Raw genomic sequence first — 57099 nt, 5'->3', positions numbered from 1 at the left:
TCGCCGCACCGCGGCTCGGATTGTCGGTTCACACGCTCAGCGCCTTGCAGGGCGTCCTGCTGCTGGTTTTGGGTCTCGTCTGGTCCAGGCTCAATCTTGGCGTCGCGATGTCGCGGATTGCGTTCTGGTTCCTGATCTATTCAGCCTTGGCCATCCTGGCAGCCTATGTGATGGCCAGCCTCTGGGGAGCCGGCAACGAGACGATGCCGCTGGCGGCCGGAGCCGCGCATGGAAGCGCCTTTCAGGAATACGCGATCAAAGGCATCGCCTATTCGTCCGCGCCGACCGGCCTCATCGCTTTCGCGCTCATTCTATGGGGCCTGCGTCTCTCAGACGCCTAAAGCGCATCGCGGCGAAACGGATGCTCAGCCGCGCAGGGCCGCCATCGCCGCTGCATGGAGCTCGGGCGTCGCCGCCGCCAATATATCGCCGCCATTCTCGGCCGGCCCGCCGTCGAAGGTGGTGACCACGCCGCCCGCCTTCTCGATGATGGGGATCAGCGCCACGATGTCATAGGGCTTCAGTCCGGGATCGGCGACGATGTCGACGCTTCCCGCGGCGACCATGGCGAAGGCGTAGCAGTCGGTGCCATAGCGAGCGAGTTGCACCTGCCTCTCGAACTGGTCGTAGCGCAGGCGCGCCTCGCCCTTGAACAGCGCCGGCGTCGTGGTGAACAGCGTTGCTTCAGCAAGGCTCGTCGTCTTGCGCGTGACCAGTTTTCGCGGCCCGCCCGGCCCCTCATAATGAGAACCGGAAGCGTTAGCGTAGAAGAGCTCGCCGGTGAAGGGCTGCGACATCAATCCGGCAACGGCATCGCCCTCCACCGTCAATCCGACCAGCGTCCCCCACACCGGCAGGCCGGAGATGAAGGCGCGCGTGCCGTCGATCGGATCGATCACCCAGACATGCCTGCTGGAAATATTCTCGCTTCCGTGTTCCTCGCCGAGAATGCCATGGTCCGGATATTGCGCCGATATCAGCGCCCGGATGGCACGCTCGGCTTCGCGATCGGCTTCGGTGACTGGATCGAAGCTGCCCTTTTCCTTGTTGGCGACCGCGCCCTGGCTGCGGAAGCGCGGCAAGGTTTCCGCTGCCGCCGCCTGCGCGATGCGGCGCATGAAATCGATGCTGATGTCCAACTGATTCTCCCGCATTGCAGCATGCCCGAGCCACGTGTGCCGCCAGTTTCGCGCCAAGACAAGGGCGTTCCAGGATTTTTCGCCGCGCCGACTGTTGCCAGAATAACACGCCGGCGCCACCGAAGCGCAATTTCCACATCACTCTGAATTAAAAAAGCCGGTAGGTCGCTTGACATTTGTGCAGCGCACCATACCCTTGATCTCGGACAGGGTTTCCTGTCCATGCCCTCCTTGGGCGTTTCCTCCCTAGACTTCGACCGTATCGTGCGAACGATGCGGTCTTTTTTTCGCCGCCAATTCCAATCCCCGCCAATCCCGATCCATGTCGCCCAAGACTATGCGGCGGTTGAGGATGGCGCCATCTAATGAAACCAGGATCTATTCACTCCGCGGCCAGCGGCAGATCCATGAAATGGTGGTCGGGCATGGCCATCAGGTCGGCCGAAAATCGCGCCAGGTCGTCGGTCAGCGCATCGAAACCGGCCGCTTTCTCGAATGTGCGCTCATTCATGTAGAGCCCGCGATTGACCTCGATCTGCAGCGCATGGAGATGGCGCGCCGGGCGACCGTAGTGTTCGGTGATGAAGCCGCCGGCATAGGGCTTGTTGTGGGCGACGGTATAGCCCATGGCGTTGAGCAGGCCGATCGCGGTCTCGGTCAATGCCGCGGTGGCTGAGATGCCGAAGCGGTCGCCGATGATGAAATCGGGCCGCAGGCCGCTGTCTCCGACGCGGATGCTCGCCGGCATGGAGTGACAGTCGATCAGCACGGCAAAGCCGAAACGCGCGTGGGTTCGCGTCAACAGCCGTTTCAGCGTCTCATGATAGGGTTTGTAGACGGCCTCTATGCGGGCAACCGCTTCGGCCAGCGGCAGGCGACCGGAGTAGATGTCGAGGCCTTCACCGACCAGCTTCGGAACGGTGCCGAGCCCGCCGGCCACGCGCGCGGAACGGATGTTGCAGAAGGACGGCACCGGCTCGGCGAACATGCGCGGATCGAGTTCCCACGGCTCGCGGTTGACGTCGAGATAGGCACGCGGGAAATTTGCCGCGAGCATCGGCGCGCCAAGCGCCACCGCGCCGCCGAACAGCTCGTCGACATAGCAGTCCTCGGACCGGCGAATGGCGTTGCGGTCCAGCCTCGCCATGGCGAGGAAGCGCTCCGGATAATGGCGCCCGCTGTGGGGTGAGTTGAAGAGGAAGGGGACGCGCTGCTCGGCGCCCGACCGGATTTCGAAGGGGGGAACGACCGAAAAATCCTCGGCTGCCGTCTTCAATTTGAACGAACCCGAAAACACCAATGCATCATAGGATGAAAGTGCCACCTTGACGGCCGCATGTCCAGCATTTCGGCGCCGGCACCGCCTTTCCGAATGCGGATTATGCCGCGCCTCGTTCACTTGATGTTTACCCTCGCCTCCTCATATACAGGATGGTTAACGGCCCTGCCTTTCGGCAGAGTCCGGGCGGGTGATTCGGACGGGATATCATGGCACGCATTCTTCTGGCGGAAGACGACGACGATATGCGTCGCTTCCTCGTCAAGGCGCTGGAGCGCGCCGGTTACCAGGTCAGCGATTTCGACAACGGCGCCAGTGCCTATGAGCGGCTGCGCGAGGAACCGTTCTCGCTGCTTTTGACCGATATCGTCATGCCGGAGATGGACGGCATCGAGCTGGCCCGCCGCGCCACCGAGATCGATCCCGACCTCAAGGTCATGTTCATCACCGGTTTCGCCGCCGTTGCGCTGAACCCGGATTCCAAGGCGCCGAAAGACGCCAAGGTGCTGTCGAAGCCGTTCCATCTGCGCGACCTCGTCAACGAGGTCGAGAAGATGCTGCAGGCGGCCTGAGCCGTTTTTGCCCAAGGCATCGGCGACTATCGGCCGGTGCGGCAAAACGGAGCCTTCTTTCCCCTTTCCTGCTATTGACGCGCCGGATCAAAAATGGTGTATGCGCGGCTTCGGATGGGCGTGTAGCTCAGCGGGAGAGCACTGCATTGACATTGCAGGGGTCACAGGTTCAATCCCTGTCACGCCCACCATCCTTTCAAAGACTTAGCTTCTTGGGCCGATTGGCACAGAACGGCACAAAACGCCCACTGAGCTCCTGAATGGTGCCCTTGAGTATTCCGATGCGGCCGATCCGTGACAGCTTGTGTGTTACGCCCGATATGGCGGGGTCAAGAAAAAGCCGAACGGAACAACCAGCGCCGTGAGAAGTTAGCCGGCACGCTTCCCTCCGCCCTCCGTCGGCTCAATAGCCCCGTCTGCGCTCCCGGGGTTTCTGCGTTTTGGGCATCTACCTCCAATTGCCGACCGAATCGCTCTTTCGGGTGACTTTCTTAAAGGAGTGAACTGTTCAAATCTGGAGTCTCTCTAAGCGGGAGGAACGGATGGGCAGCGATTTCGAGGCCGCACGACGACACCTGAAGCGCGCGCGTCAGTGCCTTCATGGCGATGATCACGTGAGCAGAGAAACGGTTGAGAGAATCGATGAAATGATCATAGCCCTGGCCGCGGAGGAGTGCTCTTCGTTTGGCTCCCTCTTCCCCTTCGGCCATCGAACGACGCGGAACTCTGAGGCCGCCTCGTCCAAGGCATAGCTCTACCTGCTGAAGGCAAACACTCGCGGTCCGTCGAAGGCCCCGCTGGCTCCGGCCGGCCGGCTCTTCGAACTTGCCGGAGGCGGTTTCGTCTCGCTGGGCAACAAAGGCTTTTTGTCATATAAGCGGAACCTGATATTCGGCGGCTGATTTCCGTGGCGGCAGCGTTCCCACACGCTGCTGGCCGAGGTTCCGAACCTTGGTCGGGCCCGCATCGCCCCGCCAGTGGTGCGGGCCCACAAAGCGGCACCTAGAACCAAGCCGCTGGCTTCGGCCGGGGCTACGGCTTGTTCATGGGTGTTGTCTTTGACGCGGGATCGAGCGCGATGCGCGACCTTCTGTAGACTTGATGAAAAGGCCGGAGCCAACAATCGCTCCGGCCCTGTTTCGTCGTCAGTCATTGCAGCTGTCGTCGGCCTTTGCCGCCGCGGTCTTGCCGCCATGCTGCTGCGCCTCGATATCCTGCTGCGATGTTGCGAGATTCTTGTCACCGCCGCCTTCCGCCCCCGCCAACGGCATTGTGCTGCCATCCTTGGCGGCCGGTTTGCCGGCACTATCCTTGGCCTTCGGAGTTTCCAAGGGCGCGTGGGTACCATCTTTCGAAATACCGGCGGTCTGTTGGGTGTCGGCGCCCGTGTTGGCAGCCGACTTGTCCGGACATGCCGCGATTGCAGAGCCCGCAGAAAACGACACCGCAAGCGCGATTACCAAAGCCATTTTCATCATGCTCGTCCTTCTGTTTGAGTGCCCTGCGGGTGAAACTAACGGCGCTTTTCTTTGTTCCGGGCCGGGCCGGGCCGTATGTCGTCATCGACGCACCACAACCGGCACGTTGATGCTACGGCGACGGCGCCAGATACTCCACGGAAGCGTTCGCCGACTCCCTTGTTATGCGGCCGAAGGGATACTCACCAGGAGTGAATGATGAAACGACTTCTTCTCGCTTCCGTCGTAGTGATTCTTTCCGGCGGCCTTGCCCTGGCGCAATCGACCAATACGACGTCGAGCGGCTCCTCCTCCACGACGACAACGATGCCGACGGATCAGAACACGGACTCGACCACGACCAAGTCGACCAACTCCAACTCCGCCAAGGATTGCGCACCGGGCCAACAGACAGGCAGCGCCAAGGAGTCAGCTCCCGGTCAGCAGGAAACCAGCGCCAAGTCCGCGGCCCCTGGCCAGATGGAAACGACGACGGAAGGTTGCTGACCGCATTGCCGCTGATGTCTCGACTCGCAACCTTGGCCTCCAGGTGCCTCGCGTCAGTTGGAACCACCTGCTGGGCTGATAGGCCGTCGGCTTCGGCCGGCGGGCGTCCAATGAATGCGGCTGTGGACTCGGTGACCCCCTACGCAAACGTGACCAAGTTCTCTGAAAAGTGACTGACGATTGTTCGCCTCGACGCGATAACGTTCCTCGACATCAGGAGGAACGCCTTGAAGCTCAATTCGCAGCAGAAGAAAACCGTCCTTGCCTCATTCCTGGGCTGGACGCTCGACGCTTTCGATTTCTTCCTTCTGACATTCCTGCTCACCGACATTGCGTCTGAATTCCAGACCGACGTCCCGGCGGTGTCAAAGGCGCTTTTCCTGACCCTTGCGACGCGCTTCATTGGCGCGTTCTTCTTCGGCACATTGGCAGACAAATTCGGGCGCAAGCCCATCCTGATGCTCAACATCGTCAGTTATTCCGTGATCGGCGCTTTGGCCGCCTTCTCGCCCAATCTCGGCATATTCCTGGCGCTGCGCGCACTGTTCGGCATCGCCATGGGCGGCGAATGGGGACTTGGCTCCTCGCTTGCCATGGAATCCATCCCGCCCAGCGCCCGCGGCATGGTCTCGGGCATCCTGCAATGCGGCTATCCGGCCGGCTACCTCCTAGCGGCGGTCGTCTATGGCCTGCTCTATCAGCAGACGATCGGCGGCTACACGATCGGCTGGCGCGCCATGTTCCTGCTCAGTTTCATCCCGGCCCTGATCGTCCTTTTCATCCGCTCACATGTTCCGGAATCGCCGGCCTTCGTCGAGGCGCGGAAGACCGCAAGGCCCGGCATGCTGGAGACACTGCAAAAGCACTGGGGCGTCGCCCTCTATGCGGTCGTGCTGATGATGTTCTTCAACTTCTTCAGCCACGGCACGCAGGATCTCTACCCGACATTCCTGAAGAAGCAGCATGGTTTCGACCCGCACACGGTGAGCTGGATCACCATCGTCGCCAACATCGGCGCCATCGTCGGCGGTCTGGCGTTCGGGGCGCTGTCCGAGAAGATCGGCCGCGTCAATGCGATCACGCTCGCCTGCCTGATTGCCTTGCCGTCCATCCCGCTATGGGCCTACAGCTCGACGTCCTTCATGCTGGCCATCGGCGCCTTCGTCATGCAGGTCGCGGTCCAGGGCGCCTGGGGCGTCATTCCGGTCCACCTCAACGAGCTCTCGCCCGGCGCGGTGCGCGCGACCCTGCCCGGCTTCATCTACCAGGCCGGCAATCTCGCAGCCTCCTATGGCGGTCCCTATCAGGCGGGCATAGCCGAGGCTCCCGGAGGCAGCTATGGCTACGCGTTGGCGCTATTCGCCGGCGTGGTCGCCGTCTGCATCATCATCGTCATCCGCTTCAGTCCGGAACGGCGCGGCCAGGTGATGACCGTGCTGGACCACGACGTCAGCCGAGTCTGAGCGCCACGACGCCGGCGACGATGCTGAGCGCGGCGGCGCCGCGCCAGCCTGTCATCTTCTCGCCGAGCGCGAACACCGAGATCACCATGGCGAACAGGATGGAGGTCTCGCGCAGCGATGCCACCGAGGCGATCGGCGCCTTGGTCATCGCCCACATGACGATCCAGTAGGCAGCGCCGCTCAGCACGCCGGTGAACAGCCCCGCTTTCCAGTCGCGCGCCAGCACCGGCAAGGCCCGCGGGCCACGGAAGATCAGGCACAGCACCAGCGCTCCAAGCGCATCGCACACGAACAGCCAGGCGGCATAGCTCTGCGCCGTGGCCGCCAGCCGCGCCCCGCTGCCGTCGGACAGTGTGTAGCTGGCGATGAAGATCGAGGTCCCCAGCGCAAAGCCCACCGCGCGCAGGTTCAATCGTTCCAGATGCGCGCCGCCGCGAAACGACATCACCAGCGTGCCGGCCGACAGCAAAAGAATACCCAGAATGGCGAGCGGCGCCGGCACTTCGGCGACCACGAACATACCGCCAAGCGCCGCCAGCAAGGGCGCGGTGCCGCGCGCCAGAGGATAGGTCTGGGCGAAGTCGCCGGCCTGGTAAGCGCCGATCAGGAAGGTCCGGTAGCCCATGTGGAAGACGACGGAGGCAATGATATAGAGCCAGACTTCCGCCCTCGGCACCTCGACGAAGGGAAGTGCGAAAAGCGCGGCAAATCCCATGCCAAGCGTCATCAGGGTGATCGACAGGAAGCGGTCGAGATGGACCTTGACCAGCGCATTCCAGATCGCGTGCATGGCGGCCGCCGCAAGCACCGCGAAGAAGACGAAAAGCGTCATTTGGGCCTCATCCGCCTCCGGGGCCGGCGGGCGTTTCGAGATCGATGTCGATCCTGACCGGAAAATGATCGGAAGCCACTTCGCCAATGTCCGAGCTGACCGAGCGCACACGACCGGCAAACAGGCCGCCGACGAAGCAATGATCGAGCCGGCGCTTTGCCAGCCTGCCGTCGATGATCTTCTCATGCGTGTGGAAGTCATCCGCCGGTTCAATCGCCACGGCAGCGGCATCGACGAACCCATCCAGATAGGCGGCACCGCGATGATAGGGCGTGCCGCCGACGATGCGGCGGTATTCGGCGCTGCCCGGCTCCATGTTGAAATCGCCCATCCAGATCGCCGCCAGCGGGTTCTCCGGCTCTGGCTCGCCATTGCTCCAATTGCGCGCCGGCTCGTCGTCGGCGCCGCTCCACGGCCCCCCATCGGAGGGCGCCCGGCGATGCTCGGCAAGCAGATAGTCGATCTGCTCGAGCCGTTCTTCAGCCGCGACATGGGCGAGATGCAATGAAAGCACCCGCACCGGACCCGCCGGCGTGCGGATCATGCATTCGAGCGCCGCGTTGCGGGTGTTGAGCGGCCGCAGTGTGCGGCGCATCGGCAGCGCATGCAGCCGCGACCAGACGATCGGCAGCTTCGACAGCACCATGGTGCCGAACTGCCGGCGCCGGTTGACGATGCGGCCGTCGCGCTGTTCGCTGGCGTCCATGTCGAAGGCCGGGCCGTAGACCCAGTGATAGTCCGGCAGCAGCCGCGAAAGCAGCTCTGGCTGGTCGTCGAAATTGCTGCGCTGCCAGTGCCGCTCGACCTCCTGCAAGGCGATGACATCGGCGCCGGCAACAATGCGCGCGGCGCGCGCCGGATCGTAGAGGCCGTCGCTGCCGAACCCGTATTGGATATTGTAGCTGACCAGCTTCATTGCTCATCCGGCTCAGTTTGGTGACGGCAGTACCGTTTCGACGGCGACCTTGCAATGGACCGCCGCGGCGGCCCGGCTGGGCCACGACGCAAAAGCCCCTCGCCTCGCCTAGGTCGTCAGCGGCTGGAACCGTCCCGCCGGGGAAGCCGCCAGCTCCGACCAGTCGATTTCTTCCTCCAGCCGGTGATAGGCCTCGTCACCGATCGTCCCGTTGCGGCGAAGTTCTTCCAGCGCGTCGCGCTGGCGCTTGATGGCATAGAGCCGCAGCCGGTCGTACTCGGTTGCTGCCTGGGCGTCGTCGGGGTTCTTGGCGACCTTGCGCTGTGCGGCATACTGCTCGCGCACCGCCGCCGCCGCGGTCGAGGTCTTGCCGCTCAATATGTCGAGGGCCGCCTGCATGATGGCGACACGGGCCTGCGCGACCTCGCGGTCTATGGTCTCGTCCGGTTCGAGACGAAGCAGGCGCAGCAACGGCTTCAGGCTCATGCCTTGCAGGACAAGCGTGCCCAGCACCACGCAAAAGGCGGTGAGCACGATCGGATCGCGGCCGGGGAAGTCCGCCGGCAATGCGAAGGCAGCCGCCAGCGTCACCAGGCCGCGCATGCCGCACCAGCCGATCAGCACCCCGCCGCGAAACGACGGCACCTCTTGCCGCTGCTCCGCATTGCCGAAGCGGGCAAGCCATCGGATCACGGCGCCGCAGCCCAGCACCCAGGCAAGGCGGGAAACGATGACGACCGCCAGGATCGTCCCTGCAAACAGGAACGCCTCGGACTGTCCCTGCTCGGCCAGGCGACCGACGATCAGCCGCGCCTGCAGGCCCATCAGCACGAAAGCCAGCACGTTAAGCACGAACACCGCCGTCTCCCAGACGGAATAGGAGCTGACGCGCTTTCTGGCCGACATGCGCCGCGGTGCGGTGCGCGCGATGGTCATGGCATAGACGACGATGGTGATGATGGCCGAGAGCCCCAGCCTGTCAGCCAGGATCCAGACGCCGAACGTCCCGGCGAACTGCACGACGGTGCCGCTCGCCGCATCTTCGATACGTCCAAGCATCGCCTGGGACAGGCGGCCGAGCAGATAGCCCGCGGCCAGGCTGCCGATGGTCGACAGCAGGACCATCGGAACGGCACTGCCCAAAAGAACGGGACCGGCGGCGGCGGTGATCGCGATGCGATAGATCAAAAGCGCGGTGGCGTCATTGAGCAGGCTTTCGCCCTGAAGGATGGCCGTGATGCGGTGCGGCACCTTGAACTGCCCGAGCACGGCGCTCGCGGCAACCGCGTCCGGCGGCGCCACGATGGCGCCAAGGGCTATGGCGGCGGCGATCGGCAGGCCGGCCATTTTCCAGCCGACCAGTCCCACGACGGCGGTCGTGAAAACGACCGCGCCAAGCGCCAGCAGCACAAGCGGCAGCCTGTAGCGGTTAAGATCGCGCAGCGATGTGTCGTAGGCCGCGTCGAGCAGCACCGGCGCAATGAACAGCGCAAGCGCCAGTTCCGGATCGATCTCGATCGTCGGCGCGCCGGGCAGGAAGCCAAGGCCGGCGCCCGCCAGCGCCAGCAAGGCGGGGTAAGGAACCTGCAGGCGCCGCGACAGCGCCGTCAGCGCAACGGCGATCAGCAGGAGGACAAGGGTGAGCTCAAATAGCGCCATGGCTCATCGTAGCGGCGAAGCGGAGCTCTTGGCAGTGGCAAAGCGGCAGGATGCTGTTGATTGTCCAATAGGAGTGCATCGTCCGGCAACTGGACCGGTGGCCGGATCGGCAGGGCGCTTCGGCCGCGTCAGTGCAGCACCAGCAGGTCGCCCGACGAGAAGGAAATCTCCGCCTTCTCGCCAACGGCCGGCGGTGGCGTCGTCGAACTGTTGAACGTGTCTAGTGAAACGGTGTTGCCGCCGATGCCGACCCGGACCCGGATCACCGAGCCGAGAAAGTGCACTTCGGAGATCTCGCCGGACAGGCTTGAATCGCGACCGGGCTGGCGGCCGAGCGAAATGGCTTCCGGCCGCAGCGCCAATGACAGCGTATCGCCGGACTTCGAGCCGTTGAGCCTGCCCTTGAGCGAGACTTCCTCGGTGTTGACACGGACCTTGCCCAACGCCGCGTCGGTGACGGTGCCTTCCAGCACATTCAGCGTGCCGACGAAATTGGCGACGAACTTGGTTGCCGGCCGATTGTAGATCTCGAACGGCGTGCCGACCTGCTCGGCCTTGCCGCCATACATCACCGCGATGCGGTCGGAGATCGACAGCGCCTCTTCCTGGTCATGGGTGACGAAGATGGTGGTAATGCCGAGCTTCTTCTGGATCGAGCGGATTTCCTCGCGCAGCGAGACGCGCACCTTGGCATCAAGCGCCGACAGCGGCTCGTCGAGCAGCAAGAGCTTCGGCTTCGGTGCGATGGCGCGGGCCAGCGCGATACGCTGCTGCTGGCCGCCCGAGAGCTGATAAGGATAGCGGTCGGCCATCTGCGGCAGCTTGATGATGCCCAGCATTTCGGCGACACGGGCATCGATATCAGCCCTGGACATGCCGGCGACTTTCAGTCCGAAGCCGATGTTCTGCGCCACGGTCAGGTTCGGGAACAGCGCATAGGCCTGGAACACCATGCCGACATTGCGCTGGTTCGGCTTCAACCTGGTGATGTCCTTGCTGCCGACGACGATCTTGCCGGCCGACGGCTCCTCGAAGCCGGCGACCATGCGCAGCACCGTCGTCTTGCCGCAGCCTGACGGGCCGAGGAATGAGACGAACTCGCCCGGTTCGACGTCGAGATTGAAATCCTCGACAACGGTGGTGGCGCCGAAGGATTTTCGCACATGCTGGATGGAGAGGAATGGCTCGGCCATGGCTTTTTCTTTCGGGTCAGTTCGGACGATTAGCCGATTTCGGCGCGAAGCGCGACAGGATCTGGATCAGCGACATGCAGCCCCAGGTGATGACGAAGGCGATGATGGCAAGGGCCGCCGGCTCATAGGCGCGGTTGGCTCCGACATTCTGCAAATAGGGGCCGAAAGCCGGCCGGTTCAGCAGGCTCGCCATCGTGAACTCGCCGATGACGATGGCAAATGTCAGGAAGGCGCCGGACAACACCGCAATCAGCACGTTGGGAAGGATGACGCGGGTGATGATCGTGCCCCAGCCGGCCCCGAGGATCTGGGCCGCTTCCGTCAACGTCCGCACGTCGATGGTTCTGAGCCCCGTATCGACGGCACGGTACATGTAGGGCAGCGCCAAGGTCGCATAGCCGATGACCAGCAAGGCATTGGTTCCCATATCGGACCCGAGGAACGGCAAAGGTGAATTCGAGCCGTACATCCTGATATAGCCGAAGACGATGACGATGGCCGGAATGACCAACGGCAAAAGCGTGATGAACTCGACGACCGGCCTGAGCTGCGGCAGCCGCAATCGGATCCAGTAGGCCGCCGGCACCACGATCAGCACACCCAGAATGATGGTGAAGATGGCGGCGACCACCGAATACAGGAAGGTCGCCTGGAAACGCGCGTCGCCGAGCACGATCCGGTAGGCGTCGAAGGAATAGGCGCCGCGCCGCATGCGCATGGAAAATTCCACCGTCGCGATCAGCGGGATGAAGAAATAGGCCGCGCCGAGGATGAAGACCATCCAGGCCCAGAATTTGCCCGACTTCATTTCAGCCACCTCTCGGAACGGGTCCGGAACCAGATGTAGAAGACATTGGCCAGGCCGGTGATGACGATCATGCCGAAGGCGATCGCGTAGCCGAGATGGGCATTGTGCAGCACGTCGCCGCGGATTTGCGCGTAGAGCAGGATCGGCACGATGTTGAGCGACGAGCCGGTCAGCGCATAGGCGGTGGCGATCGCCCCGAAGGCGTTGGCGAAAAGCAGGATCACGGTGCCGAGAAAACTCGGCCAGATCACAGGGATGACCACGATGCGCCAATATTGCGCGGTGGTCGCGCCAAGCGTGGCGGCAGCTTCACCCCATTCCTTCTTCAAACCATCGATTGCCGGCGTGATGATGACCACCATCAGCGGTATCTGGAAATAGACATAGGTCAGCGTCAGGCCCCAGAAGGACAGGATGTTGAAGCCGTGGGCATAGATGTTGAGGCCGAACACGGTGTTCAGGATCACCGTGGCAAGACCGAGCCGGCCGAGCGTGGCGAGGAAGGCGAAGGCCAACGGCACGCCCGCGAAATTGGAGGCGACGCCGGAAAAGGTCAGGGTGGCCGAGCGTATCCAGTCCGGCAGCCCGCCGCGCACGATGGCGATGGCGATGGCCAGGCCCGCGAAAGCGCCGATCAGCGCCGAGGCCAAGCTTACCTTGATCGATATCCAGTAAGCGGCAACGATCGACGGCTGCGCCAGCGCGACGATGTTCTCGAGCGTGAACTCGCCGGCATCATTCTGGAATGCGCCCAGCATCAGATAGAGCGTGGGCAAAATCAGGAACATGATGGCGAAGATGAAGAACGGAGCGACGCCTAGCCATTGCGTCGGCAATCGCAACGCGCGTGCCTCCGCGGGCGGCGCGGTCTTGCCTGCGGCATCGTGATTGGAAAGCGAGAGATCGGTCATGCGCCGGCTACCGTCTTCGAGGGGGAACCGGGCGGCCGCGAAGCCGCCCGGTGGATTTCAACTGTTACTTGACGTTGGCACCGACAACGGAGTCCCAGTTCTTGGTGACCGCTTCCTTGGCCTTGCCCTGCTCGTCCAGCGTCGGGAACACCGCCGAAGCATAGGCTTCCGCCGGCGGCAGCTTGGCCAGGACGTCCGCCGGGATCTTGCCGTTCTTGGCGAGATCGTTGAAGCGGATCGGGTGGCAATAGCCCTTGAGCCAGCCGATCTGGCCTTCGTCGGAATAGAGGTATTCCATCCAGAGCTTGGCTGCGTTCGGATGCGGCGCATAGGCACTGATCGCCTGCACATAGACGCCGGCGACGACGCCGGTCTTCGGCACGACGACGTCGACGGGCGGGTTGCCCTTCAGCGTGTCGCGGCCGGCGAGCGCATTGTAATCCCAGTTGATCAGGATCGGGGTCTGGCCCTGGGCGAGTGTCGCCGGCTTGCCGATGACCGGTACGAAGTTGCCGGCGGCATTGAGCTTCTTGAAGAAGTCGAGGCCGGCGGTGCCCGCGGCTTCGCCAGCCGCGGCGCCACTCGAAAGGCCAGCGGCGTAGACCGCCTGGATGGCCTGGTTCGAAGCGCGCGGATCACCGGCGAGAGCCACCGAGTTGGCGAATTCCGGCTTCAGCAGATCGGCCCAGTCAGCAGGCGATTCCTTGACCAGATCCTTGTTCACCATCATCGCCAGAACGCCGTAGTAATCACCGTACCAGGCGCCGTCGGCATCCTTGGCGCTGTCGGGGATCGAGTCCCAGGTCGACACCTTGTAGGGCATCAGCAGGCCGTCGGCCTTGGCGGTCGGGCCGAAGGACAGGCCGACGTCGATGACGTCGGGCGCCTGCGGGCCCTTATTGTCCTTGTTGGCCTTGATCGCCTCGACCTCGTCGCCCGAACCGGCGTCGGGATTGAGCTCGTTGATGGTGATTTCCGGATATTTCGCCTTGAACCCGGCGATGACGTCGCCGTAACCGCACCAGTCATGCGGCAGCGCGATGGTGGTAAGCTGGCCTTCCGCCTTCGCGGCCTTGACGAGATCGTCCAGCGGAGCCGCGGACGAAATCACCGTCGACGCAAACAGCGCCGCGGCCGAAAGGGAAAGCACTTTCCCCGTGAATTTGAACATGTGTTCTCTCCGTTGAACTGACGCCGTTGGACGCCTGCGATGCGGTATCGTTTTCGTGTGACAGCCAGATGAAAGCTTTATGAAACCCCACCGCTGGCAGCACGAAAGTTAACTCCTTTTAATCGACTGTAGCAATTAGCCACCACTTAATTTTCCGGCTAATTACTTTTGCCTTGCACTTCACCCCTTTCCCCTTGGTTGCCCCTGATTTTCCAGATCAACTTTACCCTGAAAGCGGTATCACACCGTCCCGGCGATTGCGTTTTCGAGCAGCGTCAGCGCTGCTTTCTTGGTCAGCTTGACCGGGTTGCCGCCGGCTGTCGGATCGACCACCGCCATATCGGCGATCAAGGCCTTGCGCTTCTTGTCCATGTCGAGCCCCTTGATCAGGCCTGGCAGCGCATGCGGCACCTTCAATTCCTTGCGAAGCTTGATGACAGCCTTGGCGAAGCCGTCGAAGCCGCCTCTTATGCCGCAATAGGCGGTGAGCCGCGCGATGCGGTCCTCGATCGCCTCGCGATTGAAGGCGAGCACATAGGGCATGAAAACCGCATTGGTCATGCCGTGATGGGTGTCGTAGAGCGCCCCGATGGGATGCGACAGCGAATGGATCGCCCCCAGCCCCTTCTGGAAGGCTGCCGCGCCCATCGCCGCGGCGCTCATCATGTTGGCGCGGGCGACCAGATCCCTGCCGTTGGCATAGGCCTTTGGCAGGTTCTCGAAGACAAGCCTGATGCCTTCCACGGCGATGCCGTCGGCCATCGGATGGTAGCCCGGCGCGCAATAAGCCTCGAGGCAATGGGCCAGCGCGTCCATGCCGGTGCCGGCGGTGATGAAGCCCGGCATGCCGACCGACAGCTCCGGATCGGCAATGACGATCGCCGGCAGCAGCTTCGGATGGAAGATGACCTTCTTGGTGTGGGTCGCCTCATTGGTGATGACGCCGGCGCGGCCGACTTCGGAGCCGGTGCCGGCGGTGGTCGGCACCGCTATGATCGGCGCGATCGCGTCCGAGTTGGCGCGTGTCCACCAGTCGCCGATGTCCTCGAAATCCCAGACCGGCCGCGTCTGTCCCGCCTGGAAGGCGATCAGCTTGCCAAGGTCGAGCGCCGAGCCGCCGCCGAAGGCAATGACGCCGTCATGCTTGCCCTTCTTGAACACCGCGATGCCGGCGGTGAGATTGGACTCGACCGGATTCGGCTTCACTTCGGAGAAAACGCCGTAGGGCACTTTTGCGTCATCGAGGATTTTCAGCGTCGAAGCGACGACCGGCAGTTTCGCCAGCCCCGGATCGGTGACGAAGAGCGGCCGCTTGATGCCGGTGGCGGCGAGCACCTCGGGCAATTCCTTGATGCGCCCGGCGCCGAAGCGAACGGTGGTGGGGTAGTTCCATTTGGAGATCAGCTTGGACATGTTTGTCTTTCAAAAAATCAGATGGCTTCGCGCAGGTGGAAGGATTTCGGCCGGGTCAGGTTGTCGTAGCCGATGGCGGACAAGCCGGCCCCCTTGCCGGTGTCCTTGACGCCGGTCCAGACCAGCGCCGGGTCGAGGTAGTCGCAGCGGTTCATGAACACCGTGCCGGTCTCGACGCGGTCGCCGATCGCCACCGCATGCTCGGTGTCGCGCGTCCAGATCGAGGCGGTCAGGCCGTAGGGGCTGTCGTTCATCAGCGCGATCGCCTCCTCGTCGTTGCGCACCTTCATGATGCCGACGATCGGGCCAAAACTTTCCTCGCGCATGACGCTCATCTGGTGGTCGACGTCGGTCAGTACTTCCGGCGCCAGATAGGGCGAGCCGGCCTTGTCTTGAGCCACCTTCATGTTGATATGCGCCTTGGCGCCCTTGCGCAGCGCCTCGGCCTTCTGCTCGCGGATCAAGTCGGCGAAACGGGCCTGCGCCATCGGCCCCATCGTCGTCGCCTGTTCGAGCGGGTTGCCGACGACATAGTGTTTCGTCTCGGCGATGAAGCCTGCGACGAATTCGTCATAGACCTTCTCATGCACATAGACGCGCTCGATGCCGCAGCAGCACTGGCCGGAATTGTAGAAGGCGCCATCGACCAGATTGGCGACTGCATGGTCAATCTTGGCGTCGGGCAGCACATAGGCAGGATCCTTGCCGCCAAGCTCCAACCCGAGCGTCATGAAGGTGCCGGCCGCTGCCTTTTCGATGGCGCGGCCGCCGGCGACCGAGCCGGTGAAATTGACGTGGTCGATCTTGCCCGAGCCAAGCAATTTTTCTGTCTGCGCGTGGTTCAGCACGATGTTCTGGAACACGCCCTTGGGCAGGCCGGCTTTGTCGAAAGCCTGTTGGAAACGCTCGCCGACAAGCAGCGTCTGCGCGGCGTGTTTGAGGATGACGGTGTTGCCGGCCATCAGCGCCGGCACGATCGTGTTGACCGCGGTGAGGTAAGGATAGTTCCACGGCGCGATCACCATGACCACGCCGAGCGGATCCTTCTTCACATAGCGGCGGAACCCGTCCTTCGGATTGGAAGCCGGGACCGATTTCAGCGCCGCCTCGGCGATCTCGACCATATAGCTGGTGCGTTCCTTGACGCCGCCGAACTCGCCGCCATAGCGCACCGGACGCCCCATCTGCCAGGCAATCTCCGGCACGATTTCGTCGGTCATGGCGACCAGCGTTTCGAGCATCGCCAGCATGTACTTGCCGCGCTCGACGATCGGCGTCCCGGCCCACTTCTCCTGCGCCGCTTTGGCGCGCTCGACAGCGGCATTGACCGCCTGGTCAGTGGCGATCGGACGCTCGGCATAGACCGAACCATCGATAGGGGATTTGAGTTTCACGATTTCCAAGAAGATGTCTCCATATCGAAAGGCAAAGCGTCAGCAGGCAAGGGCGCGAACATGCCCCGCTCTCGCATAATCCAGTATCGACTGATCGCGCGTCACGAGCGTCAGATCGAACGCCCGTGCCGTCGCGATCAATATTCTATCTGCCGGATCGCCGTGAAGCGATCCGGGCAAGAAGGACGATTCAATCAATAAGCCCGGCGAAAGAGCCTCTACCTTGATGCCTGGCGTGGCGATCACTTCCCCAAAAATGCTTGTTGGCGACTTTGCTGCCGCCAATCGGCCGTTGGCGCTCAGCAGGCCCAATTCCCAGGCCGATATGGGGGAAACCCGGATCTTCTCGTCAACAGCCGCGGCGGTATTGATCGCAGTCTTGGCTTCCGGCCTGATCGGCTCGTTCAGCGCTATCCATATGATCGCGCACGTGTCGAGCAGCAGCCTATGCGTCACGGCTGCACATCAGGCTCAAAAGCCGGCTTAGTGTAATCATGCCCTGGGCAAAGCGTAACCTTGCCTGTCCATATGCCGAAAAGCGGATGGTCGATATTTTCCCGTGGAAGTTCGTAGCTGGCCTGCGCTGGCTCCGCCATTCCCGGAGGAGTCTTGTCCATGGTAGCCATGTTCGGCTTTCGATAGCCCTCGGGCCATCCCTCCAGTTTAAAATCCACGCGTTCGTTCGCAAGGTCGACATGGGACGCCCGATAGTTTGCGCGCAACCAGGCGCGCGCCTGGCTGTGCCCGCTCGGGCTGTTCGCCCACCATTCCTGCCGCTGTCGCGCCGACGGTGGCAAGCGGCCGCCTATTACTTGCTCGATCTCCGCGAAGCTCATGGACATACGGCCTTGGCCCGAGAACAGAAGATGCTCGAAAAGCGGATGGTATTTGGTTCCGTCGGTCATTGTACAAATTTAGTCCAATCCGCGTTTCCGATCAAGGTAAAGATAGTAATATACTATCTTCTAGTATCGCTCGAACCCACGATGCAGTTCCCAATCCGTAATGCGGCGGTCGTATTCGAACTGCTCCCATTTAGCGGTGTGGACGTAGTGTTCGAGCACGTCCTCGCCGAGCGCCTGTTTCAGCATCTTGGACTTGGCCAGCGTGTCGGTGGCGTCGCGCAGCGTCTTCGGGATCTCCGGCAGGCGCGAGGCCTGATAGGCGTCGCCGACGAAGGGCTTCTGCAGCTCCAGCTTCTCGTCGATGCCGGCAAGGCCGGCGGCGATCAACGCCGCGAAGGCGAGATAGGGGTTCAAGTCGGCGCCGCCGATGCGGCACTCCATGCGGATGCCCTTGGTGCCCTCGCCGCACAGGCGGAAGCCGGCGGTGCGGTTATCTTCGCTCCACATGATCTTGGTCGGCGCGAACGTGCCGGCCTGGAAGCGCTTGTAGGAATTGATGTAGGGCGCCAGGAACCAGGTGAACTCCTTGGCGTATTTGAGTTGACCCGCCGCCCACTGCTGGCCGAGGCTCGATAGCGTCCAGTCGGCTTGTCTGTCGAAGAAAAGCGGCGTCTTGCCGTCGGCGCTCCAGAGCGAATTGTGGATGTGGCTGGAATTGCCGGCGAGCCCGTAATTGTACTTGGCCATGAAGGAAATCGCCTTGCCTTCGGATTCGGCGATCTCCTTGGCGCCATTCTTCAGGATGACGTGGCGATCGGCCATGTCGAGGGCCTCGGCATAGCGCACATTGATCTCTTCCTGACCCGGCCCCCACTCGCCCTTCGAGTTCTCGATCGGGATGCCTGCCGCTTCCATTTCGTTGCGAAGCCGTCGCATGACGCCTTCTTCCTTGGTGGTGATGCCGATCTGATAGTCGCCGATATAGGGCGAGGCGGTGTCGAGGCCCTGCCAGTGCTTCTTGCGGGCGGAATCGTAGGTCTCGCTGAAGAGGTAGAATTCGAGTTCGGAGGCGAAATAGCCGATATAGCCCCGCTCCGTCAGCCGCTTGACCTGCTTCTTCAGGATGGCGCGCGGGGAATGCGGCAGGTCGTCATGGGTGTGGTGATCGAGCACGTCGCAGATCACGAGCGCCGTCTTTTCCAGCCACGGAATGCGCCGCAGCGTCGCGAGGTCGGGCTTCATGACGAAATCGCCATAGCCCTTCGACCAGCTTGCCGCCTTGTAGCCGGGCACCGGCTCCATATCGATGTCGGCGGCCAGGAGATAGTTGCAGCCATGCGTCTCGTCATGCGCGGAATCCACGAAGTACTGGGCCAGGAACCGTTTTCCCGCCAGCCGTCCCTGCATATCGACGATGCAGGCCAGCACCGTGTCGATCTCCCCGCCGGAAACCGCTTTCTTCAACTGATCGAACGAGAAATTTCCGGCCATTCCTTTGGCGCTCCAGTGCTTGTCATTTTGGGCTTGTCGATTTCGAAGGGTCGAAGCCATGGCCGGCGATGCGCCGGCCATGGCTGTGAGATGCTGGCCTCAGTGGCCGGTTTCGCCGACGGCCTGCTCAGCCGCCTTGATCGCCGCTTGGCGCGCCGCGATGATGTCGCCGAGCGGCGGACCCTGGAAGCGGTTGCGCTCGAAGGCAAACCAGACGATCGCGGTCAGGATGAAGAAGCCGACGGTGATGTAGAGCGCCCAGTCGTTCGGCGGCTGGATGCCAATGACGAAGATCAGGATCATCGACACGATCGAGAGGAAGGCAAACAGCATGAACACGCCGCGCCCCATGTTCCACGGTCCCATCTTGTCCCATTTGGGCGTGCCCCAGGCCAGCATGCCGAGCACGATCGGCACGGTGAAGGACAGGAACAGGAAGATGACGGTGCAGGACACCACGATGGTGTAGGCCGAGGTGCCGGCGACCGAAACCAGCGTCGAACCCCAGACGAACAGCACCGACAGGATCGATGCCGTCCAGATCGCCGCCACCGGCGTGCGGTAGGTCGGACTGACCTTGGCCAGTGCCGACGAACCCGGCAGGCCGCCGTCACGCGAGAAGGCGAAGATCATGCGCGAGGCTGAGGTGACGGTGGCGAGGCCGCACAGCAGCTGAGCGATGAACACGACGAGATAGACGAACTCCTTGAGGCCAGGGCTGACGCGCTGGTCGAAGGCCCAGAAGAACACGTTCCAGCCTTGCTTGGCGGCATCGTCCATGTTCGGGATCATCAGCACGAACGCGGCCAGGAACAGATAGCCGAACACGGCCGACCAGATCACCGACATGACCATGGCGCGCGGCACCGAGCTGGCCGCCTTGATGGTCTCCTCGGACGTATGCGCCGAGGCGTCGTAACCGGTGATGGTGTAGATCGGCAGCAGGAGGCCGAGCGCGAACACCCAGGCATTCGAAACCGACGGCCAGACGCCGCCTCCGGCATCGCCGGAGTAGTTATGGAAGGTAAACAGCCGGCTGAAATCCCAGGTTTCGGCGGAGAGCAGGCAGACCACCGCGATCAGGATCGAGCCGAAGAAGATGAGATAGCCCGAGAAGTCGGTGAGCTTGGCCGTCAGCTTGATGCCGAGATGGTTGATCAGCGCCTGGGCGCCGGTGATGATGACCAGAAAGATCATCTGGTTGGTCAGCGTGCCTTCGATGCCGAGCGCCGGTCCGAAGGCGCCGATGAAGAACGTCCAGGTGCCGACATTGATGGCGCCGAGCACGGTGATCAGGCCGAGCAGGTTGAGCCAGGCCGTGACCCAGCCGGTGCCGCGGTTGCCCAGGATCGAGCCCCAATGATAGAGCCCGCCGGCCGTCGGATAGGCCGAGCTGATCTGCGACATGGCGACGGCGAACGTCAACGAGACGAAGCAGCCGACCAGCCAGCCGATGCCGATGCCGATGCCGCCGGCGCCCGACGTTGCCTGCGCCAGCGAATTGATGCCGCCCGACAGGATGCAGATGATGGAGAAGGAAACGGCGAAATTCGAAAAGCGGCTGAGGCGCCGCTCCAGTTCCTGGGCGTAGCCCATGCTGTGGAGGACCTTGACGTCCTCCGCCTTGTCAACTTCGGTATATCCAGGTGCTGCCATTTTTAGTCCCCTTGCGTTCTCAGCTAGCCGATTGAACTGACTTTCCCACTGCGTGTTCCCTGGCGCCCCTGGTCTCCTCGGGCTCTAGATCCGAAAAGATGCCTGTGAGCAAATCCGCCCATTTCCGCTGCCCGGTCTCGCCGGAGATTTCATCGTTGCGGATTTCGATCATCGCGCAGGGCAGCCCGCGCGGGCGCGCATGGCGTTCCAGCGTGAAATAGACGCGGTCGGCCGGCGAATAGGGTTCGTTGACGCCGACGGTAATGCCGGCAAGGTGCCGCAGCGCCGATATCAGCGGCGCCGCCAGCCGGCGGTCGTCATCGTGGATGATGCCGATATGCCAGGGCCGGTCTCGGCCTTTGTAGACCGGCGTGAAGGAATGCACCGATACCAGCCGCGTCTCCTGGCCGCGCGCCAGCCTGTCTTCGACAATATGCTCGATGGCGTTATGAAACGGCTGCCAGGACAGGGCGACCCGCGCCGCGCGCTGCTTTTCCGACAGGCCGGTGTTGCCCGGTATGGCTGTGGTTTCGCTGACCGGCGGCACCAGGTCCGGCGCGTCAAGCGGCCGGTTGCAGTCGATGACGAGACGCGAAATGCAGGTTTCGACCAGCGTCGCATCGAGCGCCTGCGCCATGCGCAGCGCAACGGGCAGCGCGCCCGGGTCCCAGGCGATGTGACGCGACAGGTCCTCGGCGGTGAGGCCGAGCGTGCCGAATTCGGCGGGCAGGAAATTGGAGGCGTGGTCGCAGGTGAGCACGAAGGGACTCGATCCGCCCGGGTTGGTCACCCTTACGGCATCAGGCGATGCAAGGCTGGCGGGCCGTGCTTTCTCCATAGTCTGCGGTCCCCGGGGAGCGCTGTATCGTATGTTACGTATTTTGCCTCATTGCGTCCCTATGGATGATTTCATACAGTTTGCCCGGCTTTGTCAAATGCGATTTGGGGAAAACACCGTCGGCCGGGCCATGGATGGGAAAGATGATTTCCAGTATTGCCGAATTGATCGCCGACCGCATCGGCACAATGCCGGCCGGCGAGCGGCGCGCGGCCCAGACGCTGATAGCGAGCTATCCGATGATCGGTCTGAAGACTGTCGCCGAATTCTCGTCCGCGGCCGGCGTGTCCTCGCCGACGATCCTGCGTTTCGTCGCCAGGCTCGGCTTCCAGAACTATCCGGAGTTCCAGTCGAGCCTGCAGGACGAACTGGCGGCGCAATTGCAGTCCCCTGCGACCCGCACGCTCAATCCGCCCTTGCCCGGCGGCACGGCGTCGCCGATGCTGGAGGCAACGCTCGACAATATGCGCGAGACGTTCCGGCACCTGTCCGACAAGCAGCTTGCCGACATCGCGTCCCGCCTCGCCGAGCGTCGCGGCAAGACATTCCTGATCGGCGGCCGCTTCACCGATCCGCTGGCGCGCTACATGGCCGCCCACCTCGCCATCATCCAGCCTGACGTCATTCACCTCGCCGGCCAGGAAAGCATGTGGCGCGACAGGCTGATCGATATGGGCAAGCGCGACGTGCTGGTCATTTTCGACATCAGGCGCTATCAGGACAGCCTCATCCGCTTCGCCGAGAAGGCGCATCAGCGTGGCGTGCAGATCGTGTTGTTCACCGACCAGTGGCTGTCGCCGATCGCCCGCTTCGCCCGTCACGTCATCGCCGGGCGAACCGCCGTGCCTTCGGCGTGGGACTCCTCGGCGGCGCTCTTCGTCGTCGCCGAAACGCTGATCGGCGCCGTCACAAGGCAACTCGAGGCCGACGGCGCCCGGCGCATCCGCGAGATGGAAGGCCTGCGTTGATGCAGCCCGGGATACGTCTGGAACGATTTCGGTCCGAAACTGGCGTCGGGGCGGCATAGCCAGCGTTGTAATCTCGAAAGCCCGGCTCGAAGTGAACTAAAAAATCAAAACGGCACGAACACCGGCAACGTTACGCATATTTAATGTGCGCGGACACTGAAGAATTGTCATAAAGGCACGATATCGGGGGCTTGCTTCTTGCCTTAGAATAGCCCCGCTGCGTCTGCTTATTTCGGGAAACCGGTGGACGGAAGGATTGTTTTGCCAACCGGAGTGCCGATGGCCGCCTGGAAACAGATACTTTTCGCCCTTGTGGTGCTGGTGGTGGCGGTTGCCGCCTGGCTGCGCTTTTTCCCGGGCGCGCCGGACGTGCTGGCGCGCTGGGGAATAGACTGGGCCTACGCGGCAACGCCTCCGGCTGAAACCGGCGCCGGCACGAAATCCGCTGGCGGCGAGCGAGCCCGTCAGGTCAACGTCGTCGTCGTGCCCGCTATTTCCGCGACGATAAACGATCGGCTCCAGGCCATCGGCACCGGCCGCGCCAATGCGTCGGTGACGGTCAACCCCTACTCCTCCGGCCGTCTCGCCGAATTGCTGGTTTCGTCCGGCACCCATGTCGACAAGGGACAGGTCATCGCGACCCTTGATTCCGAAACCGAAGTGATCGCCCAGGACCGTGCCCGGCTCGCGCTTCAGGACGCACAGGCCAAGCTCGACCGGGTCAGGTCGCTGCGCGCCTCCAATGCGGCGACACCGGTCGCCGTCGTCGATGCCGAAGTGGTGCTGGCCGGTGCCAAGCTGGCGCTACAGGATGCGGAACTCGCCCTGCACCGCCGGTCTGTTCTCGCCCCGATCTCCGGCACGGTCGGGATCCTGCCGATCTCCGCCGGTAATTATGTGACCAACCAGTCGGCGATCGCGACGCTCGACGACCGTTCCTCGATCCTTGTCGATTTCCTGGTGCCGGAACGCTTCGCGGCCGCCGTCAAGATCGGCGCGCAATTGTCGGCGACGCCGATCGCCAATCCCGGCAACAGCTATACCGGCACGGTTTCGGCCATCGACAACCACATCGACGAGAACAGCCGTACGCTTCTGGTCAAGGCGACGATCGCCAACCCGGCCGATTCGCTGCGCGCCGGCATGTCGTTCGCCATCACCATGAAATTCCCCGGCGAGACCTATCCCGCCGTCAGCCCGCTGGCGATCCTGTGGGGCTCGGAGGGCGCTTACGTCTGGGCGGTCGAGAACGGCAAGGCCAAGCGGGTGCCGGTGCGCATCATCCAGCGCAACACCGAAACCGTGTTGATCGACGCGGAGCTGGACAGTGGCGACATGGTGGTGACCGAAGGCACCCAGAGCGTCAGCGAGGGCGGCGAAGTCCGCATCGCCCGCGGAGAGCAGCGCGCCGCGAACGCGGCCGAAGGCTCATGACCGGAGCCGTCAACGCCGCCAGCGAGACTGGCTTTACCGCCCTGTTCATCCGCAGGCCGGTCATGGCCTTGGTGCTGAATGTCCTCATCGCGGTCGCCGGCCTCGCCGCCTTCTATGGCGTCGAGATCCGCGAGCTGCCTGATGTCGACCGCGCCGTCGTCACCGTTTCCACGACTTTCGAAGGCGCGGCGGCCGAAACGGTCGATCGCGAACTGACCGACACGATCGAGGGAGCTGTTGCCCGCGTTTCTGGCGTCAAGTCGATCTCCTCGACCTCCTCCTTCGGCTCGAGCCGCGTCACCATCGAATTCAACGACGGCGTCGATCTCAATGTCGGGGCCTCGGATGTGCGGGATGCCGTCGGCCGCGTCGCCAACCAGATGCCGGAAACGGCCGATCCGCCGCGCATCGTCAAGGCCGACGCCAACTCCGACCCCGTGATGCGCCTGGCCGTCACCTCCGACACCATGTCGGTTCAGGACATGACCGTCGTGGTCCAGGACCAGATCGAGGACGAACTGGCTGCCGTTCCAGGCGTCGCGGACGTCCAGGTCTATGGCGACCGCGACAAGATCTTCCGCATCGACGTCGATCAGAACAAGCTCGCCAGCCTGGGCTTCACCGTCGCCGACCTCAGGACCGCCCTTGCCTCGGTCGCCTTCGATTCACCCGCCGGCTCGATCACCACCAGCAATCAGGACCTGATCGTTCGCACCACCGCCGATGTGACGACGCCGGAAGAATTTGAGAACATCATCATTGGCGGAACGACGCGCATCCGCGATGTCGCCACCGTCACGCTCGGCCCCGACATCGGCCAGACCACGTTGCGTTCGGACGGCAAGACCGGCATCGGCATCGGCATCATCCGCCAGGCGGAATCGAACACGCTGGACATCTCCACCGGCGTCAAGGCCGCGGTCGAGAAGTTGCAGGCAAACCTGCCGCGAGGCATGTCGATCAAGGTCACAAGCGACGACGCGGTGTTCGTCAACGGCGCCGTGCACGAGGTGGAGATCGCGCTCGCGCTTTCCGTCTCCATCGTTCTGGTCGTCATCTATGCCTTTCTTCTCGACTGGCGCGCCACGCTCATTCCGGGCCTGTCGATGCCCGTCGCCATGATCGGCACCATTGCGGCGATCTACCTCGCTGGTTTCTCGATCAACATCCTGACGCTGCTGGCCCTGGTGCTGGCGACGGGGCTTGTCGTCGATGACGCGATCGTCGTTTTGGAAAACATCGTGCGGCGGCGCAATCAAGGCATGGGGCCGCGTGCCGCCGCAGTGCTCGGCGCACAGGAAGTGTTCTTCGCCGTCATCGCCACCACGCTGACTCTGGTTGCCGTCTTCGTGCCGATCTCCTTCCTGCCGGGCCAGACCGGCGGCCTGTTCCGCGAATTCGGCTTCGTGCTCGCCATGTCGGTGCTGTTGTCCTGCGCGGTCGCGCTGACGCTTTGTCCCATGCTTGCCTCGCGCATGCTGTCCGGTGCCGCCCTCCACCGCGAGGGCAGCAACGGCGTCGGCGCGCGCATCGGCGGCGCGCTGAACGCGGCCTACCGGCGCAGCCTGCATGTCTGCCTCGACGCGCCGTGGATCGTGGTGCTGGTGGCGTTGCTGTTTGCCGGCACCGCATTCGCGCTGTTCGGCACCATCCGCCAGGAATTGACGCCGACCGAGGATCGCGCGGTCGTGCTGCTTCGCATCAGCGCCCCGCAAGGCGTCAGCCTCGACTACACGACGCAGCAGATGCAGAAGATCGAAAAGCTGATCCAGCCGCTGCGTGATTCCGGCGAAATCGTCAGCACTTTCGAGAGCGCCGGCCAGAACGGCGCCTATAATTCAGGCTTCATGGTGATGACGCTGGCGCCCTGGGACGAGCGCAGCCGCAGCCAGCAGGAGATCATGGCCGAGATCAGCCAGCTCACCCGCCAGGTGCCCAGCGTGCGCATCTTCCCGGTGCAGCCCAACAGCCTCGGCATCCGTGACGCCGGCAACGGCCTGCAGTTCGCGCTGGTCGGCAACGACCGCAAGGCGCTCGGCGACTCGGCCGTCAAGATCATCGCCGAGATGCAGAAGGATCCGCGTTTCCAGACGCCACGCCTTTCCATCGACCCGACGCAACCGCAGCTTTCCGTTGCCGTCGACCGCGAGCGCGCCTCCGATCTCGGCATCGACATCACCGGGCTGGCCAATACCATGCAGGCCATGCTCGACGGCAACGATGTCGTCGATGTCTACATCGCCGACCGCAGCTACGGGGTGAAGCTGGTTTCGACCACCAACCCGATCAACGATCCGACGGACCTGGAGAACGTCTTCCTGAAGACGGCTGACGGCCGTTTCGTGCCGATGTCGACCATAGCCACGCTGACCGAGCGTGCCGTGCCGCCCTCGCTGTCGCGCGAGCAGCAGCAGCCGTCGGTGGCGATCACGTCCAACCTCGGCGGCGATTTCGCCCTCGGCTCGGCCCTTACGCGCGCCGAGGAGATCGCAACGCCGCTTCTGCCGCCGGGCAGCCGCATCGTGCCATTGGCCGAGGCGGCGACGCTGGGTGAGACAAACAGCGCCATGGTCACCATCTTCGGTTTTGCCCTGGTCATCATCCTGCTGGTGCTTGCCGCGCAATTCGAGAGCTTCGTCAGCGCCATCATCATCATGGCGACAGTGCCGCTCGGCCTCGCCTGCGCCATCTTCGCGCTTCTGCTCTCGGGCACCAGCCTCAACGCCTACAGCCAGATAGGTCTGGTGCTGCTGGTCGGCGTCATGGCCAAGAACGGCATCCTGATCGTCGAATTCGCAAACCAGCTGCGCGATCGCGGACTGGGCGTGCGCGAGGCGATCGAACAGGCCTCGACCATTCGCTTGCGCCCGGTGATGATGACAATGATCTGCACCGTGCTCGGCGGCGTGCCGCTGGTGCTGGCGGCGGGCGCCGGCGCCGAGGCCCGTATCGCGCTCGGCTGGGTGATCGTCGGCGGACTGGGGCTGGCCACCGTCTCGACGCTGTTCCTGACCCCCGTCGCCTATCTCTTGCTCGGCCGCTTCGTCACGCCGAAGACCCACGAGGAGGCGCGGCTGAAGCGCGAACTCGAGGAAGCCGCCTACACCGATGTGGAGCCGGCTGAATAGGGAAATTCCAGGAGACCGTGTAGCGGGTCCGGAATTTTCGTGGGGAAACAGCCTGCTATTTCAAGAGACGGCCCTCGATCGACCAGCGCGCGGCGAGGAAATTCAGCACCGCCGCCACAACCACCCCGCCGATCTTTGCCGGCCACACGCCGACGACGCCGGCGAACAGCGCGATCGCAAGGCTGGAGACACCAAGCGAAATCAGCGCGCCGAGCGAGGCGAAGCGAAGAAAGGCATGATGCAGCCGGATGGTCGGATCGCGCTCGAACGACCAGAAGCCGTTGGCCGCGAAGGAGAAGGTGACGGCAATGAACCAGGACGCAACGTTGGCGGGCAGCGGCGGCACGTGCAGCTTGAGCAGCAGAAAGAAACCGGCAAGGTCGATGGCCGTGTTCACCAGGCCGACAATGGCGAAGCGGATAATCTTGTTGCCGGTCGAACGCCGGGACTGATCGGCACTCATGCTGTGCCGTCCATGATGCCGACACGCGCGCGAGCCAGGTTTGCGCCGAAATGATCGGAGGCGAGAACCGCGAATTCGACTTCGCGCACATCTTGCATCGGGTCGCGTGCACGCAACGTCTCGTCGACATGCCCGGGATGGCACATGAACAGTCCCTCTTCCGGCAGGCTTTCAACGGCGGTTTGCAGGGCGGGCGCGAACTTTTCCGGCTGCCGCCAGTCATAGATGCCGGCGAGCGGCGCCCTCACGGTGAAGCCGGCGCGCCGCATGGATCGGTTGAAACCAGTTGCCAGGGCGGCGATCGCCGCAATTTTCGATGCCGCCGCTCCGCTGCCGGCCAGTGCCGGCGCGCCGCGCAGCCACGGTCTGCCGGCATCTCCGGCGAAACGCCCCCGCAGCCATTTGCGCACGACAGGCAGGAAATGCACATGCTGGTGGCCGTCGATGAAATCGGGCCGGCGCCCGAGCGCCTCGACGAAGCGGCCAAATTGGGCGTCGAGCTCGGCATGGACGTCGCAGGTCTCGATGCTGCCGCGCAGGATCGGCAATGCCAGCGAGCGGAGCGGCGGCAGCCGGCCTTCCGGTGCCAGGCTCGACGGGCCGGTCACGGCCGGCTGGTCCGTCAAGGTCAGATGCAGGCCGACGGCGACCCGGCCGCACAGCGGCTTGATTCGTTCCGCCTCCCCCGGCCATTCCGCGAAACCGGTCATGCAACCGGTGCCCGTAAGCCGCCCGCGATCGAGCAGGTCGAGGATCGCCGCCGAGACGCCGGGCGCCAGGCCGTAATCGTCGGCGATCAGGCGGATGCCGCGCATCATGCCCCGGGAACGCCCGGCGCCGACCTGGCGGGAACATCGCTGCGCACGATATCGCGCACGATGTAGACCGGGCGATCCTTGCTTTCGCTGAGGGTGACCCAGACATATTCACCGATCAGCCCGAGAAGTGTCAGGTTGAGGCCGCCGAGCAACACTACGGCGACCAGCAGGCTCGGATAGCCTGGAACGGCAATGCCATAGAACAGCACCTCGAAGAGCACTTTCGCGCCGTAGACCGCGCCGGCAAACGCCGCAAGCAGTCCGCTGAGGCTGATCAGGCGCAGCGGAATCACCGAAAAGGACGTAAACCCCTCTAACGAAAAGGCGATCAGGTTGAGCCGGCTCCATTTCGACTTGCCGCTGGCGCGGTTTTCCGGCGAATAGGATATGGCCTTCTGGCGGAAGCCGGCCCAGGCGAACAGGCCCTTGTTGAAGCGCCTTTTGTCGCGCAGGCTGGTCAATGCGCGCGCCACGGTGCCGCGCATGACGCGAAAGTCGCCTGCATTCTCGGGAATATCGAACCGCTGGCTGCTGTTGATCAGGCTGTAGAACAGTTTCGCCAACTGGCTGCGCCGCCAGCTTGCCCCGCGCCGGTCGTTCTGCGCGTAGACGACGTCGACGTCCGGATTCTCAGCCAGCTCGACGATCATCTTCAGGCTGGTCTCCAGGGAGTGCTGCAGATCCGCGTCCATGACAAGCACCATGTCGCCCCGCGAGTGGTCGAGGCCGGCGAGCACGGCGACCTCCTTGCCGAAATTGCGGCTGAGGCGCACGATTTCCCAGGATCCCGAAAGTGCCTGCGAAAACCGCCCGGCGCTATCGTCCCGGCTGCCGTCGTCGACCAGGATCTTGTGGACTTGCATGCCGAAGCGGCTCGACACCGCCGCCTCGAGCGCGTCGAGCAATGCCGCGAAAGCCGTCGCCGATTGCGCCTCGTTGAAGAACGGCGCCACGATATCGAGTCTCGGGGGCATCTCAGCCATGGGCGACAGGCTCCACATTCACCAATTTTTGTCGCGCCTTGGCCCAGAACCACCATATCAGGAAGCAGGCGATGAAAGTGACCGTGATCGGCCGAAACCAGGGATAGAGAAAGTCATGCATGTGGCGCTCGACACCGGTCAAACCTGTCAGGAATAAAGTCATGGACAGCACGCAGGCCAGGACGCCACCTTTTTCTTCGCGCCACAACAGGGCAATGGCAAGGCCGGCGGGTACCGCGATCATCGCATAGGTGTTGGGCTCGACGCGCGGGTTGAAGACGCACATGTAGAAGGCGGCCGCCAGGAAGATCGCGAGTCCGGCCGCTCCTTGTTCGAGCTTGCGGTCGAACCAGAGCACGATCGAGAGCGTCAGCAGGCCGATCACGACGCGCACCGCCGTGGCAGCCGAATCCGGAACGGGCAGCCCCATCTCGATAAAGGGCGCGGTGAAATCGGTAGGAACAAAATGGCTGGTCTTGTCGACGGCCATCGACGTCAGCATGCGGGCGAAATCGCCATACTGCTCGTTCAGGTAGCCGGCGGGAGCGAAAGCGTAGGGGATGGCGAGCACGAACAGCACCGCGAGCACCAGCACCGGTATCAGCCGCGGGCGCAACGCCCCCACCAACAGCAGCATGATGATCGCGGTCGGCTTGGCCGTTATAGCAAGCGAGGCCCAGAAAAAGGTCTCCGCACGCCGTCCTTCCAGTGCCGACAGGGTCAAGAGCCAGCAGGCGCCGGTCAGCAGGATTGTCGCCTGGCCGTTGCGAATGGCGCCCAGTGTCATCGGCAAAGCGAGAAAGAGGCCGAAGGAAAGCAGCCAGGTCTGCTCCTGTCCGCCCAGCTTGCGCACCTGCCGCGCCGCGGCAAGGGTGAGAACGGCGAAACCGAGGGCATGCCAGACCAGCCCGCCAAGATGCGGTCCCAGATTCAAGAACGGAATATAGAGCGCGGCGAAGGCGGGCGTGTAAAGGTATCCCATCTCGGACTCGAGGTCGTAGAGCGGCCGGCCGGCGAGAAACTCCACACTGCCATATCTGTAGGCGTGCAATACGGTGCGCGCATCGGGCGACCACAGGACCAGGCCAAGCACGACCGCGAATGCCCCGATCCACAGGCCAAGCCCCAGGCGGTCGAAAACCGGTTTGGAAATCCTCACCAAGCACCCCACACCAATCCGGAACAGGCCCGGTCCGGCACTGTCCCAGCGTTCATTGGCGGCGGCATATCACGGACAAAGCGGGGTGGCATAGGGGGATCGAACGGCGTGGCCGCCGATGACATTGAACGATCGCAGCCAACAAACCACCCTCTTTCCGGCCCTCGAAGGTTATAGCAGCTGTGCTCTCGATGAACCGGAATGCAGCTCAACCGCACACCCCCTGCTTTACGGCCGAATGAACACCTTGCCATTGGGCCTGGCCAGTTCCGCCGGCACGCGCGCCATCGCCTCGGCCAGCGGCACCACAGCCGTCACGTCGGTCGTCCAGCGCCCGTCGGAAAAGCGCTTCTGCGCCTCGAGGATCGCAGGACCGCGGCGATCCTTATGCTGCCGCATCCATTCGCTCAGCCAGAAGCCCTCTATGTGCTTGTGCTGGAAAATCAGCTGGCCGGGTTCGCGGATGATCGTGGCCTCGGGATCGAGCCGTCCATAGATGATCCAGCGCGAGCGCTTCGGCATGGCGTTGAAGATGGCCGAGGCCAGTGGCCCGGTCACCGCATCGAGAAAGATGCGCGGCTGTTCGGCCTTTATCACCTCGCGCAGCGAGGCTTCGAAATCGGGCGACTTCTCGTTGAGCACATGGGCGGCGCCGATTTCCTTCAGCAGCGCGATCTGCTCGTCGCGGCGCACGGTGACGATAGGCCGGAATCCTTCCTCACTGGCCAGCCCGATGATCAGCTTGCAGAGCTGGCTGGCGCCGGCGGTCATGATGAAGGCCCTTTCGCCTTCTCGGCTGACGATGTCGAACATGGCGAGCGCGGTAAGCGGATTGACGATCATGGCAGCCCCATCCTCGTCGCGCACGGTGTCGAGGAGCGGAATGCAGGCGGCGGCTTCGGCAACGGCATAGTCGGCCCATGAGCCCCAATTGGAGAGCCCGGTGGCGAAGGCAACGCGCTTGCCGACGAGGCTCTTGGGATAGGGCTCGTCGCCGCCGGCAACGACCACGCCGACGCCTTCGAAGCCGGCCGGCCGGCCCTTGAGCCGCGGCTGGCCGTACTGGCCCTTGATGAAGGCGACATCGGACGGATTGATCGACGCAAGGCTGACCTTGATCAGCACTTGCGTCGGCCCAGGTGCCGGCACTGCGATACTGCCTGGCTTGAGATAGGGCTCCATCGCCTCCAGCACGCTGCCGCTCGGCGCCCTGGTGTAGCCGTCGCCGACCAGGAGCAGGGCCTTCATTTCGGAGGGTATGGCCATTGGTGGCTGCTCCTTGGTTGTCGACGCAAGACGATGAGATGCCGGCCGGCTCAAACCTTTTCCTGCGTGTATTTCCTCAATTCAGCCCGCGCCACCTGGCGGCGATGCACGGCATCCGGCCCGTCGGCGAGGCGCAGCGTTCTGAGATGCGTCCACGAGCGCGCCAGCGGCGTGTCCTGGCTGATGCCTTGCGCGCCGAACATCTGCACCGCCTCGTCGGTGACCTTCAGAGCCATGCGTGGCGCGACCACCTTGATCTGACTGATCCAGGGCGCGGCGGCGCGCGCGTCGCCCTGGTCGATCATCCACGCCGCCTTGAGGCAGAGCAGGCGGGCCATCTCGATCTCCATCCGGCACTCGGCGATGATATCGAAATTGGCGCCGAGTTTCGCCAGTGGCTGGCCGAACGCTTCACGGCGGACCGAACGCTGGCACAGCAGCTCCAGCGCCATCTCGGCCTGGCCGATGGCCCGCATGCAGTGATGGATGCGGCCGGGGCCGAGGCGGCCTTGCGCGATCTCGAAACCCCTGCCCTCGCCGAGGATCAGGTTCGACGCCGGCACCAGCACATTGTCGAAGCGAAGATGCATGTGGCCGTGCGGCGCGTCGTCGTCGCCGTAGACCTGCATTGGACGCAGCTTGCTGACACCCTTGGTGTCCGCCGGCACGAGGATCATCGAATGCCGCCTGTGCTTCGGCTCTCCATCGGAGGTCTTCACCATGACGATATAGATGGCGCAGCGGGGATCGCCGGCACCAGAGGCCCACCATTTCTCGCCGTTCAGCACATAGCCGTCGCCGCGCCGTTCGCAGCGCATCGAAATGTTGGTGGCATCCGACGAGGCTACGTCCGGCTCGGTCATCAGATAGGCCGAGCGGATCTTTCCGTCGAGAAGCGGCTCCAGCCAGGCGTTCTTGTGCTCCGCCGAGCCGTAGCGCTCCAGCACCTCCATGTTGCCGGTGTCGGGCGCCGAGCAGTTGAAGGTCTCGGCGCCGAGATGCGCCTTGCCCATCTCCTCGGCCAGATAGGCGTATTCGACGGTGGAAAGACCGTAGCCGCGTTCCGAGCCGGTCAGCCAGAAATTCCAAAGGCCGCGCTCTCTTGCGGTCGTCTTCAGCCCTTCGAGGATCTCGGTCTGGCGCCGCGTGTATGTCCAGCGGTCGCCCGCCTTGCCGACTTCACCGAGGAATTCCTTGTCGAGCGGCATGATCTCGTCGCGCACCATGGCCGCGACGCGCGCGTGGATCGGCCTCAGCCGCTCCGTCATGCCGAGATTCATCTCCGTCATCGGTTGCTAACCCTTCATTCAGGCCGGGCATTTTGTCAGTGGCAAGGATGACCGTACTTCGGATAGCCTTGTCAACGCGAACGCTTTCCCCGATCCGCCGATGAAAGGCGCAGGAGTTCGATGAGCTATCTCGACGATCTTTTTTCGGTGGCCGGCAAGACCGCGCTGGTCACGGGCGCGGCGACCGGCATCGGCCGCATGGCGGCGACGGGCCTCGTCAAGGCCGGCGCAACGGTGATGATCGCCTCGCGCAAGGGCGAGGACTGCATCAAGGTCGCCGAGGAATTGAACGGGTTCGGCGCGCCGGGCCGGGCGGAAGGCTTTGCCGGAGACGTTTCCAGCGAGGCCGGCATTGCCGCCTTGGTCGGCGAGGTCAAGACGCGGGCCGAACGGCTGCATATCCTGGTCAACAATGCCGGCGTGTCCTGGGGAGCGCCGCTGGAGAGCTTCCCCTATCATGCCTGGGCCAAGGTGTTCGGCGTCAACGTCACCGCCGTCTTCCACGTGACCCGCGAACTGCTGCCGCTGCTCGAAGCCGCCGCCAGCGACGAGGATCCAGCCCGGGTGATCAATCTGGGCTCCGTGATGGGCACGCAGCCGCTGGCCGACGACGCCTACTCCTACACCGCCTCCAAAGCGGCCGTTCATCACCTGACGCGCACCCTGGCGCTGGAATTCGCCGGCCGCCGCATCACCGTCAACGCCTTTGCCCCTGGGCCCTTCCAGAGCCGGATGACGGCGTTTGCCACCGCCACTGAGGAACAGGCCAGGCATGTCGGCAGCCACGTTCCGATCGGCCGTATCGGCGCCCCGGATGACATTGCCGGCGCAACGCTCTATTTGTGCAGCCGTGCAGGCAGCTATGTCACCGGCGCCATCCTGCCGATTGACGGCGGACAGTCGGTGCAGCATGGGCTGACCCTGTTCAAGGAATGACATGTCCGGCCGGGGAAGCCGGGGATGAAACTGGAGGACATCCGCGTGGAACCGATCAGTCTCGATGTGCTTCTGGCCAGCGTCGGCAAGGAGGTGGGCGTCTCGCCATGGCGGGTGGTCACGCAGCGCATGATCGACCAGTTCGCAGACGCCACCGACGACCACCAGTTCATTCATTGCGATCCGGAGCGGGCCAAGCGCGAGACGCCATTCGGCGGCACCATCGCGCATGGCTTCCTGTCGCTGTCGCTGTTGTCGGCAATGACGTTCGAGACCATGCCGCCGCTGGAAAACGGCAAGATGGGCGTCAACCACGGCTTCGATTCGCTGCGCTTCCTGGCGCCGGTGAAGACCGGCGCGCGCATCCGCACCCGTTTCGTGCTGGCTGACGTCAAGGTCAGGCCCTCAGGTTGGGTGCAGACGGCCCATGACGTGACGATCGAGATCGAGGGCTCGAAGAAACCGGCGCTCACCGCCCGCTGGCTGACGCTGACCCTGATCGAACGCCAGCCAGAGACCGCATGAGCGACCCGAACGCGCTCGACCAGGCAGCGCTTTCGCCCTATCTCGAGGCGCGGATCCCCGGCTTTGCCGGACTTTCCTCCGTCGAAAAATTCAAATCCGGCCAATCCAACCCGACCTATCTGCTGACGGCGGCCAGCGGCCGCTACGTGCTGCGCGCCAAGCCGCCGGGGCAGTTGCTGAAATCGGCACACCAGGTCGACCGTGAATTCAGGGTGATGAGCGCCCTTTCGGGCACCGCCGTGCCGGTGCCGCGGATGCTGCATCTCTCGGCCGAGAACTCGCCGATCGGCCGCATGTTCTACGTCATGGATTTCATCGACGGCCGCATCTTCTGGAATCCGGCACTGCCGGAAGCGCGCGACAATGGCGAGCGCGCCGCCATCTACGATGCCCTGAACGCCACGCTCGCCGCCCTGCACGGCGTCGATATCGAGGCCGTGGGTCTCGGCGATTTCGGCCGGCCGGGCAACTATTTCGAGCGCCAACTGGCGCGTTGGACCAGTCAGTACCGCGCCTCGGAGACCGGTGCCATTGCCGACATGGACCGGCTGATCGACTGGCTGGAGACGCACAGGCCCGCCGACGACGGCCGTGTCTCGCTGGTGCATGGTGACTATCGGCTGGACAATCTGATATTCGCGCCGGACCGGCCGAAGGTGATGGCGGTGCTCGACTGGGAACTGTCCACATCAGGCCATCCATTTGCCGATATCGCCTACCAGTGCATGCAATGGCGCCTGCCGCATAGCTCGGGCTTTCGCGGCCTGGGCGGTATCGACCGCGCCGCGCTCGGACTGCCTTCGGAAGAGGACTATGTCGCCACCTATTGCCGGCGGCGCGGGCTCACCGGCATCGGCGACTGGACGTTCTTCCTCGCCTTCTCCTTCTTCCGGCTGGCCGCGATCTGCCAGGGCGTCTACAAGCGCGCGCTGGACGGCAATGCCTCGAACCCGGAAAAGGCCAGGACCTATGGCGAGGCGGTGAAACTGCTTTCGCACCTCGCCGCGAAACTGATCGACCGAAACTGATCGACGAGAAATAATCGATGGGCCGCTTCGACGGAAAAACGGTGTTGATCACGGGTGCCGCGGGCGGGCTTGGCCGCGGCGCCGCCAAAGCTTTTGCCGCCGAGAGCGCGCGGCTGGTCCTCTCCGACCTCGATGAACCAACCTTGAGGAGCTTTGCCGAAACGCTCGATGCCGAGACGGCGGTCCTGGCCGGAAACATCGCCGACGAGGCGCTGTCGCAGGCGCTGGTGGCTCTGGCGGTCGAAAGATTCGGCCGGCTGGATGTCGCGGTCAACAATGCCGGCATCGTGCAGAGTTTCGTGCGTTTGCCGCAGGTCGCCTCGGAGGAGGCGCGCCGCGTGATCGAAATCGATCTGCTCGGCGTCTTCTATGCCATGAAACACCAGATCCAGCAGATGGAGCGGCAGTTCAAGGCTGACGGCAAGGGCGGCGCCATCGTCAACATCGCCTCCGCCGCAGGACTGGGTGGCGCGCCGAAGCTCTCGATCTATGCCGCCGCCAAGCACGGCGTGGTTGGGCTGACCCGGTCGGCGGCAATTGAATACGCCAGCAAGGGCCTGCGCATCAACGCTGTTTGTCCGGCGCACACGAGAACGGCGATGGTGGACGGTTTCGTGCGCGTCTCCGGCGCTCCGGAAGCTGACGCCTTGGCCGAACTGACGCGCGGCGTGCCGATGAGGAGGGTGGCCGAAGTGGATGAGATCACCACGGTGATCCTGTTCGCCGCCGACCCCGCCAACTCCTTCATGACCGGCCACACATTGGCCGTCGACGGCGGCGTCGGCGCCATCTGACGCCTGCCGCCTGGGAACCTGCGACGGGAGCCAGCGAGGCCCTTGTCCGTTTCCGTACAGCGTATATAATTCAGTTGGCCCCCAACCAGCAGAGGCAGGCGATATTGCCGGTGAGCGCCCAGACACGCCGCGAGAAACAAAAGGCCGAACAGCGTTCCGAACTTGTGGAGGCCGCGCACAAGCTCGTGCAGGAGGAAGGCTATGAGGGCCTGACCATCCGCAAGCTGGCCAAGCGCGTCGGCTACGCGCCGATGTCGGTCTATTCCTATTTCGCCGACAAGCAGGACATATTGTTCGCGCTGGCCGAAGATGCGTTCGAGACGCTCGCCCGGCGCATCGAGGAGCATCCTTCCGACGATCCGATCGAGGCGCTGCAAGCAGTGATGACGGAATACGCCGCGTTCGGACTTGGCAATCCCAATGAATACCGCACCGTCTTCATGACCGAAAAGACCAAGCTGCCGGCAGGCCGGAGCTACGAGGACATGGAAGAAAGCAACCCGGCGATGAAGGTGCTGATCAGCAGGGTCGAGGCCTGCGTCGCCGCGGGGAAGTTGCAGGGTGATCCGCGCGCCATCGCCACCATGCTGTGGGCGGTCGGCCACGGCACCATCTCGCTGCTGATCACCTTCCCCTTCTACCCTTTCGGTGATCCGCAGGCTTTCGTGAAACGGATGTGCGATTTCACCCTTGCCACCCTCAGCACGCAGAACGTGCCCCCGCTGACCGAGACACCGGTCAACTGCTGAACGATATCTCCTTGCGTTTCCACGCTTCATCGCCGCTCCGCGTTTACGTGCCAAGCGGGATGGATTTTCTTGGTTAACAAAAATTTCCGTACGCGTACGATTCTGGCTTGAACTCCGCGATCAGTGGGCGTATTTGTACGGAATACCGTACATGTACGAGAACAAATTCACCCATCGAACCCGGAGACGGACAATGAAAAAGACCCTCCTCACCCTCGCCGCCGTGCTGGCACTTTCGGGCTCGGCCCTTGCCGCCAACACGACCCACCCGGTCAAGCACGTGCCGCCGGCGACTTGCGTCGACACCAAGGCCAATGTGAAGCTCGATTGCGCATCGACCGGCTCGCTCGAGAAAAAGGGCGTCACGGAAACCACCGCTGAAGGCAAGGGCCCGCGCCTCGGCATCAGCATCAATCCCTGGATCGTGCCGAGCGCGTTCTGATAGCGGCAACACACGCCTGGCCGGTGCAGCCGGCCAGATGTGATTCAGGCGATCGTGACCGGCAGTCTGGACGACGAACTCTCGAAGGCCGCGTCGATCAGCCTCTGCATGTCGGCGGCGCGACGGAAGGATGGATCGCCGTTCCTTCCCCTATCGAGCGCTTCGGCGAAACGCAGCGCGTTGCGCTTCACATCCGGCAGCGCCAGTGTCCGCCAACGTTGCTGGTCGATGTCCTCGCCCAGGCAGGCCGACAGGCGCGAAACCTTGCCGTCTGTTTTGACCTTGATGGCGCCCTTGGTGCCATGCATGGCCAGCGACAGGTCGTTGGCGTGGCCGGTCATGTAGCGGCTGGCGACGATCGTCGCGAGCGCCCCGCATTTGAACCGCGCCGTCATTGCGACACTGTCGTTGGCATCAAGCACATAATCGCCGATCCGATCGCCTTCGGCCTTGGGAAACGTCACCAGGTCGGCGTGCAGGGTGGCGATGTCCTGGTCGGCGCCATAGCTTGCGAAATCCAGAATGTGGATACCGACATCGCCGAGCACGCCCGTCGAGCCGTGCCGGTTGGACAGGCGCCACAGCCATTTGTCTTCGATGCGCCAGTCGCCCCATGACTTGCTGACCAGCCAGCTCTGTTTGTAGCTCGCCTCGACATGGCGCAATGCGCCGATCTCGCCGGCCTGCACCATGCGTCGCGCTTCCTCGATCGCCGCCGAGTTGCGGTAGGTCAGGTTGACCATGTTGACGACCCCGGCCGCCTCGGCCGCTTCCGTCATTGCAAGCGCGTCGGCATGGTTCGGCGCCAGCGGCTTTTCGCAAAAGACGTGTTTCCCCTGGGCAAGCAGCGCCAGCGTCGTGGCCTTGTGCACGCCATCCGGCGTCGCATTGATGGCCGCATCGAACGCACCCCAGCCGATCGCCGCTTCCAGGCTCTCGAAAGACTGGCTGATCTTGTTGGCGGCGGCGAACATCGCACCGCGGCCCGGCACCTGGTCGACGCAGGCGACGATTGTGCATCCTGGAATCCTGGCGAACTCCTCGACGTGATGTCCGGCAATGCCACCGGTGCCGAGCAGAAGGAGGCGGTGCATCTTCAACTCACGCCTAACTCAGGCCCTTGTCGCCGTCGGCATGCAGGCGCAGGCCCTTCTGGACGATCTTCTCCTTGGCCTGGTCTGTCGGCACGTTCGGCGCATTGATGATGCCGGACCATGCGGGTGCGGGATTGTGCGCCCAATGCACGGCGTTGCGCAGCACCTGCTGCACGCCTTCATTGTGGTAGATCGGGTAGGTCTCGTGGCCGGGCGAGAAATAGAAGATCCGTCCGGCGCCGCGCTGATAGGTCAGCCCCGACCGGAAGACTTCGCCGCCTTCGTACCAGGAGACGAACACCGTCTCCAGCGGCTCCGGCACCGCGAAGGGCTCGCCATACATCTCCGTCTCGCCGATCTCCAGGCACTCGCCGATGCCTTGCGCGATCGGATGGCTGCGGTTGATGGCCCAGACGCGCTCGCGCTCGCCCGCTTCGCGCCATTTCAGCGAACAAGGCGTGCCCATCAGCCGCTTGAAGATCTTCGAATAGTGTCCGGAATGGAGCACGATCAGACCCATGCCTTCCCAGACCCGTTTCTGCACGCGCTCGACGATCTCGTCCTTGACCTCGCCATGGGCGGCATGGCCCCACCAGAGCAGGACATCGGTGGCAGCCAGCCGGCTTTCGCTCAAGCCGTGCTCCGGCTCCTGCAAGGTGGCGGTGGTCGCCTCGATGCCCTTATCCTGGTTGAGCGCGGCTGCGATGGTCCCATGCATGCCCAATGGATAAAGGCCGCGCACGGCGGCATTGGTCTGCTCATGGACATTCTCGCCCCAGACGACGGCTTTTACCGGCATTTTACGATCTCCCAAAGCGCTTTGAATATCCCACTTGGCGCCGTCTTGGAAAGATGGCTCCTCAACCGAAGCTGGGGAAATCAGCGCGGTTTGCGTCCGGGAACGGTCTTGGCTTTGCCCGGCCTTGCGGGGGCGCCGGGGATAGCCGTCCCCGTGATCGACACAGGATCGCTGGCCGGGAACGTATCCTCGAGGCCTTCCTCGAGTTCCTCTTCGGCGTCGGCGCCGTGATGCCGCTCATGCTCCAGGGAGCGCACGGCCGAGCTTTTCCCGGGCGACTTCGGCGTGGACTTCGATGGCATCGGCATTCTCCCTCGACCTGTTGCCGCAAACGGGCGCGGGCGGCAAACGTTCCGGGATCAGGCCGCCGCGTCGCGTGCTCCCTCGGAGAGGAAAGTAAAGACATAATCCGAGAAGGAACGCCAGCACTCGACCCGGAAAGCGTCTTGCGCCGTGCGCAGCAGAATAATCTCGGCCTTGCCGAGAATGGTACGCGAGGCGGCACCCACCGGGAAGGGTTCGAGCGACAGATCCTGCGGGCAGCCCGAATTGATTGCCGCGGCCGCGGCCGGACCGGCGACCGATATCGCAACGTTGCGATGCGAGATGCCGACAGCGGAATGCAAGGCGGAAATCTTTGCACAATCGGCGAGCGGGTCTTTGCCGGCCTCGTCGATGATCATCCATTCATCCGGCCCAAGCCACAGCGCGGTGCGCCCGCCTTTCGACACGGACGTCTTCGGCTTTTTCGGCATGGTCACGCCGAGCGCCTTCGACAAGGCGGCAAGCGACGCCTCCGGAGCGCGCAGCGAGATCCGTTCGGCCGGCGGCAGCACCTCTACCTTGACGCCGGCGGCGGAGATAGCGCGCCCGGCCAGCGCCGGACGGCGCTCGGCCGCCGGCGATGCGGCCGAAGCCGTCTTTTTCGCGACTGCCTTAGCCATTGAGGCGGCCTCCCGTTTCGTCGAAGAACACCATGCCGGAAACCTCCACTTCGATCGTCCCGCCAGGCATCGGCACGTAGAGCGTGTTGCCCGTGCGTGCGCGACCGCCGGCGACCAGCGCCAGAGCGATCGAGCGGCCGCAATTCTGCGACCAATAGCTCGACGTGACATGGCCGATCATCTTCATCGGGATCGCCTGCCTGGGATCCTCCACGATCTGCGCGCCTTCCTCCAGCACCACCTTGGGATCCTTGGTCTTGAGGCCGACCAGTTGCTTGCGGCCCTTGGCGACCAGGTCCCGCCGCGTCAGGCCGCGAATGCCGACGAAATCGGCCTTCTTCTTGCCGACGGCCCAGTCGAGGCCGGCATCATTGGGCGTCACCGTGCCGTCGGTGTCCTGGCCGACGATGATGTAGCCCTTCTCGGCGCGCAGCACGTGCATCGCCTCGGTGCCGTAGGCGGTGGCGCCATGCTTCTGGCCCTCGACCCACAGCGCTTCCCAGACGGCCTGGCCGTAATCGGCCGGCACATTGACCTCGAAGCCGCGCTCGCCGGTGAACGACATGCGGAACAGCCTTGTCGGCACGCCGCAGATCTTGCCCTCGCGCACCGACATGTGCGGGAGGGCCTCATCCGACATGTCGATGCCTTCGACCAGCGGCGCGATGATGTCGCGAGACTTCGGCCCCTGCACGGCGATGACAGCCCATTGCTCGGTGATCGAGGTCAGCCAGACATTGAGATGCGGGAACTCGGTCTGGAGATAGTCCTCCATGTGGTTCATGACGCGCGGCGCGCCGCCGGTCGTCGTCGTCACATGGAACCGGTCGGGCGCCAGCCTGCCGACGACGCCGTCATCATAGATGAAGCCATCCTCGCGCAGCATGATGCCGTAGCGGCAGCGGCCGGGCTCCAGCTTTTCCCACGGATTGGTGTAGAGCAGTTCCATGAACTTGGCCGCATCGGGACCGACCACCTCGATCTTGCCGAGCGTCGAGGCGTCGAACAGGCCAGCCGTGTTTCGAACCGCGACGCACTCGCGGTCGACCGCCGCATGCATGTCCTCGCCACCCCTGGGGAAATACCAGGCGCGCTTCCACTGCCCGACATCCTCGAACACGGCGCCTTGGGCTTCAGCCCAGGGATGGATCGCCGTCTTGCGCGTCGGATCGAACAGCGGACCGCGCGCATGGCTGACGATGGCGCCGAAGGTCACCGGCGTATAGGGGGCGCGGAACGTGGTGAGGCCCACCTCGGGGATTGGCTTGCCAAGCGTCTCGGCGGCAATCGCCAGGCCGTGCATGTTCGAGGTCTTGCCCTGGTCGGTCGCCATGCCGTTGGTGGTGAAGCGCTTGACGTGCTCGATCGAGCGCATGCCCTCATGCACCGCCTGGCGGATGTCCTTGGCGGTGACGTCGTTCTGGAAATCGACGAAGGCCTTCACCGTCGTATCCGGACCGGCGCCGGGGGCGGCGCCCAGCATGCCACGCGACCAGCTTTCCGAGGCGTCGACTTTTGGCCTTGTACCCTTGGCAGTCTTTGCGCCGGCGTCCCTTGCCGCCTTGGCCCCTGCCGCATAGGCCTCGTCGAGGGTCGCCGACAGGCCGTCCGTGCCGTTGCAGGCGCCGACAGAGACGCAGTCCTGCGCGTAGGTGCCGGGCACGAAGCGCTTGGTTTCGTCGTTGAAGGCGACCTTGCCGCGCGACTGCGAGAACAGGTGCACCGACGGCGTCCAGCCGGCCGACATCAGGACCGCATCGACCGCAATGGTGCGCTCGCCGCCACCATTCTTCGGCTGCACCGTCATCGACGAGACGCGCAGCTTGCCTCCGGCGCGGATCACCGCGCGGCCGAAATTGATCTCGATGCCGAGCATCCTTGCTTCATCGATCACCGGCCCTGTCGGATTGTCGCGCAGATCGACGATAGCCGCGATGTTGACGCCGGCCTTCTTCAGGTCGATCGCCGCCGCGTAAGCGGAATCATTGGCGGTGTAGACGCCGACGTTTTTTCCGACCGCGACGCCATGGTGATTGAGATAGGTGCGCGCGGCCGAGGCCAGCATGATGCCCGGCCGGTCGTTGTTGGCGAACACCATGTGGCGCTCGATGGCCCCGGACGCCAGCACCACGCGCCTGGCGCGCACCTGCCACAGCCGCTCGCGCGGCAGGTCGTGGCCGGGATTTTGCAAATGATCGCTGACCCGTTCGACCAGGCCGACGAAGTTCTGTGCGTAGTAGCCGAAGGCAGTCGTGCGCGACAGCACGCGGACATTGTCCATGCCTTTCAGCCTGGCGATCGCCGCCTGCGCCCAGGCAAAGCCGCCCTGGCCGTCGATTTTCGCGCCGCTCTCGAAGCGCAGGCTGCCGCCGAATTCGGCCTGCTCATCGGCCAGAATGACCCGCACGCCGGTTTCAGCCGCTGCCAATGCAGCCGCGATGCCGGCCGCACCGCCGCCCAGCACCAGCACGTCGCAATGAGCGTAACGCGACGAATAATGGTCGGGGTCCGGCCTGTCGGGGGACACGCCAAGCCCGGCGGCTTCCCGGATCTTGGGTTCGTAGAGGCTCTTCCAGGCCGCCTTCGGCCACATGAAGGTCTTGTAGTAGAAGCCGGCCGAAAACAGCGGCGACGCCAGATCGTTGACCGCGCTGACGTCGAAGGACAGCGACGGCCAGCGGTTCTGCGAGTTGGCGGCGAGTCCGTCATAGAGTTCCTGCACGGTCGCGCGAACATTCGGCGTTTTGCGCGCGTCGTCGCGCACGATCTGCACCAGCGCGTTGGGCTCCTCCGCGCCGGCCGACAGCACGCCCCGCGGCCGGTGATATTTGAACGAGCGGCCGACCAGGTGCACGCCGTTGGCCAGCAGCGCCGAAGCCAGCGTATCGCCTTCGATGCCGACGAAGGACTGACCGTCGAAGCTGAAGCGGGCGGTCTTGGCCTGGCTCAGGCGGCCGGCGCTCGGTATGCGGAACGCGCCGCTCATTTGGCAACCACTTCGCTGGAGTTCTTGGGCAGCTTGGAAGGCTTCGGCTCGCCGGCCTTGTAGGTCATGACGAACTTGTCGGTGACGGTGTCGCGCACGGCGTTGAAGAAGCGCGCACAGCCATGCATGTGTCGCCAGCGCTCATAGATGATGCCTTTGGGATTCGAGCGGATGAAGAAGAATTTTTCGAAATCCTCGTCGCTCTCGCCTGACAGGTTGGCCGAGCGCGCGATATGCGCCTCGCCGGCGTTGCGGAACTCAAGTTCCGGACGCTCTTCCTCGCAATAGGGGCAGCGGATGAGAAGCATGTTTTCGTTCCTACAGCTCAGTCATCGTCAATGCGCCACCGCCGCCGCCGCCGCCTCGTCGATCAACCGGCCGGTGCGGAACCGCTCGATGGTGAAGGGCGCGTTGATCGGATGCGGATCGTCCCTGGCGATGGTGTGGGCAAAGACATGGCCGGAGCCGGGTGTCGCCTTGAAGCCGCCCGTGCCCCAGCCGCAATTGACGTAGAGGCCGGGCACCGGCGTCTTGGCCAGGATCGGCGAGCGGTCGGGCGTGACGTCGACGATGCCGCCCCAGGAGCGCAGCATCTTCATGCGCGTGAAGATCGGGAACATCTCGCAGATTGCGTCCAGCGTATGCTGTAATATGTGCAGGCCGCCGGTCTGCGAGTAGGAGACGTACTGGTCGGTGCCGGCGCCGATCACCAGTTCGCCCTTGTCGGACTGCGAGATATAGGCATGCACCGTGTTCGACATCACCACGCAGGGAACGACAGGCTTGACCGGCTCCGACACCAGCGCCTGCAGCGGATAGCTTTCCAGCGGCATTCGCACGCCGGCCATGTTCATAATGACCGAGGAATGGCCGGCCGCGACCACGCCGACCTTCTTGGCGCCGATGAAGCCGCGCGTCGTCTCGACACCGGTGACCGCGCCATTGGCCGCCCGCTTGACGCCGGTGACCTCGCAATTCTGGATGATGTGCACGCCCCGCGCCGAGGCGCCGCGCGCATACCCCCAGGCGACCGCGTCATGGCGCGCCGTGCCGCCGCGCCGCTGCAAGGCGGCACCGACGACCGGGTAGCGCGCATCCCTGGAAATATTGAGCGGCGGGCAGAATTCCTTCGCCTGCTCGGGTGTGAGCCATTCATTGTCGATGCCGTTCAGCCGGTTGGCGTGGACATGGCGCTTCAGCACCTGGATGTCGTGCACATTGTGCGCCAGCATCATGACGCCGCGTGCCGAATACATGACGTTGTAATTGAGCTCCTGGCTGAGCCCGTCCCACAATTTCAGCGCATGGTCGTAGATGCCGGCGCTCTCGTCATAGAGATAGTTGGAGCGGATGATGGTGGTGTTGCGGCCGGTATTGCCGCCACCGAGCCAGCCCTTCTCCAGCACCGCGACATTGGTGATGCCGTGCACGGTGGCGAGATAGTAAGCGGTAGCCAAGCCATGGCCGCCGGCGCCCACGATGACGACGTCGTATTCCTTCTTCGGCTCCGGCGAGGACCATTGCTCCTCCCAGCCCTTGTGGCCGCGCATGGCCTCACGCGCGATGGCGAATACAGAGTATTTCTTCACGTTCCAGCCTCGCGCCAAAGTCTCGCGGATTTGCGGCCGGGCTAGCAATTTCTCCCGGCGCGCGAGGTGTATCACTAGCGAAACAGCGCTGCCACCCTTGCGCTGTTTGCGACGGCTCTTGCCGTTTTGCGCCGCAACCGGCCGCGGCGTGCGAGGCCAGGGAAAATCGGCGGGTTCGCAGCTTTCGGGTGGCTGCGGCCATGCTCATTTGCGACGACGCATCCGACCGCCGGCAAGGCCGGCTTAGCGGAAGGATGACAGAAACATGCTCGCACTCGCCAACAAGATCGCCATCGTCACTGGCGCCAGTTCCGGCATCGGCCGCGCCACTGCAAAGCTCTTTGCCGAGGAAGGAGCCAAGGTCGTCGCCGCCGCGCGCCGCCAGGCCGAGCTCGATAGGCTTGTCGAGGAGATCGTGGAAACCGGCGGCACTGCGATCGCTCTTGCCGGCGACGTCAGGGACGAAGCCTATGCGAAGGCGCTGGTCGATCTCGCGACCGGTAGCTTCGGTGGTCTCGACATTGCATTCAACAATGCCGGCGCTGTCGGCATGATGGCGCCGCTGCCGGACCTGCCGCCGGCGTCGTGGCATGACACGATGGATACCAATCTGACCAGCGCCTATCTGGCCGCCAGGCATCAGATACCGGCGATGCTGGAGCGTGGCGGCGGATCGCTGGTCTTCACCTCCAGCTTCGTCGGCTATACCGCCGGCATGCCAGGCATGGCGGCCTACGCCGCGGCCAAGGCCGGCCTGATCGGCCTGACGCAAGTGCTGGCCGCCGAGTACGGGCCGAAGGGGTTGCGCGTCAACGCACTGCTGCCAGGCGGCACAGACACGCCCGGCGCGACCACAACCACGCCCGAGGCCCGCACGTTCGTCGAAGGCATCCATGCCCTGAAGCGGATGGCCCGGCCGGAAGAGATCGCCCGCTCGGCGCTTTATCTTGCCTCCGACGCGTCGAGCTTCACCACCGGAACGGCGCTGTTCGCCGACGGCGGCGTGTCGATCAACCGGACGTGAACGGTTTCGGCGCCGGCATGCGGATCAACGCGGGCCGCGATGTCGCAATCCGGGCTTGCATTTGGGCTCGAATTGACGATTCCGTTCTCTCCTTGGAAACGGGCCGGAACCATGCTGCTGATCAAAACCTATGTCGCCCAAAGCGCAATCGAGGGCGTCGGCGTGTTCGCCGCCGAGCCAATCAGGAAAGGCGCCTCGATCTGGCGGCTCGACCCGGATTTCGACCGGCTGATCCCGCTGGAAAAATACGAGGCGGCACCCTCGCATCTCAGGGAACTGCTCGACCGCTACGCCTATCCCAGCCCCGACCGGCCCGGCTTCATGGTCTATGAGGTCGACAATGGCCGCTTCATGAACCATTCGGCGACGCCGAACACGGACTTTTCGCAATATGGCGGGGCAACCGCGACCCGCGACATAGCGGCCGGCGAAGAGATAACCTGCGACTATGGCGAATTCTTCGAGGATTTTGAGCGGTTGCATCTGGCCACCGCGTAGTTGGCTGCCTACCTTGCGAGCGCCCGCTGGGCGATTTGGCCGCCTCCCTTCATTTCGGCTGTGGACAGCGCGGCGTGATTCTGCTATCAGCCGCCACAATTCGTGGTGTAAATCGCCGCGGAGGCTAGTGGCTATGGCCGCTTGCCTGTTGATATCAAACCCGAAAGACAGGATTGCCCGTGCAGGTACTCGTCCGCGACAACAATGTTGATCAGGCGCTTCGCGCTCTCAAGAAGAAGATGCAGCGCGAAGGCATCTTCCGCGAAATGAAGATGCGCGGTCACTACGAGAAGCCTTCCGAGAAGCGCGCCCGTGAAAAGGCCGAAGCCGTGCGCCGAGCCCGCAAGCTGGCCCGCAAGCGTGCACAGCGCGAAGGTCTGCTGCCGATGACGCCGCGTCCGGTGGCTGCTGGCGGTGCCGCCGGCGCAGCGCGTCCGCCGCGCTGATTAACGCCAATATTTCGTCCTTTTCGAAGGATACCAGGGGTGGCGCGATGCGGAATCGCCGCCACCTTTTTATTTTGATGTGACCCGGCCCGGAGGGGGGATCCGGACCTGAATGACGCGGCAAGTGAGGACAGGGCAGACATGAACGCAATCAGCGTGGAGAGCAAAACCACATTTCGTGGCTTTGCCCTGGCGACAGCCCTGCTTTCCGGATTGATGCTTGCCGGCTGCCAGACCTCGGGCCCGACCGGCGAGTTCAACAACATCGACAAGGCGCAAGGGTCGAGCGAGAACATCTCCTCGCTGTCGGCGGTGATTCAGCGCAATCCGCAGGATCCTGAAGGCTACAATGTGCGCGGCTCGGCCTATGGCCGGGGCGGCCAGTACCAGGCGGCGCTCAAGGATTTCAACCAGGCCATCCAGCTTAACCCGAATTTCTACCAGGCCTATTCGAACCGTGCGCTCATCCAGCGCTTCCTCGGCAATCAGGAAGCAGCGCTGGCGGACTACAACCGCTCGATCCAGATCAACGGCAACTACGATGCCGCCTATATCGGCCGCGGCAATCTCTACCGGAAGGCCGGCCGCACCCAGGAAGCCTTCAACGATTTCCAGAAGGCGATCCAGCTCGACACGACCGATGCCCGCGCCTATCACAATCGGGGCCTGATCTATCAGAGCCAGGGCCAGCACAAATTCGCTATCGAGGATTTCTCGACCGCCATCTCGCTGGCCCCGGACGCCGCCGAGCCGTATAATGGCCGCGGCCTTTCCTACCTCGCCACCAATGACGAGGACAATGCCTTCTCCGATTTCAACATGGCCATCAAGCTCGACGGCAAGAACGCCGAGGCCTGGTCCAACCAGGCGCTGATCTACGAGCGGCGCGGCGACAAGGCCAAGGCGGCCAAGTCCTACCGCGAAGCCGTTCGGCTCGATCCCACCTACCAGCCGGCCAAGGATGGCCTCGCCCGCGTCAGCTGAGATCAGGCAAGGCCGGCCAAGCCCACACGCGTCGGATGCGTGTCCGAAAGGACACGTATCGCCGCAGATCGCCATCAATCCGGCAACCGCGCGCTGACCCCGCTGCAAGCCGTGATCGCCTGCCTTGTTCGCGCCAAGGTTTCAGCGGAACGGTCTGGCCACCCAGCCGTTACTTTGAAGCGTTTTGCGAAAGGACCTCCCATGACCAAGAAACTCGTCTGCGCCGCTGCGCTCGCCACGACCATGTTCGCTGTTGCACCGGCAAGCGCCGGCAGATTGCAGCTCGGCACGCTCGACTGCACCATCGACGGCGGCACCGGCTACATCGTGACATCCAACAAGGGCGTGTCCTGTGTCTTCCGCCCCTATCATCACGGTCCGGCCGAGATTTACACCGGCGTCATCTCCAAGCTCGGCGTCGATGTTGGCAAGACGCACCAGGGCCAACTCGCCTGGGCCGTGTTTGCCGCGACCCGTGACCGCGACGCGGGTGATCTTGCCGGCAGCTACTACGGCGTCAATGCCGAGGCGAGCGTCGTGACCGGCGGCGGCGCCAATCTGCTGGTCGGCGGCTTCGACAGCGCCTTCATGCTGGAGCCGCTCAGCGTCCAGGCGCAGACCGGCGTCAACCTGGCCGTTGCCGTGACCTCGCTTGAGCTGATCCACTCTCTCAAGTAACGGCACGTTGATCTTCTCGGCACGGACGGCAACCGCGCGATGATCAAAATAGCGCGCGGTGGACTTGGTTCCGCCGCGCGCTTTGCATTTGCGAACTGCTGTGACCAGGCCAAGCTAGCAGATCGAAATTATTGCCGATGGAAGACTTGCTCGTTCTGTGCTACCAACCGGAAATGTTGCTGGCTCTGCGCGAAAATGCGCGCGAGCTCCGGCAGATGTAAAGACATCGTCGAATGCAATTTTGTTGCAGCTGCCGGAGGCCGTGATGGATTTCATCGAGCAGTTATTCGGATTTTCGCCCGATGGCGGGTCGGGATCCTTCGAACTTCTTCTGATACTCGCACCATTCTTGATTGCCGCTGTCTGGTTTTTCATGCGTCGACAGCGACGTTGACGAAATGGCCGCGGACTGGCCATGAACCCGCTCCCCAAAGTACTGGATTTCCTGAACGCGCTCGCCGACGCGTTCACCGAGTGGCCATCGAACCTGCGCCAGATCGCTGCCCGGATCTGCGCCCTCGCCAGATTGCTCTGCGAAAGAATGAAGCTCCCCGATCGGTTGGACCGAAGCGGGCCGCAACGTTGCGTCAAGATCAGCGACCCCGCCTATAAACGCCCGGATCCCCTGATCTACGCGCAGTATTATTTGATGGGCCAGGGCCTCGCCGTCACATGGGACAACCCCGACATCGAGATCCGAAGCGGCGGCAATCCTGTCGCACCACATATGCTGGCGCCCGACACCGAATATGAAATCGTCGCCCGTATCTGGAACAACTCGACCGAGGCCCCGGTCGTCGATCTGCCGGTGAAATTCTCCTATCTGAGTTTCGGCATCGGCACGGTGTCGCATTGGATCGATGAGACCAGGACCGATCTCGGCGTCAAGGGCGGGGCCAACCATCCGGCTTTCGCGTCGGTCAAATGGCGAACTCCGGCAGCGCCTGGTCACTATTGCATCCAGGTCCTGCTCGACTGGCTCGACGATGCGAACCCGAACAACAACCTAGGCCAGGACAACACCACCGTCGGTGTCGCCCATTCGCCCGCAAGATTTGAATTTCGCCTGCGCAATGGCGAGCGGGAGAGGATGGGATTTCGTCTCGAGGCCGATGCCTATTCCCTTCCTGAATTGCCGGTCTGTGAGCCGCGCCCTCGCCCGAGGCCGCGTCGCCGGCCCTTGCGCACCTTCCCCGGCACCATCGCGGCAGTGCCTGTCGGCCACACCCGTCAATCGCATCCTTTGCCCGCCGGCTGGCTTGTCACGTTCGAGCCCGCACAAGCGGACCTTGCCCCGGGTGAGGAAATCCCCGTCACTGTCAATATTGAACCGCCAGCCGGTTTCACCGGCCGTAAGGCAATCAACGTTCATGCTTTCTCGGCCCGCGGCCTCGCCGGCGGCGTGACGCTCTATGTCGAGCGATAGGGGGTCGCCATGGCTTATCGGCACTACACCAAATGCGTATCGGTCGGAAATCACCACGGCAAACAATACGGGCAGATGATCATTGCGGCGGCCGTGGTCGCTTTGCCGCTCATCCTTGTGGGCGCCCTTCCCGGACCGGCCGCCATGCTGGTGGCGCTTGCGGCCATATTGGCCTATTGCCGCTGGTGGCTGTACGACCGGCTGATCTGTCTCGGTGGCGACGAATGCGCGGTGGGCTGGCTGCTCAAGGTCGATCCGCCGGAGGAGAAGTCGGGACTGGACCGGTTCGACACCGACTACAGTCTCAATCTGGTGCCGGGCAATGTCGTCGAATTCACCAACCAGGCAACGGCCGAAAAGATAGCGCCGTTTGGACGCCTGATCGCCAACACGCCTGCGATCCAGGGCGCGGGCCTCGACTGGAAAGGTCAGGAAGCGCGCCAATGGGCCAATGACGACCCGACCGCGGTGCTGCATTGCGAGTTCGAAGGCGCCGGCGTCTACGACCTCATGATAGCCTGCCTTGCGGCAATTCCAGTCGCCACGGCCGCCGCGGTTGCTTGCGCCATTCCCTTCTTCGGCTGGATCGCCTGCGCGGTCCTGTCGCTCATCGCGGCGGTCATCGTCATCATAGGCGGCATAGTCGGCCTGCTCGACACAGCCAATCCGACGGATCTCGACGAGAATCTCGGCGATCTTCACGTCAACGATCCGACGCGCCGCGGCGCGGACATCCTGTTCGTCAAGGGAACGTGGGTCTACGATTCGGCACATGACGGCTGGAACGAAATCCATCCCATCAAGCACTGTCAGAAGATCGGCACCTGGAACGGCAGCTGGAACGAATCCCCGGTTCCCGACGGCAGCCCCGCGCGCTGGTGTGAAGCCGTTGAGACGGCAGGATCGCCATTGACCGTCGCATCCCAGCAGGAGCCTCAGAACCAGTGGACGATACATCCCGCCATAGACGGTTGCCGGCCAAAGCCCGACGATCACCGACCGGACCCCGTGCACTGACCTGGCATCCTTCGCTCGCGAAGCAGTGTCATCTGCTCCTCAAAGATGGCTGCAGCGAATGCACGAGGGGCCCATGACACGCAAAATGATCCTTGCTGCCATCGTTGCCATTGCCAGCCCCGCCTTGGCCCAGGCACAGGACCAGGGCATCGAGCTCGGCACACTTGAATGCGCCATATCGGGCGGCACCGGCTTCATCTTCGGCTCGAGCAAGGATCTGAGCTGCACCTTCACCCCTGCCGACAAGACTTTCGCGCCGGAAGCTTATTTCGGTGCCGTCAACAAATACGGCCTCGACATCGGCACGACCAAGCAGGCGGTGATGCGATGGCTGGTGCTGACGCCGCTGAAGAACATCTACGCGCCGGGCGCATTGGCCGGCGACTATGTCGGCGCCAGCGCCGAGGTGACGGCAACCGTCGGCGCCGGGGCCAATCTGCTGGTTGGCGGCTCCTCGCAGTCCTTCACCTTGCAGCCGCTCAGCCTGCAGACCCAGACCGGCATCAATTTCGCATCGGTGTCAGCCAGTTCCAGCTGCGCAGCACGGAGAACTGATTGGCCGGCGATGCCGGCCGGCCAGGGATGCGGGCATCCACGAACATGTCCAAAAAATCGCTTGAGCTCAAGCTTGGTTGAGGTTCTACAAACCCATCCGACCATGGTCCTGCCGGACCCCCGAGCCGGCTCCTGGCGCCATGCGTTTGCATCGGGATATGAAATTCGAGGGACCGAAGTGACCGACATCAGCACAAACAGGGTCGACTGGCGCGCATTGTGGGCGAGCGGCGACCTCGCGCGCTTCTGCTTCATCAGCCTCGGCATCCTGCTGCACGCCACCAACGAGACGATGGTGGCGACCGTCATGCCCGCCATGATCGGCGAACTGGCGGGCGTGCAGCTCGTCGGCTGGTCGCTGGCGATCTATGAACTGGGCGCCATCGTCGCCGGTGCCGCGGCCGGACGGCTGGTCAGCTATGTGGCGCTGCGCACCAACATGGTGGTCGCGGCGCTGCTTTACGCGGCCGGCGCGCTGATCTGCGCCACCGCGCCCTCGATGCAATTGTTCCTGGCCGGGCGCCTGATCGAGGGCCTGGGCGGCGGCGCGCTGGTGTCGCTGGCTTTTGTCTCGGTGGAGCGCCTGTTTCCGCGGGCCATCTGGCCGCAGCTTTTCGGTATCATGTCGGCGATCTGGGGCGTCGCCGCCTTCAGCGGGCCGATGCTTGGCGCGATCATGACAGAGCTTCTGTCATGGCGCTGGGCGTTCGGCATCTTCGTGTTCGGCGGTGCGGCGATGGCGCTGGCGAGCTTCGTCGTGCTCGACACGCCGGAAGCGACGAGGCCTAGTGCCGGCGCGGGCAAGGCACCACCCTTCCCGCTCATAGCGCTTGGCTGCCTTGCCGTCGCCGTCGTGCTGATCGCCTCGGCGGGCGTCGACATCGCCCTTCTGCGCTCATCGCTGCTGATGGTGCTCGGCCTGGTCGGCCTTGTGTTGTTTTTCCGTATCGATGCGCTGAAGCCGAAATCTCGGCTTTTCCCCTCGCAGCTGTTCTCGTGGCGCACGCCGGTCGGCAGCGGCATGACCATGGTCGCCGCCTTCTCGGTGGCGACCTGTTCCTTTGCCATTTACGGCCCGCTGCTTCTGACCACGCTGCACCACGTTCCGCTCCTGACCACCGGCTACATCATCGCCGCCGAATCGATCGCCTGGTCGATCCTGTCGATCCTTGTCGCCAACGCGCCACAGGAGCGTGAGAGATTGATCATCGTCATCGGCGCCCTGATGATCGCCACCGGCCTGGCTGGTTTCGCCTACACCATCCCGGCAGGCTCGATCCCGCTGATCCTGGTATGCGCCCTTTTGCAGGGTGGCGGCTTCGGCGTTGCCTGGCCGTTCCTGACGCGCGTCATCGTGGCCTCCGCGCCGGAAGATGAGCAGACCATCGCCTCGGCCGCGGTGCCGACCATGCAGCGCATCGGCTATGCGGTGGGTGCCGCCCTTGCCGGCATCGTCGCCAATGCCAGCGGCTTCTCGCAAGGCCTGAACCGGGACGCGGCGGCTGATGTGGCAACCTGGCTGTTCCTCGCCTTCGTGCCGCTCGGCATCATTGGCTGCCTCGCCGCCCTGCGCACATCGACGACCGCGAACCGGCTGCCGGAAGCTGTCGGCTAATCAGGCCAGGCAACGCTCATTCGACCTCGCGCAGGCGGTAGCCGACGCCGGTCTCGGTGGTGATGTAGCGCGGCTGGTCCGGCGTCTTCTCGATCTTCTGCCGCAACTGCCGGACATAGACCCGCAGATACTGCACGTCGGTCGAATCGTTCCACACCTGCTTCAGCAGGAACTGGTGCGTGAGAACCTTGCCCGCATACTGCACGAGAATGCGCAGAATGTCGTATTCCTTGGGCGACAGCTTCACCTCCTTGCCCCCGACCTTGACGATGCGCTTGACCAGGTCGACGCTGAGATCACCGGTTTGGAACACCGGCCTCTCGCCCTGCTGCTGGAACTTGTGCCGCAGTGCCACGCGGATGCGCGCCACCAGCTCATTCATTCCGAACGGCTTGGTGATGTAGTCGTCGGCGCCGAGTTCGAGCGCGTCGACGATGCCGGCCTCGTCGGCGCGGCTGGAGAGAATGACCACCGGCATGTCGAAGCCGTCGTCGCGCCATTTGCGCAGCAGTTCATGGCCGCTCATGCCAGGCAGGCCAAGGTCGAGCAGCACGAGATCCGGTTTTTCCTGCACCATCAGCTCGATAGCCGCCTTGGCGTTCGGCGCCTCGCTGACCGCGTAGCCCTGGCTGGCGAGGCCGACCCGGAGCAGCTTGCGGATCGGCGGCTCGTCATCGACGACCAGTATCCTGACGTTCGAATTGGTCATCGAGGCTGATCCGCGCTGGAGCCGATGCGATTGCCGGACAGTTCCGCCGGCACCGGCATCCTGATGGTGAAGGCAGCACCCGAACGGTCGGTCCGGTTGGCGGCCGAGATCGTGCCGCCCATCGCCTCGATGAAGCCGCGGCAGATCGACAGGCCGAGCCCGGTGCCGGCGCGCACCTGGTCGCCCTTGCGCACCCGGTAGAAAGTATCGAACACGCGCTCAAGATCCTGCGGAGGGATGCCCAATCCCTCATCCATGATCTGAAGCACGACGGAGCCGATGTCGGTCCAGCCCTGCAGGCGGATCGTCGAGCCGGGCGGCGAATATTTCGACGCATTGTCGAGCAGATTGAACAGGACCTGCTCGAACAGCACAGGGTCGAGCTTCAGCATCGGCAGGTCGGGCGGAATATCGACCTCGATCTTGTGCTCGCTGGTGATCTTGCGGGCGCGATCGAGCGCGGTGCCGACGGCGTCGCCGACATAATGCAGCGCACAGTTGGGCTCCATCGCACCGGATTCGATCTTGGTCATGTCGAGCAGATTGGCGATGAAGCGGTTCAGCCGCTCCGCTTCGTCGACCACCGTCGACAACAGCTCCGTCCGGTCCTGCTCGGGCAGATCAGGCGCGAACTCCCTGAGGGTGCCGGCCGCGCCCATGATGGCGGCGAGCGGCGTCTTCAGATCATGGGAGATGGAGGTCAGCAGCGCCGAGCGCAGCCTGTCGGCTTCGGCCGCGAGCTTGGCACGGTCGACATCGGCGACGAGCTGGATGCGCTCGATGGCGACCGCTGCCTGGTCGGCCAGCGCGTCGAGCAGCCGCTGCTGCTCGGGCGTCAGCAGCGGACCCTGCTTGTCGTTGTCGAGGCCGACCACGCCGACCGCCGTGCGCCCGGTGCGCAGCGGCAGATAGAGCCGCTTCGCACCGGGCAGCGTATCGGCGCCGCGGCCGGCGGCGCGATCGTGCTCCCAGGCCCAGCGGGCGGCGGCGATGTCGGCCTCCGCCAGCGTGTCGTCGGGCGGATAGCCCGCCTTGACGGTGATGGCGCCGTTTTCGGGCAAAAGCAGCACGACCCGCAATTTCAGCATCGAGGCGATCTGGAAGGCCGTGACCCACAGAACGTCGTCGAGCGTGCCGGCGCCGGCAAGCTTCTTGGAAAACAGATAGATATCCTCCGTGGCCCGCGCGCGTGAGCGGGCGGCGACGGCCTGGCGCTGCACGCGCGCCGTCAGGTTGCTGGCGATGACGGCAACGACGAGGAAGACGGCAAACGCAACGATGCTCTCGGGATCCCTGATCGTCAGCGTGTAGCGCGGCTCGAGGAAGAAGTAGTTGAAGGCAAGGGCGCTCAGGAAACAGGCGTACAAGGCAGGCCAGAGTCCGAACGTCACCGCCGATGTCAGCACCGCCAGCAGCAGCACGATCGCCAGATTGCGCACGTCGAGGAATTGATCGAGAACCGTGCCGACGGCCAATGAGCCCGCGACATAGGCCGTGGCGAACAGATACGGCCATATCTGGAACGGCCGCTGCTCGGTCGCCGTCCTGACCTTTCTCGATGCTGCGTCGATATCGCGCTCGGTTCCCGAGATGACATGGACGCTGATGTCGCCGGCATTGCGGATCAGATCATAGGTGAGCGAGCCCTCGATCAATTCCCGCCAGCGCGACCGGGTCGGCCTGCCGACCACGATATGGGTGGAATTGTTCGCCGTCGCATGGCGCACGATGTCCTGCGCGACGTTCTGGCCCGGAATGGTCGTCACCTCGGCGCCGAGTTGCTCGGCGAGGCGCAGATGGTTCGCCAGCCTGTCCTTCTCTTCTTCCGACATGGCGGCCGAACGAGGCGTGTCGACATGAAGCGCCGTCCATGGCGCGCGGAGCCGGTCGGCCAGCCTGCGCGCATAGCGCACGCGCGCCGCCCCGCCCGGACGCGCATCGAGGCAAACGAGCACCCTTTCCCCCGCCGCCCATGGCCCCTGGATGGCATGGGACTGCATGTGGTTGAGCAGTTGTTCGTCGACACGCTGGGCGGTGCGGCGCAGCGCCAGCTCCCGTAGCGCCGTCAGATTGCCGGGCGAGAAATAGTTCTCGATGGCGCGTTGGGCGGTGTTGGGGAAATAGACCTTGCCTTCCTCCAGCCGCTTGATCAGGTCGTCGGGCGTCAGATCGATGATTTCGACGTCGTCGGCCTGGTCGATGATGGAATCGGGAACCGTCTCGCGCACCCTGACCCGCGTGATCTGGGCGACGACGTCGTTCAGGCTTTCGACATGCTGGATGTTGAGCGTCGTGTAGACGTCGATGCCGCGCGCCAGGATTTCCTGCACGTCGAGATAGCGCTTGGGGTGACGGCTGCCGGGCGCGTTTGTATGGGCGAGTTCGTCGACCAGGACCAGTGCCGGGCGGCGTGCCAGGATGGCGTCTATGTCCATCTCGTCGAGGGTGCGTCCCTTGTATTCGACCGGGCGGCGCGGAATGACCTCGTAGCCCTCGACGAGGGCCAGGGTTTCCTTGCGGCCGTGCGTCTCGACCACGCCGATCACCACGTCGATGCCGTCGGCCAGCCTGGCGCGTCCCGACATCAGCATTTCATAGGTTTTGCCGACGCCCGGTGCCGCGCCCAGGAAGATGCGCAGACGCCCGCGGCCCTCGCGCTCGGCATGCTCGAGCAGCGCGTCGGGGGAAGGTCTGTTTTCGACGTTGCTTCTGTCGTCCGGCATCGGCATCCAGTTTGAACGGCGCCGGGGACGGTGTCGATCCCCGGCGCTGTTCTTCATTGCTTGGCTGTGTCGTCCAATGCGAGGTTAAGGGCCAGCACATTGACCACCGGCTCGCCCAGCACGCCGAGCTCCCGGTCCTCGACATGGCTGTCGACGAGCGCCTTGACTTTGGCTTCATCGATGCCCCTTGCCTTGGCGACACGCGGAACCTGGAAAGAAGCGTCCTCGGGGCTGATGTCGGGATCGAGCCCGCTGCCCGATGTCGTGACGAGGCCCATCGGAACCGGCGCATTGGGGTTTTCGGCCTTCAACTTCGCCGCGTCGCCCTTGATGCGCTCGATCAGCTTGAGGTTGGTCGGACCCAGATTCGAGCCGCTGGAGGCGCCGGCGTCGTAGCCATTGCCGGCCGCCGAGGGCCGGCCGTGGAAATAGCGGTCGCTGGCGAAGGCCTGGCCGATCAGTTCCGAACCCACCACCTTGCCGTCC

The 57099-nt window shown here is 63.8% G+C and carries 54 protein-coding genes, 1 tRNA gene and 1 pseudogene (2 of these 56 only partly in view); 23 read left to right on the top strand and 33 right to left on the bottom strand.

Annotation, left to right across the window (positions count from 1 at the left end; translation table 11 throughout):
* Positions 1 to 341, top strand: the 3' portion of a protein-coding gene (locus tag LB541_RS04490) for a hypothetical protein (protein WP_140513690.1). The gene continues 103 nt to the left of window position 1, outside the view; the window shows 341 of its 444 coding nt (coding positions 104-444); the start codon falls outside the window, past its left edge; it ends in the stop codon at positions 339 to 341.
* A 24-nt stretch (positions 342 to 365) separates the two neighbouring features.
* Here the strand turns inward: LB541_RS04490 and hisN are convergent, their stop codons facing one another.
* Positions 366 to 1139, bottom strand: a complete 774-nt coding sequence (gene hisN, locus LB541_RS04485; RefSeq protein WP_140513691.1) for a histidinol-phosphatase — start codon at positions 1137 to 1139, stop codon at positions 366 to 368.
* Positions 1140 to 1521: 382 nt separating this feature from the next.
* Positions 1522 to 2463, bottom strand: coding sequence for an N-formylglutamate amidohydrolase (locus tag LB541_RS04480; RefSeq protein WP_140729020.1), 942 nt, complete (start codon positions 2461 to 2463; stop codon positions 1522 to 1524).
* Positions 2464 to 2627: 164 nt separating this feature from the next.
* Here LB541_RS04480 and cpdR point away from each other — a divergent pair, with 164 nt between their 5' ends.
* The gene (cpdR, locus tag LB541_RS04475) at positions 2628 to 2990 is read left to right on the top strand and encodes a cell cycle two-component system response regulator CpdR (RefSeq protein ID WP_006199474.1); all 363 of its coding nucleotides are present in this window, start codon (positions 2628 to 2630) and stop codon (positions 2988 to 2990) included.
* 116 nt (positions 2991 to 3106) lie between these two features.
* A tRNA-Val gene (locus LB541_RS04470) sits at positions 3107 to 3181 on the top strand.
* 954 nt (positions 3182 to 4135) lie between these two features.
* Here the strand turns inward: LB541_RS04470 and LB541_RS04465 are convergent.
* Complete coding sequence (locus LB541_RS04465; RefSeq protein ID WP_140496294.1) at positions 4136 to 4468, bottom strand: hypothetical protein; 333 nt, start codon at positions 4466 to 4468, stop codon at positions 4136 to 4138.
* A gap of 198 nt (positions 4469 to 4666) precedes the next feature.
* Here LB541_RS04465 and LB541_RS04460 point away from each other — a divergent pair, with 198 nt between their 5' ends.
* Together LB541_RS04460 and LB541_RS04455 are read left to right on the top strand one after the other, a co-directional pair.
* Positions 4667 to 4954: a hypothetical protein gene (locus tag LB541_RS04460; RefSeq protein ID WP_140556540.1), complete on the top strand. Its 288-nt coding sequence runs from the start codon at positions 4667 to 4669 to the stop codon at positions 4952 to 4954.
* A gap of 227 nt (positions 4955 to 5181) precedes the next feature.
* Positions 5182 to 6417 carry an MFS transporter gene (locus tag LB541_RS04455; RefSeq protein WP_140686037.1) on the top strand — a complete coding sequence of 412 codons (1236 nt, stop codon included), beginning with the start codon at positions 5182 to 5184 and terminating at the stop codon, positions 6415 to 6417.
* On the opposite strand, the gene LB541_RS04450 is transcribed toward LB541_RS04455, so the two are convergent.
* The 14 genes from LB541_RS04450 to LB541_RS04385 all read right to left on the bottom strand — a co-directional run bounded on the left by LB541_RS04450 (position 6404) and on the right by LB541_RS04385 (position 21544).
* Positions 6404 to 7249, bottom strand: coding sequence for an EamA family transporter (locus LB541_RS04450; protein ID WP_140496297.1), 846 nt, complete (start codon positions 7247 to 7249; stop codon positions 6404 to 6406). The two genes, LB541_RS04455 and LB541_RS04450, sit on opposite strands and share 14 nt — an antisense overlap.
* A 7-nt stretch (positions 7250 to 7256) precedes the next feature.
* Positions 7257 to 8165: an endonuclease/exonuclease/phosphatase family protein gene (locus LB541_RS04445; RefSeq protein ID WP_140496298.1), complete on the bottom strand. Its 909-nt coding sequence runs from the start codon at positions 8163 to 8165 to the stop codon at positions 7257 to 7259.
* A 108-nt stretch (positions 8166 to 8273) separates the two neighbouring features.
* Entirely contained in the window at positions 8274 to 9824 is a 1551-nt protein-coding gene (locus LB541_RS04440) for a cation:proton antiporter (RefSeq protein WP_140632472.1), read from the bottom strand.
* Positions 9825 to 9952: 128 nt separating this feature from the next.
* On the bottom strand, positions 9953 to 11017 hold the full coding sequence (locus LB541_RS04435; protein WP_140560297.1) for an ABC transporter ATP-binding protein: 1065 nt from the start codon (positions 11015 to 11017) through the stop codon (positions 9953 to 9955).
* A 16-nt stretch (positions 11018 to 11033) separates the two neighbouring features.
* Entirely contained in the window at positions 11034 to 11825 is a 792-nt protein-coding gene (locus LB541_RS04430) for an ABC transporter permease (protein WP_140896408.1), read from the bottom strand.
* Entirely contained in the window at positions 11822 to 12736 is a 915-nt protein-coding gene (locus LB541_RS04425; protein WP_140496302.1) for an ABC transporter permease, read from the bottom strand. Before LB541_RS04425 ends, LB541_RS04430 begins: the two co-directional genes overlap by 4 nt.
* 64 nt (positions 12737 to 12800) lie before the next feature.
* Complete coding sequence (locus LB541_RS04420; RefSeq protein ID WP_140896409.1) at positions 12801 to 13907, bottom strand: ABC transporter substrate-binding protein; 1107 nt, start codon at positions 13905 to 13907, stop codon at positions 12801 to 12803.
* 240 nt (positions 13908 to 14147) lie between these two features.
* Positions 14148 to 15320 carry an iron-containing alcohol dehydrogenase gene (locus tag LB541_RS04415; RefSeq protein ID WP_224617947.1) on the bottom strand — a complete coding sequence of 391 codons (1173 nt, stop codon included), beginning with the start codon at positions 15318 to 15320 and terminating at the stop codon, positions 14148 to 14150.
* Positions 15321 to 15337: 17 nt separating this feature from the next.
* Positions 15338 to 16723 (bottom strand): aldehyde dehydrogenase family protein, encoded by a 1386-nt coding sequence (locus LB541_RS04410; protein WP_140556532.1) that lies wholly within the window; start codon positions 16721 to 16723, stop codon positions 15338 to 15340.
* Between the two features lie 30 nt (positions 16724 to 16753).
* The gene (locus tag LB541_RS04405; protein ID WP_140522425.1) at positions 16754 to 17170 is read right to left on the bottom strand and encodes a type II toxin-antitoxin system VapC family toxin; all 417 of its coding nucleotides are present in this window, start codon (positions 17168 to 17170) and stop codon (positions 16754 to 16756) included.
* Positions 17167 to 17619, bottom strand: a complete 453-nt coding sequence (locus LB541_RS04400) for a hypothetical protein (protein ID WP_140896412.1) — start codon at positions 17617 to 17619, stop codon at positions 17167 to 17169. Before LB541_RS04400 ends, LB541_RS04405 begins: the two co-directional genes overlap by 4 nt.
* Before the next feature lie 60 nt (positions 17620 to 17679).
* Entirely contained in the window at positions 17680 to 19050 is a 1371-nt protein-coding gene (locus tag LB541_RS04395) for a glutamine synthetase family protein (RefSeq protein WP_140496308.1), read from the bottom strand.
* Positions 19051 to 19149: 99 nt separating this feature from the next.
* The gene (locus LB541_RS04390) at positions 19150 to 20706 is read right to left on the bottom strand and encodes an amino acid permease (RefSeq protein WP_140584313.1); all 1557 of its coding nucleotides are present in this window, start codon (positions 20704 to 20706) and stop codon (positions 19150 to 19152) included.
* Positions 20707 to 20725: 19 nt separating this feature from the next.
* Positions 20726 to 21544, bottom strand: a complete 819-nt coding sequence (locus tag LB541_RS04385; RefSeq protein WP_224617946.1) for an N-formylglutamate amidohydrolase — start codon at positions 21542 to 21544, stop codon at positions 20726 to 20728.
* 143 nt (positions 21545 to 21687) lie between these two features.
* On the opposite strand from LB541_RS04385, the gene LB541_RS04380 reads away from it, so the two are divergent.
* The 3 genes from LB541_RS04380 to LB541_RS04370 all read left to right on the top strand — a co-directional run bounded on the left by LB541_RS04380 (position 21688) and on the right by LB541_RS04370 (position 27074).
* On the top strand, positions 21688 to 22512 hold the full coding sequence (locus LB541_RS04380; protein ID WP_140496311.1) for a MurR/RpiR family transcriptional regulator: 825 nt from the start codon (positions 21688 to 21690) through the stop codon (positions 22510 to 22512).
* 279 nt (positions 22513 to 22791) lie between these two features.
* Positions 22792 to 23946, top strand: coding sequence for an efflux RND transporter periplasmic adaptor subunit (locus LB541_RS04375; protein ID WP_224617945.1), 1155 nt, complete (start codon positions 22792 to 22794; stop codon positions 23944 to 23946).
* Positions 23943 to 27074, top strand: coding sequence for an efflux RND transporter permease subunit (locus LB541_RS04370; protein ID WP_224617940.1), 3132 nt, complete (start codon positions 23943 to 23945; stop codon positions 27072 to 27074). The genes LB541_RS04375 and LB541_RS04370 overlap by 4 nt, the downstream gene beginning before the upstream one ends.
* Positions 27075 to 27129: 55 nt before the next feature.
* Here LB541_RS04370 and LB541_RS04365 read toward each other — a convergent pair whose 3' ends face one another.
* The 6 genes from LB541_RS04365 to LB541_RS04340 all read right to left on the bottom strand — a co-directional run bounded on the left by LB541_RS04365 (position 27130) and on the right by LB541_RS04340 (position 33052).
* Positions 27130 to 27537: a GtrA family protein gene (locus tag LB541_RS04365; RefSeq protein ID WP_140556527.1), complete on the bottom strand. Its 408-nt coding sequence runs from the start codon at positions 27535 to 27537 to the stop codon at positions 27130 to 27132.
* Positions 27534 to 28355, bottom strand: a complete 822-nt coding sequence (locus LB541_RS04360; RefSeq protein WP_140671422.1) for a ChbG/HpnK family deacetylase — start codon at positions 28353 to 28355, stop codon at positions 27534 to 27536. The genes LB541_RS04365 and LB541_RS04360 overlap by 4 nt, the downstream gene beginning before the upstream one ends.
* Positions 28352 to 29338 carry a glycosyltransferase family 2 protein gene (locus tag LB541_RS04355; protein ID WP_140816746.1) on the bottom strand — a complete coding sequence of 329 codons (987 nt, stop codon included), beginning with the start codon at positions 29336 to 29338 and terminating at the stop codon, positions 28352 to 28354. The genes LB541_RS04360 and LB541_RS04355 overlap by 4 nt, the downstream gene beginning before the upstream one ends.
* Entirely contained in the window at positions 29331 to 30497 is a 1167-nt protein-coding gene (locus LB541_RS04350; protein WP_140496317.1) for a glycosyltransferase family 87 protein, read from the bottom strand. Before LB541_RS04350 ends, LB541_RS04355 begins: the two co-directional genes overlap by 8 nt.
* A 228-nt stretch (positions 30498 to 30725) precedes the next feature.
* Positions 30726 to 31763, bottom strand: a complete 1038-nt coding sequence (locus LB541_RS04345; RefSeq protein ID WP_140556519.1) for a zinc-binding dehydrogenase — start codon at positions 31761 to 31763, stop codon at positions 30726 to 30728.
* Positions 31764 to 31813: 50 nt separating this feature from the next.
* Entirely contained in the window at positions 31814 to 33052 is a 1239-nt protein-coding gene (locus LB541_RS04340; protein WP_140496319.1) for an acyl-CoA dehydrogenase family protein, read from the bottom strand.
* A 120-nt stretch (positions 33053 to 33172) separates the two neighbouring features.
* Between LB541_RS04340 and LB541_RS04335 the strand changes: the two genes are divergently transcribed.
* From LB541_RS04335 to LB541_RS04310, 6 genes are all read left to right on the top strand, one after another.
* Positions 33173 to 33988 carry an SDR family oxidoreductase gene (locus LB541_RS04335; protein WP_140566161.1) on the top strand — a complete coding sequence of 272 codons (816 nt, stop codon included), beginning with the start codon at positions 33173 to 33175 and terminating at the stop codon, positions 33986 to 33988.
* Between the two features lie 24 nt (positions 33989 to 34012).
* Entirely contained in the window at positions 34013 to 34513 is a 501-nt protein-coding gene (locus LB541_RS04330) for a MaoC family dehydratase (RefSeq protein ID WP_263483366.1), read from the top strand.
* Positions 34510 to 35541, top strand: a complete 1032-nt coding sequence (locus LB541_RS04325) for a phosphotransferase family protein (protein WP_140761358.1) — start codon at positions 34510 to 34512, stop codon at positions 35539 to 35541. The genes LB541_RS04330 and LB541_RS04325 overlap by 4 nt, the downstream gene beginning before the upstream one ends.
* A 17-nt stretch (positions 35542 to 35558) precedes the next feature.
* Entirely contained in the window at positions 35559 to 36335 is a 777-nt protein-coding gene (locus LB541_RS04320; protein ID WP_140513712.1) for an SDR family NAD(P)-dependent oxidoreductase, read from the top strand.
* 104 nt (positions 36336 to 36439) lie between these two features.
* Positions 36440 to 37084, top strand: a complete 645-nt coding sequence (locus tag LB541_RS04315; protein ID WP_140496323.1) for a TetR/AcrR family transcriptional regulator — start codon at positions 36440 to 36442, stop codon at positions 37082 to 37084.
* Positions 37085 to 37277: 193 nt separating this feature from the next.
* Entirely contained in the window at positions 37278 to 37526 is a 249-nt protein-coding gene (locus tag LB541_RS04310) for a DUF680 domain-containing protein (RefSeq protein WP_224617934.1), read from the top strand.
* Between the two features lie 44 nt (positions 37527 to 37570).
* On the opposite strand, the gene LB541_RS04305 is transcribed toward LB541_RS04310, so the two are convergent.
* The 7 genes from LB541_RS04305 to LB541_RS04275 all read right to left on the bottom strand — a co-directional run bounded on the left by LB541_RS04305 (position 37571) and on the right by LB541_RS04275 (position 44938).
* The gene (locus tag LB541_RS04305; protein WP_140513713.1) at positions 37571 to 38620 is read right to left on the bottom strand and encodes a Gfo/Idh/MocA family protein; all 1050 of its coding nucleotides are present in this window, start codon (positions 38618 to 38620) and stop codon (positions 37571 to 37573) included.
* Between the two features lie 13 nt (positions 38621 to 38633).
* Positions 38634 to 39419 carry a ThuA domain-containing protein gene (locus LB541_RS04300; RefSeq protein WP_140513714.1) on the bottom strand — a complete coding sequence of 262 codons (786 nt, stop codon included), beginning with the start codon at positions 39417 to 39419 and terminating at the stop codon, positions 38634 to 38636.
* 80 nt (positions 39420 to 39499) lie between these two features.
* Entirely contained in the window at positions 39500 to 39721 is a 222-nt protein-coding gene (locus tag LB541_RS04295; protein WP_140496327.1) for a hypothetical protein, read from the bottom strand.
* A 57-nt stretch (positions 39722 to 39778) separates the two neighbouring features.
* Positions 39779 to 40363, bottom strand: coding sequence for a sarcosine oxidase subunit gamma (locus LB541_RS04290; RefSeq protein WP_140657322.1), 585 nt, complete (start codon positions 40361 to 40363; stop codon positions 39779 to 39781).
* Positions 40356 to 43349: a sarcosine oxidase subunit alpha gene (locus tag LB541_RS04285; RefSeq protein ID WP_224617932.1), complete on the bottom strand. Its 2994-nt coding sequence runs from the start codon at positions 43347 to 43349 to the stop codon at positions 40356 to 40358. The genes LB541_RS04290 and LB541_RS04285 overlap by 8 nt, the downstream gene beginning before the upstream one ends.
* Positions 43346 to 43657, bottom strand: a complete 312-nt coding sequence (locus LB541_RS04280) for a sarcosine oxidase subunit delta (protein WP_140624374.1) — start codon at positions 43655 to 43657, stop codon at positions 43346 to 43348. Before LB541_RS04280 ends, LB541_RS04285 begins: the two co-directional genes overlap by 4 nt.
* Positions 43658 to 43684: 27 nt before the next feature.
* Complete coding sequence (locus LB541_RS04275) at positions 43685 to 44938, bottom strand: sarcosine oxidase subunit beta (RefSeq protein ID WP_140624375.1); 1254 nt, start codon at positions 44936 to 44938, stop codon at positions 43685 to 43687.
* Between the two features lie 265 nt (positions 44939 to 45203).
* On the opposite strand from LB541_RS04275, the gene LB541_RS04270 reads away from it, so the two are divergent.
* From LB541_RS04270 to LB541_RS04230, 9 genes and pseudogenes are all read left to right on the top strand, one after another.
* Positions 45204 to 45962, top strand: a complete 759-nt coding sequence (locus tag LB541_RS04270; protein WP_140657318.1) for an SDR family oxidoreductase — start codon at positions 45204 to 45206, stop codon at positions 45960 to 45962.
* Between the two features lie 111 nt (positions 45963 to 46073).
* The gene (locus LB541_RS04265; protein WP_140657316.1) at positions 46074 to 46460 is read left to right on the top strand and encodes an SET domain-containing protein; all 387 of its coding nucleotides are present in this window, start codon (positions 46074 to 46076) and stop codon (positions 46458 to 46460) included.
* Positions 46461 to 46639: 179 nt separating this feature from the next.
* Positions 46640 to 46906 carry a 30S ribosomal protein S21 gene (gene rpsU, locus LB541_RS04260; protein ID WP_010911429.1) on the top strand — a complete coding sequence of 89 codons (267 nt, stop codon included), beginning with the start codon at positions 46640 to 46642 and terminating at the stop codon, positions 46904 to 46906.
* A 141-nt stretch (positions 46907 to 47047) separates the two neighbouring features.
* A complete protein-coding gene (locus tag LB541_RS04255) occupies positions 47048 to 47890 on the top strand; it encodes a tetratricopeptide repeat protein (RefSeq protein WP_140496334.1) in 843 nt (280 codons plus the stop codon).
* Between the two features lie 201 nt (positions 47891 to 48091).
* Positions 48092 to 48568: a DUF992 domain-containing protein gene (locus LB541_RS04250; RefSeq protein WP_140522452.1), complete on the top strand. Its 477-nt coding sequence runs from the start codon at positions 48092 to 48094 to the stop codon at positions 48566 to 48568.
* A gap of 415 nt (positions 48569 to 48983) precedes the next feature.
* Positions 48984 to 49994, top strand: a complete 1011-nt coding sequence (locus tag LB541_RS04245; protein ID WP_140522454.1) for a hypothetical protein — start codon at positions 48984 to 48986, stop codon at positions 49992 to 49994.
* Positions 49995 to 50003: 9 nt separating this feature from the next.
* Complete coding sequence (locus tag LB541_RS04240; RefSeq protein ID WP_140496337.1) at positions 50004 to 51011, top strand: hypothetical protein; 1008 nt, start codon at positions 50004 to 50006, stop codon at positions 51009 to 51011.
* A 73-nt stretch (positions 51012 to 51084) separates the two neighbouring features.
* Positions 51085 to 51566: pseudogene (locus tag LB541_RS04235) on the top strand (DUF992 domain-containing protein).
* 178 nt (positions 51567 to 51744) lie between these two features.
* Positions 51745 to 53181, top strand: a complete 1437-nt coding sequence (locus LB541_RS04230) for an MFS transporter (protein ID WP_224618056.1) — start codon at positions 51745 to 51747, stop codon at positions 53179 to 53181.
* A 16-nt stretch (positions 53182 to 53197) separates the two neighbouring features.
* Here LB541_RS04230 and LB541_RS04225 read toward each other — a convergent pair whose 3' ends face one another.
* The 3 genes in view from LB541_RS04225 to kdpC are tightly spaced (at most 53 nt apart) and all read right to left on the bottom strand, a layout consistent with a single transcriptional unit that may run on beyond the window.
* Positions 53198 to 53890, bottom strand: coding sequence for a response regulator transcription factor (locus LB541_RS04225; protein ID WP_224617929.1), 693 nt, complete (start codon positions 53888 to 53890; stop codon positions 53198 to 53200).
* Entirely contained in the window at positions 53887 to 56613 is a 2727-nt protein-coding gene (locus LB541_RS04220) for a sensor histidine kinase (RefSeq protein ID WP_224617928.1), read from the bottom strand. Before LB541_RS04220 ends, LB541_RS04225 begins: the two co-directional genes overlap by 4 nt.
* 53 nt (positions 56614 to 56666) lie before the next feature.
* On the bottom strand, positions 56667 to 57099 hold the 3' portion of the coding sequence (kdpC, locus tag LB541_RS04215; RefSeq protein ID WP_224617926.1) for a potassium-transporting ATPase subunit KdpC. The gene runs 137 nt beyond the window's last position; 433 of the gene's 570 nt are visible here — the last part of the coding sequence; the start codon falls outside the window, past its right edge; it ends in the stop codon at positions 56667 to 56669.

This window comes from Mesorhizobium sp. BR1-1-15 (assembly GCF_020165475.1).
Taxonomy (GTDB): domain Bacteria; phylum Pseudomonadota; class Alphaproteobacteria; order Rhizobiales; family Rhizobiaceae; genus Mesorhizobium.
The sequence above is the reverse complement of the archived record's forward strand: the minus strand, read 5'-3'. Positions and strand labels throughout refer to the sequence as shown.

Bases quoted from the DNA above. Each gene is read 5' to 3' on its own strand.
- cpdR (WP_006199474.1), top strand. From the start codon at position 2,628: ATGGCACGCATTCTTCTGGCGGAAGACGACGACGATATGCGTCGCTTC.
- LB541_RS04465 (WP_140496294.1), bottom strand. From the start codon at position 4,468: ATGATGAAAATGGCTTTGGTAATCGCGCTTGCGGTGTCGTTTTCTGCG.
- LB541_RS04460 (WP_140556540.1), top strand. From the start codon at position 4,667: ATGAAACGACTTCTTCTCGCTTCCGTCGTAGTGATTCTTTCCGGCGGC.
- LB541_RS04450 (WP_140496297.1), bottom strand. From the start codon at position 7,249: ATGACGCTTTTCGTCTTCTTCGCGGTGCTTGCGGCGGCCGCCATGCAC.
- LB541_RS04445 (WP_140496298.1), bottom strand. From the start codon at position 8,165: ATGAAGCTGGTCAGCTACAATATCCAATACGGGTTCGGCAGCGACGGC.
- LB541_RS04440 (WP_140632472.1), bottom strand. From the start codon at position 9,824: ATGGCGCTATTTGAGCTCACCCTTGTCCTCCTGCTGATCGCCGTTGCG.
- LB541_RS04435 (WP_140560297.1), bottom strand. From the start codon at position 11,017: ATGGCCGAGCCATTCCTCTCCATCCAGCATGTGCGAAAATCCTTCGGC.
- LB541_RS04430 (WP_140896408.1), bottom strand. From the start codon at position 11,825: ATGAAGTCGGGCAAATTCTGGGCCTGGATGGTCTTCATCCTCGGCGCG.
- LB541_RS04425 (WP_140496302.1), bottom strand. From the start codon at position 12,736: ATGACCGATCTCTCGCTTTCCAATCACGATGCCGCAGGCAAGACCGCG.
- LB541_RS04420 (WP_140896409.1), bottom strand. From the start codon at position 13,907: ATGTTCAAATTCACGGGGAAAGTGCTTTCCCTTTCGGCCGCGGCGCTG.
- LB541_RS04415 (WP_224617947.1), bottom strand. From the start codon at position 15,320: ATGTCCAAGCTGATCTCCAAATGGAACTACCCCACCACCGTTCGCTTC.
- LB541_RS04400 (WP_140896412.1), bottom strand. From the start codon at position 17,619: ATGACCGACGGAACCAAATACCATCCGCTTTTCGAGCATCTTCTGTTC.
- LB541_RS04395 (WP_140496308.1), bottom strand. From the start codon at position 19,050: ATGGCCGGAAATTTCTCGTTCGATCAGTTGAAGAAAGCGGTTTCCGGC.
- LB541_RS04390 (WP_140584313.1), bottom strand. From the start codon at position 20,706: ATGGCAGCACCTGGATATACCGAAGTTGACAAGGCGGAGGACGTCAAG.
- LB541_RS04385 (WP_224617946.1), bottom strand. From the start codon at position 21,544: ATGGAGAAAGCACGGCCCGCCAGCCTTGCATCGCCTGATGCCGTAAGG.
- LB541_RS04380 (WP_140496311.1), top strand. From the start codon at position 21,688: ATGATTTCCAGTATTGCCGAATTGATCGCCGACCGCATCGGCACAATG.
- LB541_RS04375 (WP_224617945.1), top strand. From the start codon at position 22,792: ATGGCCGCCTGGAAACAGATACTTTTCGCCCTTGTGGTGCTGGTGGTG.
- LB541_RS04370 (WP_224617940.1), top strand. From the start codon at position 23,943: ATGACCGGAGCCGTCAACGCCGCCAGCGAGACTGGCTTTACCGCCCTG.
- LB541_RS04365 (WP_140556527.1), bottom strand. From the start codon at position 27,537: ATGAGTGCCGATCAGTCCCGGCGTTCGACCGGCAACAAGATTATCCGC.
- LB541_RS04360 (WP_140671422.1), bottom strand. From the start codon at position 28,355: ATGATGCGCGGCATCCGCCTGATCGCCGACGATTACGGCCTGGCGCCC.
- LB541_RS04355 (WP_140816746.1), bottom strand. From the start codon at position 29,338: ATGGCTGAGATGCCCCCGAGACTCGATATCGTGGCGCCGTTCTTCAAC.
- LB541_RS04345 (WP_140556519.1), bottom strand. From the start codon at position 31,763: ATGGCCATACCCTCCGAAATGAAGGCCCTGCTCCTGGTCGGCGACGGC.
- LB541_RS04340 (WP_140496319.1), bottom strand. From the start codon at position 33,052: ATGACGGAGATGAATCTCGGCATGACGGAGCGGCTGAGGCCGATCCAC.
- LB541_RS04335 (WP_140566161.1), top strand. From the start codon at position 33,173: ATGAGCTATCTCGACGATCTTTTTTCGGTGGCCGGCAAGACCGCGCTG.
- LB541_RS04330 (WP_263483366.1), top strand. From the start codon at position 34,013: ATGAAACTGGAGGACATCCGCGTGGAACCGATCAGTCTCGATGTGCTT.
- LB541_RS04325 (WP_140761358.1), top strand. From the start codon at position 34,510: ATGAGCGACCCGAACGCGCTCGACCAGGCAGCGCTTTCGCCCTATCTC.
- LB541_RS04320 (WP_140513712.1), top strand. From the start codon at position 35,559: ATGGGCCGCTTCGACGGAAAAACGGTGTTGATCACGGGTGCCGCGGGC.
- LB541_RS04310 (WP_224617934.1), top strand. From the start codon at position 37,278: ATGAAAAAGACCCTCCTCACCCTCGCCGCCGTGCTGGCACTTTCGGGC.
- LB541_RS04305 (WP_140513713.1), bottom strand. From the start codon at position 38,620: ATGCACCGCCTCCTTCTGCTCGGCACCGGTGGCATTGCCGGACATCAC.
- LB541_RS04300 (WP_140513714.1), bottom strand. From the start codon at position 39,419: ATGCCGGTAAAAGCCGTCGTCTGGGGCGAGAATGTCCATGAGCAGACC.
- LB541_RS04295 (WP_140496327.1), bottom strand. From the start codon at position 39,721: ATGCCATCGAAGTCCACGCCGAAGTCGCCCGGGAAAAGCTCGGCCGTG.
- LB541_RS04290 (WP_140657322.1), bottom strand. From the start codon at position 40,363: ATGGCTAAGGCAGTCGCGAAAAAGACGGCTTCGGCCGCATCGCCGGCG.
- LB541_RS04285 (WP_224617932.1), bottom strand. From the start codon at position 43,349: ATGAGCGGCGCGTTCCGCATACCGAGCGCCGGCCGCCTGAGCCAGGCC.
- LB541_RS04280 (WP_140624374.1), bottom strand. From the start codon at position 43,657: ATGCTTCTCATCCGCTGCCCCTATTGCGAGGAAGAGCGTCCGGAACTT.
- LB541_RS04270 (WP_140657318.1), top strand. From the start codon at position 45,204: ATGCTCGCACTCGCCAACAAGATCGCCATCGTCACTGGCGCCAGTTCC.
- LB541_RS04265 (WP_140657316.1), top strand. From the start codon at position 46,074: ATGCTGCTGATCAAAACCTATGTCGCCCAAAGCGCAATCGAGGGCGTC.
- LB541_RS04255 (WP_140496334.1), top strand. From the start codon at position 47,048: ATGAACGCAATCAGCGTGGAGAGCAAAACCACATTTCGTGGCTTTGCC.
- LB541_RS04250 (WP_140522452.1), top strand. From the start codon at position 48,092: ATGACCAAGAAACTCGTCTGCGCCGCTGCGCTCGCCACGACCATGTTC.
- LB541_RS04245 (WP_140522454.1), top strand. From the start codon at position 48,984: ATGAACCCGCTCCCCAAAGTACTGGATTTCCTGAACGCGCTCGCCGAC.
- LB541_RS04240 (WP_140496337.1), top strand. From the start codon at position 50,004: ATGGCTTATCGGCACTACACCAAATGCGTATCGGTCGGAAATCACCAC.
- LB541_RS04225 (WP_224617929.1), bottom strand. From the start codon at position 53,890: ATGACCAATTCGAACGTCAGGATACTGGTCGTCGATGACGAGCCGCCG.
- LB541_RS04220 (WP_224617928.1), bottom strand. From the start codon at position 56,613: ATGCCGGACGACAGAAGCAACGTCGAAAACAGACCTTCCCCCGACGCG.